The 57,671-nt window shown below is 68.9% G+C and carries 45 protein-coding genes, 2 tRNA genes and 1 pseudogene (1 of these 48 only partly in view); 24 read left to right on the top strand and 24 right to left on the bottom strand.

All coding sequences use genetic code 11. The features are described 5' to 3' along the window. Nucleotides 1-1,244, bottom strand: partial view of an aldehyde dehydrogenase gene (locus BpN12_RS28060; protein WP_246795442.1) — the 5' portion only. Its footprint begins 244 nt before the window's first position; only the first 1,244 of its 1,488 coding nucleotides appear in the window; its start codon is at nt 1,242-1,244; the stop codon falls past the left edge of the window. Between the two features lie 79 nt (nt 1,245-1,323). Then, on the bottom strand, nt 1,324-1,875 hold the full coding sequence (locus BpN12_RS28055; RefSeq protein ID WP_246795441.1) for a cupin domain-containing protein: 552 nt from the start codon (nt 1,873-1,875) through the stop codon (nt 1,324-1,326). A 199-nt stretch (nt 1,876-2,074) separates the two neighbouring features. On the opposite strand from BpN12_RS28055, the gene BpN12_RS28050 reads away from it, so the two are divergent. The 5 genes from BpN12_RS28050 to BpN12_RS28030 all read left to right on the top strand — a co-directional run bounded on the left by BpN12_RS28050 (nt 2,075) and on the right by BpN12_RS28030 (nt 7,075). Beyond that, nucleotides 2,075-2,455 carry a hypothetical protein gene (locus tag BpN12_RS28050; RefSeq protein ID WP_246795440.1) on the top strand — a complete coding sequence of 127 codons (381 nt, stop codon included), beginning with the start codon at nt 2,075-2,077 and terminating at the stop codon, nt 2,453-2,455. A gap of 237 nt (nt 2,456-2,692) precedes the next feature. Continuing rightward, the gene (locus BpN12_RS28045) at nt 2,693-3,502 is read left to right on the top strand and encodes a gamma-glutamyl-gamma-aminobutyrate hydrolase family protein (protein ID WP_246795439.1); all 810 of its coding nucleotides are present in this window, start codon (nt 2,693-2,695) and stop codon (nt 3,500-3,502) included. A gap of 30 nt (nt 3,503-3,532) precedes the next feature. Continuing rightward, nucleotides 3,533-4,867: a glutamine synthetase family protein gene (locus BpN12_RS28040; RefSeq protein ID WP_246795438.1), complete on the top strand. Its 1,335-nt coding sequence runs from the start codon at nt 3,533-3,535 to the stop codon at nt 4,865-4,867. Between the two features lie 47 nt (nt 4,868-4,914). Then, nucleotides 4,915-6,342, top strand: a complete 1,428-nt coding sequence (locus tag BpN12_RS28035) for an aspartate aminotransferase family protein (protein WP_246795437.1) — start codon at nt 4,915-4,917, stop codon at nt 6,340-6,342. Between the two features lie 241 nt (nt 6,343-6,583). Further along, nucleotides 6,584-7,075, top strand: a complete 492-nt coding sequence (locus BpN12_RS28030; RefSeq protein ID WP_246795436.1) for a DUF2846 domain-containing protein — start codon at nt 6,584-6,586, stop codon at nt 7,073-7,075. A 65-nt stretch (nt 7,076-7,140) separates the two neighbouring features. Here BpN12_RS28030 and BpN12_RS28025 read toward each other — a convergent pair whose 3' ends face one another. From BpN12_RS28025 to argA, 5 genes are all read right to left on the bottom strand, one after another. Continuing rightward, complete coding sequence (locus tag BpN12_RS28025; RefSeq protein WP_483298941.1) at nt 7,141-7,557, bottom strand: RES domain-containing protein; 417 nt, start codon at nt 7,555-7,557, stop codon at nt 7,141-7,143. 186 nt (nt 7,558-7,743) lie between these two features. Next, the gene (locus BpN12_RS33340) at nt 7,744-7,872 is read right to left on the bottom strand and encodes a hypothetical protein (RefSeq protein ID WP_280529142.1); all 129 of its coding nucleotides are present in this window, start codon (nt 7,870-7,872) and stop codon (nt 7,744-7,746) included. Nucleotides 7,873-7,913: 41 nt separating this feature from the next. Beyond that, nucleotides 7,914-7,988 (bottom strand) — tRNA-Val (locus BpN12_RS28020). A gap of 317 nt (nt 7,989-8,305) precedes the next feature. Further along, nucleotides 8,306-8,581, bottom strand: coding sequence for an oxidative damage protection protein (locus BpN12_RS28015; RefSeq protein WP_246795435.1), 276 nt, complete (start codon nt 8,579-8,581; stop codon nt 8,306-8,308). 50 nt (nt 8,582-8,631) lie between these two features. Next, nucleotides 8,632-9,999 (bottom strand): amino-acid N-acetyltransferase, encoded by a 1,368-nt coding sequence (gene argA, locus BpN12_RS28010; RefSeq protein WP_246795434.1) that lies wholly within the window; start codon nt 9,997-9,999, stop codon nt 8,632-8,634. Nucleotides 10,000-10,022: 23 nt separating this feature from the next. Between argA and hrpA the strand changes: the two genes are divergently transcribed. The 5 genes from hrpA (at nt 10,023) to BpN12_RS27985 (ending at nt 18,479) form a co-directional block, all read left to right on the top strand. Continuing rightward, nucleotides 10,023-14,372 carry an ATP-dependent RNA helicase HrpA gene (gene hrpA / locus BpN12_RS28005; protein ID WP_246795433.1) on the top strand — a complete coding sequence of 1,450 codons (4,350 nt, stop codon included), beginning with the start codon at nt 10,023-10,025 and terminating at the stop codon, nt 14,370-14,372. 99 nt (nt 14,373-14,471) lie between these two features. Further along, entirely contained in the window at nt 14,472-15,470 is a 999-nt protein-coding gene (locus BpN12_RS28000; protein WP_246795432.1) for a YVTN family beta-propeller repeat protein, read from the top strand. A 16-nt stretch (nt 15,471-15,486) separates the two neighbouring features. After that, complete coding sequence (locus BpN12_RS27995; RefSeq protein WP_246795431.1) at nt 15,487-16,479, top strand: sterol desaturase family protein; 993 nt, start codon at nt 15,487-15,489, stop codon at nt 16,477-16,479. A gap of 357 nt (nt 16,480-16,836) precedes the next feature. Beyond that, complete coding sequence (locus tag BpN12_RS27990) at nt 16,837-17,667, top strand: EI24 domain-containing protein (RefSeq protein ID WP_246795430.1); 831 nt, start codon at nt 16,837-16,839, stop codon at nt 17,665-17,667. Further along, on the top strand, nt 17,664-18,479 hold the full coding sequence (locus tag BpN12_RS27985; RefSeq protein ID WP_246795429.1) for a competence/damage-inducible protein A: 816 nt from the start codon (nt 17,664-17,666) through the stop codon (nt 18,477-18,479). The genes BpN12_RS27990 and BpN12_RS27985 overlap by 4 nt, the downstream gene beginning before the upstream one ends. 168 nt (nt 18,480-18,647) lie before the next feature. On the opposite strand, the gene BpN12_RS27980 is transcribed toward BpN12_RS27985, so the two are convergent. Further along, nucleotides 18,648-19,112 (bottom strand): rhodanese-like domain-containing protein, encoded by a 465-nt coding sequence (locus BpN12_RS27980; RefSeq protein WP_042626694.1) that lies wholly within the window; start codon nt 19,110-19,112, stop codon nt 18,648-18,650. A gap of 424 nt (nt 19,113-19,536) precedes the next feature. Here BpN12_RS27980 and glnA point away from each other — a divergent pair, with 424 nt between their 5' ends. From glnA to BpN12_RS27960, 4 genes are all read left to right on the top strand, one after another. Next, nucleotides 19,537-20,952, top strand: coding sequence for a type I glutamate--ammonia ligase (gene glnA / locus BpN12_RS27975; RefSeq protein ID WP_198251644.1), 1,416 nt, complete (start codon nt 19,537-19,539; stop codon nt 20,950-20,952). A 164-nt stretch (nt 20,953-21,116) separates the two neighbouring features. Continuing rightward, the gene (glnL, locus tag BpN12_RS27970; RefSeq protein ID WP_055138999.1) at nt 21,117-22,259 is read left to right on the top strand and encodes a nitrogen regulation protein NR(II); all 1,143 of its coding nucleotides are present in this window, start codon (nt 21,117-21,119) and stop codon (nt 22,257-22,259) included. A 39-nt stretch (nt 22,260-22,298) separates the two neighbouring features. Beyond that, the gene (gene ntrC, locus BpN12_RS27965; protein WP_246795428.1) at nt 22,299-23,807 is read left to right on the top strand and encodes a nitrogen regulation protein NR(I); all 1,509 of its coding nucleotides are present in this window, start codon (nt 22,299-22,301) and stop codon (nt 23,805-23,807) included. 162 nt (nt 23,808-23,969) lie between these two features. After that, the gene (locus tag BpN12_RS27960) at nt 23,970-26,078 is read left to right on the top strand and encodes a prolyl oligopeptidase family serine peptidase (protein WP_246795427.1); all 2,109 of its coding nucleotides are present in this window, start codon (nt 23,970-23,972) and stop codon (nt 26,076-26,078) included. Between the two features lie 63 nt (nt 26,079-26,141). Here the strand turns inward: BpN12_RS27960 and xth are convergent, their stop codons facing one another. Continuing rightward, nucleotides 26,142-26,918, bottom strand: a complete 777-nt coding sequence (gene xth / locus BpN12_RS27955; RefSeq protein WP_246795426.1) for an exodeoxyribonuclease III — start codon at nt 26,916-26,918, stop codon at nt 26,142-26,144. Between the two features lie 172 nt (nt 26,919-27,090). Between xth and BpN12_RS27950 the strand changes: the two genes are divergently transcribed. After that, a tRNA-Met gene (locus tag BpN12_RS27950) sits at nt 27,091-27,167 on the top strand. A gap of 186 nt (nt 27,168-27,353) precedes the next feature. On the opposite strand, the gene BpN12_RS27945 is transcribed toward BpN12_RS27950, so the two are convergent. Next, nucleotides 27,354-27,839, bottom strand: a complete 486-nt coding sequence (locus BpN12_RS27945; RefSeq protein ID WP_246795425.1) for a RidA family protein — start codon at nt 27,837-27,839, stop codon at nt 27,354-27,356. A gap of 154 nt (nt 27,840-27,993) precedes the next feature. Between BpN12_RS27945 and BpN12_RS27940 the strand changes: the two genes are divergently transcribed. Continuing rightward, nucleotides 27,994-28,617, top strand: a complete 624-nt coding sequence (locus BpN12_RS27940; RefSeq protein WP_246795424.1) for a TetR/AcrR family transcriptional regulator — start codon at nt 27,994-27,996, stop codon at nt 28,615-28,617. A gap of 49 nt (nt 28,618-28,666) precedes the next feature. Here the strand turns inward: BpN12_RS27940 and BpN12_RS27935 are convergent, their stop codons facing one another. From BpN12_RS27935 to BpN12_RS27925, 3 genes are all read right to left on the bottom strand, one after another. Continuing rightward, nucleotides 28,667-29,308 (bottom strand): DUF1109 domain-containing protein, encoded by a 642-nt coding sequence (locus BpN12_RS27935; RefSeq protein ID WP_246795423.1) that lies wholly within the window; start codon nt 29,306-29,308, stop codon nt 28,667-28,669. After that, nucleotides 29,305-29,853 (bottom strand): sigma-70 family RNA polymerase sigma factor, encoded by a 549-nt coding sequence (locus BpN12_RS27930; RefSeq protein WP_246795422.1) that lies wholly within the window; start codon nt 29,851-29,853, stop codon nt 29,305-29,307. The genes BpN12_RS27935 and BpN12_RS27930 overlap by 4 nt, the downstream gene beginning before the upstream one ends. A gap of 248 nt (nt 29,854-30,101) precedes the next feature. Then, a complete protein-coding gene (locus BpN12_RS27925; protein WP_246795421.1) occupies nt 30,102-30,263 on the bottom strand; it encodes a hypothetical protein in 162 nt (53 codons plus the stop codon). On the opposite strand from BpN12_RS27925, the gene BpN12_RS27920 reads away from it, so the two are divergent. From BpN12_RS27920 to BpN12_RS27905, 4 genes are all read left to right on the top strand, one after another. Next, entirely contained in the window at nt 30,262-30,891 is a 630-nt protein-coding gene (locus BpN12_RS27920) for a cytochrome b/b6 domain-containing protein (RefSeq protein WP_246795420.1), read from the top strand. The genes BpN12_RS27925 and BpN12_RS27920 overlap by 2 nt on opposite strands. A gap of 71 nt (nt 30,892-30,962) precedes the next feature. Continuing rightward, nucleotides 30,963-31,739: a molybdopterin-dependent oxidoreductase gene (locus BpN12_RS27915; protein ID WP_246795419.1), complete on the top strand. Its 777-nt coding sequence runs from the start codon at nt 30,963-30,965 to the stop codon at nt 31,737-31,739. Between the two features lie 75 nt (nt 31,740-31,814). Beyond that, nucleotides 31,815-32,063 (top strand): pentapeptide MXKDX repeat protein, encoded by a 249-nt coding sequence (locus tag BpN12_RS27910; protein WP_246795418.1) that lies wholly within the window; start codon nt 31,815-31,817, stop codon nt 32,061-32,063. 270 nt (nt 32,064-32,333) lie between these two features. Then, on the top strand, nt 32,334-33,572 hold the full coding sequence (locus BpN12_RS27905; protein ID WP_246795417.1) for a lactonase family protein: 1,239 nt from the start codon (nt 32,334-32,336) through the stop codon (nt 33,570-33,572). Between the two features lie 63 nt (nt 33,573-33,635). On the opposite strand, the gene BpN12_RS27900 is transcribed toward BpN12_RS27905, so the two are convergent. The 7 genes and pseudogenes from BpN12_RS27900 to BpN12_RS27870 all read right to left on the bottom strand — a co-directional run bounded on the left by BpN12_RS27900 (nt 33,636) and on the right by BpN12_RS27870 (nt 42,084). Next, nucleotides 33,636-34,328, bottom strand: coding sequence for an aspartate/glutamate racemase family protein (locus tag BpN12_RS27900; RefSeq protein ID WP_246795416.1), 693 nt, complete (start codon nt 34,326-34,328; stop codon nt 33,636-33,638). 222 nt (nt 34,329-34,550) lie between these two features. Further along, the gene (gene cysC / locus BpN12_RS27895; RefSeq protein WP_246798027.1) at nt 34,551-35,063 is read right to left on the bottom strand and encodes an adenylyl-sulfate kinase; all 513 of its coding nucleotides are present in this window, start codon (nt 35,061-35,063) and stop codon (nt 34,551-34,553) included. A 147-nt stretch (nt 35,064-35,210) separates the two neighbouring features. Next, a pseudogene (locus tag BpN12_RS27890) lies at nt 35,211-35,765 on the bottom strand (sulfotransferase-like domain-containing protein); the annotation flags it as partial. Between the two features lie 95 nt (nt 35,766-35,860). Next, complete coding sequence (locus BpN12_RS27885; RefSeq protein WP_246795415.1) at nt 35,861-36,850, bottom strand: aldo/keto reductase; 990 nt, start codon at nt 36,848-36,850, stop codon at nt 35,861-35,863. Between the two features lie 43 nt (nt 36,851-36,893). Next, nucleotides 36,894-39,845: an amino acid adenylation domain-containing protein gene (locus tag BpN12_RS27880; RefSeq protein ID WP_246795414.1), complete on the bottom strand. Its 2,952-nt coding sequence runs from the start codon at nt 39,843-39,845 to the stop codon at nt 36,894-36,896. Nucleotides 39,846-40,092: 247 nt separating this feature from the next. Beyond that, nucleotides 40,093-41,232 carry an argininosuccinate synthase domain-containing protein gene (locus BpN12_RS27875; RefSeq protein WP_246795413.1) on the bottom strand — a complete coding sequence of 380 codons (1,140 nt, stop codon included), beginning with the start codon at nt 41,230-41,232 and terminating at the stop codon, nt 40,093-40,095. A 216-nt stretch (nt 41,233-41,448) separates the two neighbouring features. After that, the gene (locus BpN12_RS27870; protein WP_246795412.1) at nt 41,449-42,084 is read right to left on the bottom strand and encodes a LysE family translocator; all 636 of its coding nucleotides are present in this window, start codon (nt 42,082-42,084) and stop codon (nt 41,449-41,451) included. Between the two features lie 494 nt (nt 42,085-42,578). On the opposite strand from BpN12_RS27870, the gene dinB reads away from it, so the two are divergent. Then, nucleotides 42,579-43,862, top strand: a complete 1,284-nt coding sequence (gene dinB / locus BpN12_RS27865; RefSeq protein WP_425306331.1) for a DNA polymerase IV — start codon at nt 42,579-42,581, stop codon at nt 43,860-43,862. Between the two features lie 102 nt (nt 43,863-43,964). Here the strand turns inward: dinB and BpN12_RS27860 are convergent, their stop codons facing one another. The 4 genes from BpN12_RS27860 to fixL all read right to left on the bottom strand — a co-directional run bounded on the left by BpN12_RS27860 (nt 43,965) and on the right by fixL (nt 50,775). Beyond that, nucleotides 43,965-46,052: a M3 family metallopeptidase gene (locus BpN12_RS27860; protein ID WP_246795411.1), complete on the bottom strand. Its 2,088-nt coding sequence runs from the start codon at nt 46,050-46,052 to the stop codon at nt 43,965-43,967. Between the two features lie 411 nt (nt 46,053-46,463). Then, entirely contained in the window at nt 46,464-47,324 is an 861-nt protein-coding gene (folD, locus tag BpN12_RS27855; RefSeq protein ID WP_246795410.1) for a bifunctional methylenetetrahydrofolate dehydrogenase/methenyltetrahydrofolate cyclohydrolase FolD, read from the bottom strand. Nucleotides 47,325-47,635: 311 nt separating this feature from the next. Beyond that, on the bottom strand, nt 47,636-48,274 hold the full coding sequence (gene fixJ / locus BpN12_RS27850; protein ID WP_198251662.1) for an oxygen response regulator transcription factor FixJ: 639 nt from the start codon (nt 48,272-48,274) through the stop codon (nt 47,636-47,638). After that, the gene (gene fixL, locus BpN12_RS27845; RefSeq protein ID WP_246795409.1) at nt 48,271-50,775 is read right to left on the bottom strand and encodes an oxygen sensor histidine kinase FixL; all 2,505 of its coding nucleotides are present in this window, start codon (nt 50,773-50,775) and stop codon (nt 48,271-48,273) included. Before fixL ends, fixJ begins: the two co-directional genes overlap by 4 nt. Before the next feature lie 263 nt (nt 50,776-51,038). Between fixL and aceE the strand changes: the two genes are divergently transcribed. The 3 genes from aceE (at nt 51,039) to lpdA (ending at nt 57,394) form a co-directional block, all read left to right on the top strand. Further along, nucleotides 51,039-53,735: a pyruvate dehydrogenase (acetyl-transferring), homodimeric type gene (gene aceE, locus BpN12_RS27840; RefSeq protein ID WP_246795408.1), complete on the top strand. Its 2,697-nt coding sequence runs from the start codon at nt 51,039-51,041 to the stop codon at nt 53,733-53,735. Between the two features lie 67 nt (nt 53,736-53,802). Beyond that, a complete protein-coding gene (aceF, locus tag BpN12_RS27835) occupies nt 53,803-55,446 on the top strand; it encodes a dihydrolipoyllysine-residue acetyltransferase (RefSeq protein WP_246795407.1) in 1,644 nt (547 codons plus the stop codon). A gap of 157 nt (nt 55,447-55,603) precedes the next feature. Further along, nucleotides 55,604-57,394: a dihydrolipoyl dehydrogenase gene (gene lpdA, locus BpN12_RS27830; RefSeq protein ID WP_246795406.1), complete on the top strand. Its 1,791-nt coding sequence runs from the start codon at nt 55,604-55,606 to the stop codon at nt 57,392-57,394. Nucleotides 57,395-57,671: the final 277 nt, after the last annotated feature.

Genomic DNA, 57,671 nt, shown 5'->3' with positions numbered 1-57,671 from the left:
ATCGCCTCGTCGAGCGTGTCGAACACGATCACCGACAGCACCGGCCCGAAGATTTCCTCGCGCGCGATCCGCGCGCCGGCCGTGGTCTCGAACACGGTCGGCTCGACGTAGAGGCCGCCCGGATGCGCGTCCGCGCGCCGGCCGCCCGCCAGCAGCCTGGCCTCGCCGCGGCCGGTCTCGATGTAGCCGAGCACGCGGTCGAGCTGCTTCGCGTCGATGATCGCGCCCATCGAGGTGGCCGGGTCGAGCGGATTGCCGGGGCGGTAGCCTTTGGCCGCGTCGAGCAGCTTCGCCACGAACGCGTCGCGGATCTCGCGATGCACGAGCAGCCGCGAGCCGGCCGTACACATCTCGCCCATGTTGTAGAAGATCGCGCCGGCCGCCGCCGCGGCCGCGCGGTCGAGATCGGGGCAGTCGGGCAGCACGATGTTCGGCGACTTGCCGCCCAGTTCGAGCCAGACGCGCTTCAGGTTCGACTGTGCCGCGCACTGCATGATCTGCTTGCCGACCGCGGTCGAGCCCGTGAACGCCACGCAATCGACGTCGCGATGCAGCGCGAGCAGCCGTCCCGGCTCGCCGCCGCCCGGCACCACGTTGAACACGCCGGCCGGTATGCCGGCCTCGAACGCGAGCCGCGCGACGCGCAGCGCCGTGAGCGGCGACTTCTCGGACGGCTTCAGCACCACGCTGTTGCCGGCCGCCAGCGCCGGCGCGAACTTCCAGGCCGCCATCAGCAGCGGGAAATTCCATGGCACGATCGCGGCCACCACGCCCACCGGCTCGCGCGTGACGAGCCCCACCAGCTTCGGGTCGACCGGCGCGACCTCGCCGCCGACCTTGTCGATCGCCTCGGCGAACCATTCGACGCAGTAGGCGGCGCCGGGGATGTCGACCGAGGTCGTGTCGGCGATCGGCTTGCCGGCGTCGAGCGTTTCCAGCACCGCGAGTTCGTCGGCGTGCTCGCGCAGCGCCGCCGCGAAGCGCAGCAGCACGGCGCGGCGCGCGCGCGGCGCGAGGCCGGCCCAGCCGCTGCCGTCGAACGCGCGGCGCGCGGCGGCCACGGCGGCGTCGACGTCCTCGGCGCCGCAGTCGGCCACCTGCGCGAGCGGGCGCGCGTCGATCGGGCTCGTGCAGTCGAAGCGGTGGCCGTGCGCGGCATCGCGGTACGCGCCGTCGATGAACGCGCGTCCCTCGATCGACAGCGACGCGGCGAGATCGTGCCAGTAGGCGAGCGTGGACTTCATCGGAAGCTCCTGTCGGACAGGCGCGCCGGACGGTTCCGGCTGCGCGCGGGTTGGCTCGTGCGCCGGTGCGCGGCGGCCTTCATTCGGCCGGCGGCGTGCTGGCCGAGACGAACTCGCAGGGCTCGTCGGCGCTCGGGTTGCGGAAGCGGTGGGGCAGGCGGGCCTCGAAATAATAGCTGTCGCCGGGATCGAGCTGCCAGGTGCGGCCCGCCACGGTCAGCTCCAGCCGCCCCGCCACGACGATGCCGCCGGCCTGGCCAGCGTGCCGCAGCGGCTCGGCGCCGGAGCCCGCGAGCGGCGCGTAGACGCGGCGCAGCAGCGTGATCGCGCGGTTGCGTACCGCCGCGCCGGCGAGGAAGCAGGGCGCGGCGTCGTCGCCGAGATTCGGCATCTCGTCGCGGCGCGCGACCACCGGCGCGTCGTCCTCGAATTCGAACGTGAAGAACTCGGCGAGGCTCATCGGAATGCATTCAAGCAGCTTCTTCAGCGAGCCGACCGACGGGCTCACGCGGTTCTGCTCGATCAGCGAGATCGTGCCGTTGGTCACGCCGGCGCGCTTGGCCAGCTCGCGCTGCGAGAGGCCGTGCTTCTTGCGGACGAACTGCAGGCGGGTGGCGACTTCGACGGACATCGGGCGGCTCCGGCCCGCGCTCGGCGGGCGGCAGGACAGGGCGGATTCCGGTCGGCGGCGGGCCGCGCGGCCGCCGGAGCTGTCGAATATTTTAAGCGGCGCGGGCGCCGCGAACTTCAGGGTAAACACCGGATCGGGAATTTTGAAACCCGATTGACGCTATCTTGAAATCCGTTAAGCTGGTTGACAGCAAGTCGTCATGCCGATCACTCTGGCCCGAATGACGCCAGCTCGCGCGATGCGCGCTCCTTCCGATCGGATCCGACGGCCAGCCGGCGTGTCGAGCGATCGTGCCAGTTTTGTCAACACGGCGCTCGACGCGTTCAATACTTTAAACAGTCAGTCGAGTGTGATCGTGAGAGTCCGAGGCCCCCTGGTCAAACGGGATCGAACGCGCGACGCGGCTCTGCCGCGCGCCGTCGAGTTCCCTGAAACCGGCAGCGGCGAGTATCGCGCCAGCCCTAGCCTGCCTAATTCCTCGCCCGCCATGTCCCGGCGCGGCGTGCGCCGCTTCAACCTCGGCGCGGTTCGCGCGCACAGCGCGCTGCGGCCGTACCACGCCGCTTCGCTGTTGCCCTAGCGCCTGCCTCGCGCGTGCCGGTTGCGCGGCGGCGAGCCCGCCCGCGGGCCGTGTCGCGCCGGCATGTGCTGCATGTCGGCGCGTTTTTCCGGCGCGTTTCCCGGTGCATTCACCGCGCCCGTCGTCTTTTTCGATCCGTTACCCGATCCGCTGCCGCCGGCCCGCGCGGGCCGGTGCGTTTGCGCGCGTCCTGTCGTGCGTGGCGCGGGGCGGCATGCCTGTCGAACCGGAGCCAGCATGAGTCGATTCCGAACCGCCCGCCCGTTGGTGGCCGTCAGCGCCGATCGCGGCATGACGGGGCCGCATCCGAGCCATTCAGCCGGCGAGAAATACCTCGATGCCGTGGTCGACGGTGCCGGCGCGCTCGCGTTCGTGCTGCCGGCGCTCGGCGAGCGGCAGCCGGTCCCCGATCTGCTTGCCGCGATCGACGGGCTGCTGCTGACCGGCAGCTATTCGAACCTCGAGCCGCGGCACTACCACGGCCCCGCCAGCGCGCCCGGCACGCTGCACGACCCGGCCCGCGACGCCACCACGCTGCCGCTCGCGCGCGCGGCGATCGAAGCCGGCATTCCGGTGCTCGCACTCTGCCGCGGCCTGCAGGAACTCAACGTGATGTTCGGCGGCACGCTGCACCAGCGCCTGCACGACGTCCCGGGCTTCGCCGATCACCGCGAGGACAAGGCCGCGCCGCTCAAGGCGCAGTACGGCCCCGCGCATCCGGTGCGGCTGGTGCCGGGCGGGCTGCTCGCGCGGCTGGCCGGCGGCGCGGCCGAGGTGCCGGTGAATTCGTTGCACGCGCAAGGGATCGACCGGCTCGGCGACGGGCTCGTGGCCGAGGCGCTCGCGCCCGACGGGCTGATCGAGGCCGCGAGCGTGCGCGCCGCGCCGGGCTTCGTGCTCGGCGTGCAGTGGCATCCGGAATGGCAATTCGCGAAGCATCCGCTGTCGCGGGCGATCTTCGCGGCGTTCGGCGACGCCTGCCGGGCCCGCCTGCGCGGCGCGGCCGAGGCGGCTGATGCGGCCGCGGGCGCGACGCCGCGCGTCTGAACGCGCGGCAACCATCTCAACGAGGCTGACATGCAAGACCTTGACGATTTCATGAAGCAGCACCGGATCACCGAAGTCGAGGCGATCATTCCCGACATGGCCGGCATCGCGCGCGGCAAGATCATCCCGCGCAACAAGTTCGAAACGGGCGAATCGATGCGCCTGCCGCAGGCGGTGATGGTGCAGACCGTCACCGGCGACTATCCCGAGGACGGTTCGCTGTCCGGCGTGACCGATCCCGACATGGTCTGCGTGCCCGATCCGTCCACCATCTGCCTGATCCCATGGGCCGTCGATCCGACCGCGCAGGTGATCCACGACTGCGTCCACTTCGACGGCTCGCCGGTGGCGATCTCGCCGCGCTACGTGCTGCGCCGCGTGCTGGAGCTGTACCGCCAGCAGGGCTGGCGGCCGGTGGTGGCGCCCGAGCTCGAGTTCTACCTGGTGGAGATGAACAAGGACCCGGACCTGCCGCTGCGCCCCCCGGTGGGCCGCACCGGGCGCGCCGAGACGGGCCGCCAGTCGTACTCGATCGAGGCCGTCAACGAATTCGATCCGCTGTTCGAGGACATCTACGAATACTGCGACATGCAGGGGCTCGACATCGACACGCTGATCCACGAGGTTGGCGCCGCGCAGATGGAGATCAACTTCCAGCACGGCGACGCGCTCGCGCTTGCCGACCAGGTGTTCCTGTTCAAGCGCACCGTGCGCGAGGCCGCGCTGCGCCACAACATGTACGCGACCTTCATGGCCAAGCCGATGGAGAACGAACCGGGCTCGGCGATGCACATCCACCAGAGCATCGTCGACGTGGAGAGCGGGCGCAACCTGTTCGTCGACGCGCGGGGCGAATCGACCGACATGTTCCGCAGCTACCTGGCCGGCCTGCAGAAATACACGCCGGCGCTGATGCCGATCTTCGCGCCGTACATCAACTCGTACCGGCGGCTGTCGCGCTTCATGGCCGCGCCGATCAACGTGCAGTGGGGCTACGACAACCGCACGGTCGGCTTCCGGATTCCGCACGCGGCGCCGGCCGCGCGGCGCATCGAGAACCGCATCCCCGGCGTGGACTGCAACCCGTATCTGGCGCTGGCCGGCACGCTCGCGGCCGGCTATCTCGGCATCACGCAGGGCCTGAATCCGACCGCGCCGCTCGCGGCCGACGGCTACAGCCTGCCGTACCAGCTGCCGCGCAACCTCGAGGAAGGGCTCACGCTGATGGCCGCCTCGACGCCGCTCGCCGGGATCCTCGGCGAGAAGTTCGTGAAGGCGTATCTGGCGCTGAAGGAAACCGAATACGAGGCGTTCTTCCGCGTGATCAGCTCGTGGGAGCGGCGCCATCTGCTGCTGCACGTGTGACGAAACCCGAACCCGCGGCGTTCGCGCCGCCCAACGGAGGATCCATCATGACGCAACGAATCGGCGAATCGGCCTACGTCCAGGCCGTGCGCGCGCCGGCCGCGGCCGAGGCGCGCTCGACGGCCGAGTATCGCGCGCTCGACGCCGCGCACCACCTGCACCCGTTCTCGGACATGGGCGCGCTCAATCGCGCCGGCAGCCGCGTGATCACCGGCGCGCACGGCGTCCACCTGCGTGATTCCGACGGCAACCGCATCGTCGACGGGATGGCCGGGCTCTGGTGCGTGAACGTCGGCTACGGCCGCGAGGAACTGATCGAAGCCGGCGCGCGGCAGCTGCGCGAACTGCCGTTCTACAACACCTTCTTCAAGACCACGCATCCACCCGTGATCGAGCTGTCGGCGCTGCTCGCCGAGATCGCGCCGCCCGCGTTCAACCGTTTCTTCTATTGCAACAGCGGCTCGGAAGGCAACGACACGGTGCTGCGCGTCGTGTACCAATACTGGCTCACGCAAGGGCAGCCGCAGCGCAGGTACGTGATCTCGCGGCGCAACGGCTATCACGGCTCGACCATCGCGGGCGGCACGCTCGGCGGCATGGACTACATGCACGAGCAGATGCCGTCGAAGGTCGAGCACGTCGTGCATATCGACCAGCCGTATTTCTTCGGCGAGGCACGCGCCGACCAGACGCCCGAGGCGTTCGCGCTCGAGCGCGCGCGGCAGCTCGAGGCGAAGATCCTCGAACTCGGCGCCGAGAACGTCGCCGCGTTCATCGGCGAGCCGTTCCAGGGCGCGGGCGGCGTGATCTTTCCCGACACGGCCTACTGGCCCGAGATCGAACGGATCTGCCGCAAGTACGACGTGCTGCTGGTGGCCGACGAGGTGATCGGCGGCTTCGGGCGCACCGGCGAGTGGTTCTCGCACCAGTACTTCGGCTTCACGCCGGACCTGATGACGCTGGCCAAGGGGTTGACGAGCGGCTACGTGCCGATGGGCGCCGTGGCGCTGTCCGATCGCATCGCCGACGCGCTGATCGCGCATGGCGAGTTCAACCACGGCATGACCTACTCGGGACATCCGGTGGCGGCGGCCGTCGCGGTGGCGAACCTGCGGGTGCTGCGCGAGGGCGGCGTGGTCGAGCGCGTGAAGACCGAAATCGGGCCGTATTTCCAGCGGCGCCTGCGCGAGGCGCTGGCGGGCAGCCCGATCGTCGGCGAGGTGGCGGGCGCCGGGCTCGTGGCCGGCATCCAGCTCGCGCAGGACCCGGGCGCGCGGCGCCGCTTCGCCAACGGCGGCGAGGTCGGCACGATCTGCCGCGACTACTGCTTCAACGGCAACCTGATCATGCGCGCGACCGGCGATCGCATGCTGCTGTCGCCGCCGCTCGTCGTGACGACGCAGGACGTCGACGAGATCGTCGGCAAGGCGGCGCAGGCGATCGCCTCGACGGCGCGGCAGATCGGCGCCGTGTGAGGCGCTGGGGGCTGCATGGCGCGGGTTCGATCGTGTCGTCGATCGCGCGCCGTGCAGTCGCCCACGAATCGTCACCGGAAGTTTGCGGCGTGCCGCAGGAATGTTTCGGATTGTCAAAGCGGCGTCGCGTATCGGCGACGATGGTCGCGACGGCGGGTCGAATCGTCTATGCTGGACTGACGGGAGGCCGGCCGCGCGCCGGTTTCGGCGCGACAAGGGTCACGATCCGGAGGACACGACGATGAGGTGGAACTGGCGCACGGGCGCTGCGTTGACGGTACTGGCGACGACGATCGCGTTGGCGGGATGCGCGTCCCGGCCGCAGAAGCCGATCTACCGGGACATGTGGGCCTCGGTGCCGGCCCCGGCCGCGGGGCAGGGGCGCATCGTGTTCTTCCGCAGCCAGGCGAAGCTCGGCATGGCGAGCGGCGACCACGTCAAGGTCAACGACCAGCCCGCCGGCGAGATACCGGGCGGCGGCTTCTTCTATCTCGACGAGCCGGCCGGGCAGTACACCGTCACCACCTCGAGCGCGCCCGACCGGCCGCTCACGTTCTATCTGATGCAGGGCGAGACGAAGTACGTGCGCATGGTGGTGCCGTTCGCGCTGGTGGCGGGGCCGCTCACACCGTCGCTCGAAAGCGATCCGGCCAAGGTGCGCGAGGAACTGTCGATGCTGCGTTACGTGGGCGGCGGCAACGGCGCGCGGCATGTGGCGGCGAAGGCGCAGTGAGGGCGGCCGGCCTCGTCATGACGAACGGCCTGGATCTCGGGATTCAGGCCGTTTTCCATTGACGCTCACGGAGCGATGATGACACCGATGCGATAGGCGTCGACGAAGCCGGGCCAGTCGACGTGCTCGACCAGATCGATGTCGTCGGTGACGCGGATCTTCGGCGCGGTGTGTTCGAACAGGGCGGCGCTCGCGGCCGGATAGGTGTTGCGCGAGGGATGGAGCAGGCCGTCGAAGCGGGCGTGACGGTCCGGCCCGCGCCTCGCATGCACCTGCGCCGAGATATGTTGCGTATGCGTGTAGTCGCGGCTCGCCCACTGGCCGAGGTTCAGGCCGAAGTGGCCCGCCATCACGCCGGGCGCGGTCAGGTCGGCCAGTTGCAGAGGCTCCACCACGCGGACCGCGCGCACCGGCCGGCTGCGGATTTCCGTCAGCGTGACCGCGCGCTGCGTATCGCGATCCCATTCATGCTTGTGAAACACCGATTCCATCAGTGCCGTGGGGAAGGTCGCGGCCGAAGCGGAGCGTCGCGTCGCGATACCTGACGCGACTGACGTGCTGCAGCAGTTCGCCGGCCTCGATCGGAAACGGCGGTAACGCGATCCCCACGCGCGGCCGGCTCAATGCAGGCCGAGCACGTTGCGCACGGCGTCGACGACGTGGTCGAGCTAATAGGTGCCCACCGCCTCGACGCGCTCGTGGACGAAGGCCTGAAGCTCGGCGACGAACGCGCCGGCATCACGGATCTCGACGACGGTGAAGCGCCGGAAAGCAAAAAGCCCCATGACTTTCATCATGGGGCTTTTTGCTGCGATGCCGTGAGGCACCGTGAATTCTTTGGTGGGCGGTACTGGGATCGAACCAGTGACCCCTGCCGTGTGAAGGCAGTGCTCTACCGCTGAGCTAACCGCCCAAAGAGCCTTGAATTATGATGGGGCTTTGTTACTGCGTCAAGCCTTTTTTCATCTCATTCCGTCCGGCGGGACGCGATCCATGCCTTGGCGCGAATCGAGGCGTGATCATAGCGGCATCGCGCACTTTTATCCAGCGTTATTTTTCGCGGACGCTGAAATGGTTCGACGTCGTCGCGGGATGGCGGCACTGGCGGGACGCGGACCGGGAAAAAACGGGGAGGCAGCGGGAGAAACAGCGGAAGAGAACAAGCCGGGGCAGCAGAGGCGCCGCCTCCGCCGTGCAACGCGAGCGCGCCGCACGGCGGAGGCGAAACGCTCAGCCTTCGGTCGGCGGCACGAAGCCCGTCGCCTGGTCGGCGCCTTCGCCGAAGAAATACTTCTCGGTCTGCTTGACGAGATACTGGCGCGCGCGCGGGTCGGCCATGTTCAGGCGGTTCTCGTTGATCAGCATGGTCTGCTGCTTGAGCCAGCCCTGCCACGCTTCCTTCGACACGTTTTCATAGATTCGCTTGCCGAGTTCGCCCGGCAGCGGCGGGAAATCGAGGCCTTCGGCTTCGTGGCCGAGCTTTACGCATTGAACCATACGGGACATCGTTGACTTCTCCTGTAATCGACTGGGGAGGGGGCGCGCTTGGGCGCCGCTCAGAGCTGCTTCATCAGCACGAGCGACTTGCGCTGCCAGTTATAGAGTTTGCGGCGGTCTTCGGGCAGGTCGTCGACGTTGACCTTGACGAAGCCGCGCTTGAGGAACCAGTGCTCGGTGCGCGTCGTCAGCACGAAGATGCGCGTGAGGCCGCGAGCACGCGCGCGCTGCTCGATGCGCTTGAGCAGGCGCTCGCCGTCGCCGGAGCCCTGGGCCTCGGGCGCGACGGTCAGGCAGGCCATCTCGCCGATCTTCTCCTGCGTATACGGATACAGCGCCGCGCAGCCGAACAGCACGCCATCGTGCTCGATCACCGAGAAGTGGTCGATGTCGCGCTCGATCTGGTGGCGGCCGCGCCGTACCAGCGTGCCGTCGCTTTCGAGCGGCTCGATCAGCGTGAGGATGCCGCCGACGTCGTCCGGCGTCGCCTCGCGCAGGCTTTCCAGGTTCTCGTAGGAGATCATGGTGCCGACGCCGTCGTGCAGGAACAGTTCGAGCAGCACGCCGCCGTCGAGCGAGTAGGGCAGCAGGTGGCCCCGCGCCACGCCGCCCCGGCAGCCGCGGATCGCATGCTTCAGGTAGAACGCCTCGTCGCCCTGCAGGTTGCCGGAGTCGAGCAGCTCGGCGGCCGCGTCGAGCGACATTTCACCGATCAGCTCGCCTTCCTCGTCGACGAGGCCGGGCGCGTCGGTCAGGAAGATCAGCTTGTCGGCGCGCAGCGCGATCGCGGCGGCCGAGGCGACGTCCTCCATCGACAGGTTGAACGCCTCGCCCGTCGGCGAGAAACCGAGCGGCGAGAGCAGCACGAGCTTGCGGCTCGCGAGCGAATGGCGGATCGATTCGGCATCGATCTTGCGGACCACGCCGGTGTGCTGGAAATCGACGCCGTCGAGGATACCGACCGGTCGCGCCGTCACGAAGTTGCCCGACACCACGCTGATGTGCGCGTGCGCCATCGGCGAGTTCGGCAAGCCCTGGCTGACCGCCGCCTCGATGTCCAGACGCACTTCTCCGGCCGCTTCCTTCGACGATTCGAGCGCGCGCGCGTCGGTGACGCGCAGCCCGTGCGAGAACTCGGACTCGACGCCGTGCAGGCTCAGCTGCTCTTCCAGCTGCGGGCGCGAGCCGTGGACCAGCACGATCTGGATGCCCATCGCCTGCAGCAGCGCGATGTCGGCGACCAGCGCGTTCAGCAGGCCCTGCTGCACGACCTCGCCACCGAAGCCGATCACGAACGTGCTGTTGCGGAACTTGTGAATATAGGGCGCGACGGAGCGCATCCAGTCGACGAACTGGGCGTGGCTGATCGCGGTCGCGTCGATGGGCGACGGTGTCGGGACGGCGGGGAGGTCGGTTTGGGAATTCATGGGCGGGATTATAATGCGCCCCCATGTCGAATGTACCCAAAAGCTCCGCACCGAAGCGCTCGGATGCACCGGCGGATCAAGGTGCGCAGCCGGCGGCTCGCCCGGAGCCGCGTCAGGCGCCGCCAGCGGCCCGTCCCCCCGAATCGTCGAACCCGAAGCGCGAGCCGCAAGCCGCGCAGCCGCCGCGCACGCCGCGTGCCGAACGCTCGCCGCGCGAAGGCGGTGAAAGCCGTGAAGGCCGAGACCCGCGCGAAGCCCGCGAAGGCCGGCCGCCGCGCGAGCCGCGTGAAGCGCGCCCCGACCGCCCCGACCGCCCCGCCCGCGAGCCGCGCGAGGCCCGCCCGCCGCGTGAACCACGTGAGCCGCGCGCCGCCCGCCCGCCCGTCACGCCGAACCCGATCCCGCCGATCACGTTCCCCGAGAGCCTGCCCGTCTCCGGCAAGCGCGAGGAGATCGCGCGCGCGATCGCGGAGAACCAGGTGGTGATCGTCTGCGGCGAGACCGGCTCGGGCAAGACCACCCAGCTGCCGAAGATCTGTCTCGCGCTCGGCCGCGGGCTCGGCGCGGGCGGCCGCGGCCTGATCGGCCATACCCAGCCGCGCCGGCTGGCCGCGTCGTCCACCGGCCGCCGGATCGCCGAGGAACTCGGCACGCCGTTCGGCGAGGTGGTCGGCTACAAGGTACGTTTTACCGACAATCTCGCGCCGGGCGCCTCGGTCAAGCTGATGACCGACGGCATCCTGCTGGCCGAGACGCAGACCGACCCGCTGTTGCGGGCGTATGACACGCTGATCATCGACGAGGCGCACGAGCGCAGCCTCAACATCGATTTCCTGCTCGGCTACCTGCGCCAGATCCTGCCGAAGCGGCCGGACCTGAAGCTGATCGTGACCTCGGCGACCATCGACGCGGACCGCTTCGCGCGCCACTTCGGCAGCGAGACGCGCCCGGCGCCGGTGATCGAGGTGAGCGGCCGGCTCTATCCGGTCGAGATCCGCTACCGGCCGATCGCCGACGAGCGCTCGGCGGCGGTGCGCAACGCCGAGGGCGCCGCGAGCGGGCGCGACCGCCAGAAGACGGCGCGCGAGGCCGAGCGCGACCTGATGGACGGCATCGTCGACGCGGTGGACGAGCTGTGCCGCGAAGGCCCCGGCGACGTGCTGGTGTTCCTGCCCGGCGAGCGCGAGATCCGCGACGCGGCCGAGGCGCTGCGCAAGCACCATCCGCCACACACCGAGATCCTGCCGCTGTTCGCGCGGCTGTCGGCGGCCGACCAGGAGCGCGTGTTCAAGGGTTCGAACGCGCGCCGCATCGTGCTGGCCACCAACGTCGCCGAGACCTCGCTGACGGTGCCGGGCATCCGCTACGTGGTCGATACCGGCCTCGCGCGCGTCAAGCGCTATTCGTACCGCAACAAGGTCGAGCAGCTGCAGGTCGAGTCGATCTCGCAGGCGGCCGCGAACCAGCGCGCGGGCCGCTGCGGGCGCGTGGCCGACGGCATCTGCATCCGCCTCTACGAAGACACCGACTACGCCGGCCGCGCGCGCTTCACCGATCCCGAGATCCTGCGCTCGTCGCTGGCCGCGGTGATCCTGCGCATGAAGTCGCTGCACCTCAGTTCGATCGAGTCGTTCCCGTTCATCGAGCCGCCGCCGGGCCGCGCGATCGCCGACGGCTACCAGCTGCTCAACGAACTCGGCGCGGTGGACGACGACAACGCGCTCACGCCGCTCGGCCGCGAACTGGCGCGCCTGCCGCTCGACCCGCGGGTGGGCCGCATGATCCTGGCCGCGCGCGACCAGCAGGCGCTGCGCGAGGTGCTGATCATCGCCAGCGCGCTGTCGGTGCAGGACCCGCGCGACCGGCCGATCGAGGCGCAGGAGCAGGCCGACCAGGCGCACCGCCGGTTCGCCGACGAGCGCTCCGAATTCCTGCAGTGGCCGAAGATCTGGGCCTGGTTCGAGGAAGCTGTCGCGCACAAGAAGTCGAACCGGCAGCTGGTGGACGCGTGCCGCGCCAACTTCCTCTCGCACCTGCGGTTGCGCGAGTGGCGCGACGTCCACTCGCAGCTGCTGACGGTGGTGCGCGAGCTGGGCTGGCGCTTGAACGAGGTCGAGGCGACCTTCGAGCAGATCCACCTGTCGCTGCTCACCGGCCTGCTCGGCAACATCGGCATGAAGGCCGACGACGAGCCGCACTACCTCGGCGCGCGCACCATCAAGTTCCACCTGTGGCCGGGCTCGGCGCTCGTCAAGAAGGCCGGGCGCTGGGTGATGGCGGCCGAGCTGGTCGAGACGAGCCGGCTGTACGCGCGCGGCATCGCGAAGATCGAGCCCGAGTGGATCGAGAAGGTGGGCGCGCATCTGCTGAAGACGACGCTGTCCGAGCCGCACTGGGAGAAGCGTCCGGCACAGGTCAGCGCGTTCGAGCGCGGCACGCTCTATGGCCTGACGATCTACCATCGCCGTCGCGTGGCGTTCGGCAAGCAGGATCCGGCGCGTGCGCGCGAGCTGTTCATCCGCGGCGCGCTGGTGGAGGGCGAGTTCGACACGAAGCTCGCGTTCTTCGCGCACAACCGCAAGCTGCTGGCCGACATCGAGCAACTGGAACACAAGTCGCGCCGCCAGGACGTGCTGGTCGACGACGAGCTGATCTACGGCTTCTACGACCAGGCGATCCCGGCCGGGATCCATACCGGCGCCGCGTTCGAGCGCTGGTATCGCGACGAGCTGAAGGCGAGCGGCCAGCCCGAGGACAAGCTGCGGCTGCTGTACCTGTCGCGTGACGACCTGATGCGCCACGAGGCGGCGGGCGTGACCACCGACCTGTTCCCGAAGCGGCTGACCATGGCCGGCGTCGAGATGGCGCTGTCCTACCACTTCGAGCCGGGCTCGCCGCGCGACGGCGTCACGCTGCAGGTGCCGCTCTTCGCGCTGAACCAGGTGGACGCGCGGCGCGCCGAGTGGCTGGTGCCGGGCATGCTGAAGGAGAAGGTGCAGCTGCTCTTGAAGTCGCTGCCGCAGAAGCTGCGGCGCCACTGCGTGCCGCTGCCCGACTACGCGGCCGGCTTCGTCGGGCGCGCCGGCGCCGAGCGCTTCGGCGCGGGCGCGCTGCTGGACGTGCTGATCGCCGACGTGCGCGGCCAGACGCAGATCGCGATGAAGACCCCGGACTTCAAGCTCGAAACGCTGCCCGCGCACCTGTTCATGAACTTCAAGGTGATCGACGAGCACGGCCGCCAGCTCGCGATGGGCCGCAACCTCGCGCAACTGCGCGGCGAACTGGGCGCGCAGGCGCAGCAGCACTTCCAGAAGATCGCGGCGGCGGCCACGCTCGCGCCGGCGGGCGAGGCGGCCGACGGCGCGCCGCTGCAGACCGGCGCGGCGGGCGGCAACGGCGGCGCGGCCGGCCGGCGCCCGGGCGGCCGCTCGGCGCCGCCGCGCACCGCGCCGGCCACGGCCGCGGGTGCGGGTGCGGGTGCGGGTGCCGCGGCCGAAGCGGCCGGCGGCGGCGCGACCGCGCTCTACGAGAACCTGACCACCTGGAACTTCGGCAAGCTGCCCGAGCTGCTCGAGATCCGGCGGCGCGGCCAGACGCTGTACGGCTACCCGGCGCTCGTCGATCGCGGCACGCACTGCGACGTCGAGGTGTTCGATTCGCCCGAGGAGGCGGCGCGGATCCACCGCGCCGGGCTGCGCCGGCTGTTCGCGCTGCAGCTGAAGGAGCCGATCAAGTACCTGGAGAAGAACCTGCCGGGGCTGCGCGAGATGGCGATGCAGTACATGACGCTCGGCTCGCAGGACGAGCTTCGCGACCAGCTGATCGACACCGCGCTCGACCGCGCCTGCCTGCAGGACCCGCTGCCCGACGACGACGCGAGCTTCCACACGCGCCGCGACGAGGGTCGCAGCCGCCTGAACCTGCTCGCGCAGGAGATCGCGCGGCTGGTCGGACAGATCCTGGCCGAATACGTCGGGCTCGCCAAGAAGCTGGCGCAGGCGAAGTCGTTCGGCGCCGCCCACGCGGACATGGTCGCGCAGCTGGGCGCGCTGGTCGGCAAGCGCTTCGTGATCGACACGCCGTACCCGCAGCTCGCGCATTTCCCGCGCTACCTGAAGGGCATCGCGCTGCGCATCGACAAGCTCAAGGCCGACGCGGCCCGCGACGCGCGCCAGCTCGCCGAGTTCGCGCCGCTCGCGCAGCACTACCAGCGGGCGCTGTCGCAGCGCGGCGGCGCGGCCGACGGGCGGCTCACCGAGTTCCGCTGGCTGCTGGAGGAATTGCGCATTTCGCTGTTCGCGCAGGAACTCCGCACGCCGATGCCGGTCTCCGTCAAGCGGCTGCACAAGGTCTGGGAGTCGTTGCAGCGCTAGCGCGGCGGTGGCCGTCCCGACGAACCGGGGCGGCCGCCGGTCAACCGGACGGCCGCCCGAACGTTCTACAATGACGGTTGTCACTCGACGTGGGTCTTCATGCGCAATTTCCTGTCTTTCGGTCGTGCCGCCCTGCTGGTCGGCGCCCTGGCCGCCACGGCCGCTCCGGCCGCCTTCGCCAACAACGTGATCGTGCTGAATTCGGCCGAGGCGACGCTCTCGCTGATCGACGAGAATTCGCATCAGGTGGTCGGCAACATGCCGACCGGCAAGGAGCCGCATCACCTGATGGCGACGCCCGACAATTCCTCGCTGATCGTCGCGAATTCGGTCTCGAACAGCCTGATGTTCCTCGATCCGCGCACGGGCGCGTTGCAGCGCACCGTCGAGGGCATCGACGATCCTTACCAGCTCGGCTTCTCGCCCGACCGCAAGTGGTTCGTGGCGGCCGGCCTGCGGCTCGACCGCGTCGACATCTACAGCTATGACGGCCACAACGTGAAGCTGGCCAGGCGCGTGCCGCTGGCGGTGATGCCGAGCCACCTCGCGTTCACCAACGACAGCCGCACCGTGCTGGTGTCGCTGCAGGTCTCGGGCGAGCTGGCCGCGATCGACCTGCCGACCCAGACGGTGAAGTGGAAGATGAAGGTCGGCAAGGTGCCGGCCGGCCTCTGGATGACGCCCGGCAACAAGTACGTGCTGGTCGGCATGACGGGCGCCGACTACGTGGCGGTGGTGGACTGGCGCAACCAGAAGGTCGTCAAGACGATCCCGACCGGCAAGGGCGCGCACAATTTCCGCTCGCTCGCCGACGGCACCCACGTGGCCGTCACGAACCGCGTCGCGAACACCATCAGCATCATCGACGAGAACACGCTCACCAACGTCGGCGACATCACCGGCCTCTTGCCCGGCCCCGACGACATGGAGCTGTCGGCCGACCGCAAGACGCTGTGGGTGACGTTCCGCTTCGCCAAGAAGGTCGGCGTGATCGACCTGGCGAGCCGGCGCCTGATCCAGACGATTCCGGTCGGCCGCTCGCCGCACGGCATCTATTTCTACGACCGCGCGCCGGTGACGGCGCCGAACGGCGCCTGACGGCCGGAGTTCGCCCATGCTTCATGCGATCGCCTCGATGCTCGACACTTTCGTGTCGAACCTGCAGACCTGGCTCTATGTCGACGTGGTCCAGCCGGCGTTGTTCAAGTTCGACCTGATGGACTACGACGAGGACACCTACGACGCGCTCTACTGGGTGATCGTGGGCGCGCTGCAGGTGCTGGCGATGTACGTGCTGCTGCGCCCGCTCGAGGCGCTGCGCCCGGCCGAGCCCTGGGCCAACCGCCGCGAGACGCGCGTGGACGTGATCTACACGCTGATCGCCAAGCTCGGCATCTTCACGCTGTTCTTCTTCTTCGTGATGCAGCCGTTCTTCGACAGCTTCCAGGGCTGGCTGCGCGTGAAGGGCGTGGCGAACCTCAATCTCGACACGCTGTGGCCCGGCGTGACCTCGCAGCCGCTCGTCGCGTTCGCGATCTACCTCGTCGTGCTCGATTTCGCCGGCTACTGGTACCACCGCTGGCAGCACCGCTTCGGCGTCTGGTGGGAGCTGCATGCCGTGCATCACAGCCAGCGCCAGATGTCGCTGTGGACCGACGACCGCAACCACCTGCTCGACGACCTGATCCAGGGCTGCTTCTTCGCCGCGATCGCGCTCGTGATCGGTGTGCCGCCGTCGCAGTTCGTGGTGCTGACCGCCGTGTCGAACTTCCTGCAGAGCATCCAGCACACCAACGCCGTGCTGCCGTTCGGCCGGCTCGCCGAGCGCCTGCTGGTGAGTCCGGCGTTCCACCGGCGCCACCACGCGGTCGGCTACGGCCACGAGGGCACCGCCTACGGCTGCAACTTCGGCGTGCTGTTCCCGTGGTGGGACATGCTGTTCCGCACCGCCTCGTGGAACCGCACGCTCGAGCCCACCGGCATCCGCGAGCAATACCAGGGCGTCTCGTATGGCGAGGGCTTCTGGTCCCAGCACTGGCTCGCCATGGTGCGCATCGCGAGGCGCCTCGCGCGCCGCAAGCCGCGCGTGTCGGCCGAGACGGCTTGACGTAGCCTCGCGGCGACCAGCCGGGCAGGGGGCAGCGGCGCGTTTGCGCAGCTTTGCCTTTGTACCTGTCGGGGGTGCCTTTCGCGTCCCCGCGTTCATGTTTCCTTCCGCATCACGGTTGCATTGGCGAAGGCGGCACGCATCGGCTCGACCATGCGTCCGATCCACGCCGGCCGGCCGCATCGCCCTGACGGCGCGCGCCCGCTTCGCCCGACGTCCACCGCCTCCCGCGTTCCGCCCGTCCCCCGTTTCCCGTTTCCCCGACCATCCGGCCAGGCCCGTTCACCGTTTTGGCGCGCGGGCGCCGCCTGGTTTATCCTTGCTGCGCGTCCCCGATTTCTCCTCGACCAGGCCCGCATGACCGATCTGCTGCGCTCCTTCGGCCGGGCATTCGCAAGCGCGCTGCACCCGCGGATGCTCTGGCTCACGTTCATGCCGTTTTTCGTCGCCGCGCTCGGCTGGGGCGTCGTGCTGTGGTTCGCGTGGCAGCCGCTCGTCGGTTTCACGCGCGTCGCGCTCGACGGCTTCGCGCTGACCGCCTGGCTCTACCATTTCTTCGGCGCGATCGGCGTGCCGCAGCTGCACGCGGTGGTGGCGCCGTTCGTGGTGGTGGCGGTGGCGATTCCGCTGATCGTGCTGACCGTGCTGCTGCTGATCGCCGGCATCTCGATGCCGGTCGTGGTTGGCCACCTGTCGCGGCGCCCGTTCGCGCAGCTCGAGACGAAGCGCGGCGGCAGCTGGTACGGCAGCGTGTTCAATTCGCTGTGGGCGGCGCTCGCCAGCATCGTGGTGCTGGTCGTCACGCTGCCGCTGTGGCTGATCCCGCCGTTCTTCGCGCTGCTGCCGCCGCTGATCTGGGGCTGGCTCACCTATCGCGTGATGACCTACGACGCGCTCGCGCTGCATGCGAGCGCCGACGAGCGGCGCGCGCTGCTGCGCCGCCACCGCTGGCCGCTGATCGGCATCGGCATCGCGAGCGGGCTGCTCGGCACGGTGCCGACGTTCGTCTGGGTATCGTCGATCTGGATGATGGTGCTGTTCCCGTTCGTCGCGGCGGCGATGATCTGGGTCTATGCGTTCATCCTCGTGTTTTCGGCGCTGTGGTTCGGTTTCTATTGCCTGCACGCGCTGCAGGACCTGCGCGCGGCCGCCGCCGCGCATCCCCAAGTTCCGACGAGGCACGAATGAGTATCGGCATCATCATCATCGGCGACGAAATCCTGTCCGGTCGCCGCCAGGACAAGCATCTCGCCAAGGTCATCGAACTGCTCGGCGCGCGCGGCCTCGCGCTCGACTGGGCCGAGTACGTCGGCGATTCGCGCGAGCGCATCACGGCCACGCTCAAGCGCGCGTTCGCGGCCGGCGACATCGTGTTCTCGACGGGCGGCATCGGCGCCACCCCCGACGACCACACGCGCCAGTGCGCGGCGGCCGCGCTCGGCGTGCCGCTCGAACTGCATCCGGAAGCGAAGCAGCTGATCTCGGAGCGGATCCGCGAGATGCATACCGACGCCTCGGCGCCGGTCGATTTCGAGTCGCCCGAGAACCGCCATCGCTTCGAGATGGGCACGTTCCCGGCCGGCGCCAGCATCATCCCGAACGGCTACAACAAGATCCCCGGCTTCTCGTGCGGCGACCTCCACTTCGTGCCGGGCTTCCCGGTGATGGCCTGGCCGATGATGGAATGGGTGCTCGACACGAAGTACGCCCACCTGCATCACGCCACGCCGTTCGCCGAGCGTTCGGTGCTGGTGTTCGAGCTGCCCGAATCGACGCTGACGCCGCTGATGGAGCAGATCGAGCGCGATTTCCCGGGCGTGCGCGTGTTCAGCCTGCCGAGCGTGGGCGACGCCGAGCGCGGCGGCGTCTATGCGCGGCGCCACATCGACCTCGGCGTGAAGGGCGAGCCGGAGGCCGTGGCCGCCGCGTTCGTGAAGCTGCGCGAGGGCGTCCACCACCTCGGCGGCGACATCGTCGAACCCGACGCGGCCCCGCGCTGAGCGGGCGCGGGCCGAACCCGGGCGTGCCGCGGGGTCAATCTGCATTTCAGCCGCTTCCTCGGCGGCCCGGTCGATCGGCCGGCCGCCGCGGCGCCGGAAACGACACGGGCCGCTCGCGCGGCCCGTCATCGGTGTGTCATCGCCCGGCCGGACGATGGCAGGCAACGTTCAAGCGCCGATCCACGGCAGCTTGTGATGGCACCAGCCCTCGACCGTCTTGCGATGCCCCTGTCCGTCCTTGGTCCCCTCGAAGCCTTCCAGGATGTCGAACGCCTTCGTGAAGCCGGCCTGCGCGGCCGCCACGGCGGCCAGCTTCGAGCGCGCCGCGCTGCGGCACAGGAACACGATCGGGGTGCCGGCCAGTGCCTGCGTCTTCAGTTGCGCGATGAAATCGGGATTCGGCACGCCGCCCGGGTAGCGCGTCCACTCGACGTGGACGTACTGGCTGTCGCCGACCAGCGGACGGCCGACCCAGTCGAGCTCGGCGCGCGTGCGCACGTCCACCAGCCGCGCGGCCGGGTCCAGTTGCAGCAGTTCGAAGGCTTCGGCGGGCAGCAGCGCGCCGGCGTAGGCGAGCCGGCCTTCGGCACGGCGTTGATCGGCTTGCGCGTAGAGCTGGTCGAGCGTGGTCATGTCGGGCATTCCGGTTGCGAATCAAACCGGCATTCTAGCCTGCGGGGCCAGGGTGCGCGGGCCTCGCGCGACGGCCGCGCACGGCGCGCGCGGGGTGCCGGCGCGCCATTTCACCAAAACAGTGCAGAATCGCCTTTCGTCATGCGATTAGCATTAATTTGGTGCGCTTTTCGTGGTTTTGCCTATATTTGGTGCGTGAGACGTGCCCGCGCGGGCACGAGAAGCCCCGAAAGCGCGCGCGGCGTCCCCGTCGCGGCGCGGGTTGTGGCGCGTCGCGCCGAACTGGCGCATGGGTGGCATGGAAGCTGCTTTAGATGTCACGGTCATGTCGGCCACCGCTGCGCTCAGGCGCGGAAGCCGGCGCAATCCGCTTAACGGAGGCGGTCCCAGTCCGCCGGAATTGTTCAATCCAGGAGAAGAGGTTATGAGTAAAACCGTCGCCGACGTCATGCAGCTCGTGAAGGACGAGGACGTCAAGTTTGTCGATTTCCGCTTCACCGATACGCGCGGCAAGGAACAGCACGTCTCGGTGCCGGTGTCGGCCTTTGACGAAGACAAGTTCGAGAGCGGCCACGCATTCGACGGCTCGTCGATCGCGGGCTGGAAGGGGATCGAAGCGTCGGACATGCTGCTCATGCCGGATCCGGCGGCGGCGTTCGTCGACCCGTTCTACGAGGAATCGACGCTGGTGCTGACCTGCGACGTGGTCGAGCCGGCCGACGGCAAGGGCTACGAGCGCGACCCGCGCTCGCTCGCCAAGCGCGCGGAAGCCTACCTGAAGAGCACGGGCATCGGCGACACGGCGTTCTTCGGTCCGGAGCCGGAATTCTTCATTTTCGACTCGGTCCAGTGGAACACGGACATGTCGGGCACCTTCGTGAAGATCAATTCCGAGGAAGCCCCGTGGTCGTCGGGCAAGGAATTCGAAGGCGGCAACACGGGCCACCGTCCGGGCACCAAGGGCGGCTACTTCCCGGTCGCGCCGGTCGACACGTTCCAGGACATGCGTTCGGAAATGTGCCTGCTGCTCGAACAGATCGGCATCCCGGTCGAGGTGCATCACCATGAAGTCGCGGGCCAGGGCCAGAACGAAATCGGCACGAAGTTCTCGACGCTGGTCGAACGCGCCGACTGGACGCAATGGCTGAAGTACATCGTCCACAACGTCGCGCACTCGTATGGCAAGACGGCCACGTTCATGCCGAAGCCGGTGGTGGGCGACAACGGTTCGGGCATGCACGTTCACCAGTCGATCTGGAAGGACGGCCAGAACCTGTTCGCGGGCAACGGCTACGCCGGCCTGTCGGAGACGGCGCTGTTCTACATCGGCGGCATCATCAAGCACGCCCGTGCGCTGAACGCGATCACGAACCCGACCACGAACTCGTACAAGCGCCTGGTTCCGCACTTCGAGGCACCGGTCAAGCTGGCCTACTCGGCACGCAACCGCTCGGCGTCGATCCGCATTCCGCACGTGTCGAACCCGAAGGGCCGCCGCATCGAAACGCGTTTCCCGGATCCGATGGCGAACCCGTACCTGTGCTTCTCGGCGCTGCTGATGGCCGGTCTGGACGGGATCCAGAACAAGATCCATCCGGGCGAGGCCGCCGACAAGAACCTGTACGACCTGCCGCCGGAAGAGGATGCCAAGATCCCGACCGTGTGCGCCGGCCTCGACCAGGCGATCGAAGCGCTCGACAAGGACCGTGAGTTCCTGACGCGCGGCGGCGTGTTTACCGATGCGATGATCGACGCGTACCTGGGCCTGAAGGAACAGGAACTCGCGAAGTTCCGCATGACCACGCACCCGGTCGAGTTCGAGATGTACTACTCGCTGTAAGCGGCGATGGCGCTTCGTCACGTCATCGAGCGAAGCGCCGCCCCGCCGTCCGGCGCACGGGAGCAACGCGCTGCCGTGCGCCGCGAACACACGAAGGGGACGGCCTCCGGCCGTCCCTTTTTCGTTGCAGGGTTTTTCCAGCAAGGAACGGGTTCCCAAGCAAGATGGTTCTGAAGAATCTGATCAAGGCCAGGGCAGGGCAGCCGGAACGGCTGTCGGACGATGAGCGGCTGATGCGCTCGGGGCTGCTCGCGGGGCTCGAGGCGCTGCCCACGGTCGTGCTGGTGCTCGACCGCCGCACGCTGCGCATCGCGTTCGCGAATCCGTCGGCCGAGTCGATGCTCGACATTTCGCGCCGCCAGCTCGCGCAGATGCCGTGGAGCGACCTGTTCCCGAATTCCACCGAACTCGCCACCACCATCACCGCGATCGGCGAGGGGCGCTTCCAGGCCACCCATCTCGACACCGTGCTCGAGCGGCCGGGCCGCGAGGCGCTGCACGTCCACGCGATCGTCGGCTTCCTGGAAGACGCGCCCGACTACGTGCTGGTCGAGCTGTTCGAGAACGAACGGCAGTCGCGCACCGACCGCGAGGAGCGGATCCACGATCTGACCGCGGTCAACAAGCACCTGATCCGCAATCTCGCGCACGAGATCAAGAACCCGCTGGGCGGGATCCGCGGCGCCGCGCAGCTGCTCGAGTTCGAGCTGGGCGAGCGCGAGCGCGGCGAGCTGCGCGAATACACGCAGGTGATCATCAAGGAGTCGGACCGGCTGCAGACGCTGGTCGACCGGCTGCTCGAACCGCACCGGCATCCGCACATCGTCGGCGACGTGAACGTCCACGAGGTGTGCGAGCGCGTGCGCGCCGTGATGCTCGCCGAATTCCCGCGCGGGCTCACGATCGAACGCGACTACGACGTCAGCGTGCCCGACCTGCGCGGCGACAAGGAGCAGCTGATCCAGGCGCTGCTCAACATCGTGCGCAACGCGGCACAGGCCTTGCGCGAGCGGATCGCGCAGGGCGACGCGCGCATCGAGCTGCGCACCCGCGTGGCGCGCAAGATCACGATCGGCAAGAAACTGTTCAAGCTGGCACTGGACTTGCACGTGATCGACAACGGCCCCGGCATTCCCGAGGACATCCGCGACCGGATCTTCTACCCGCTCGTGTCGGGGCGCGAGGACGGCAGCGGCCTGGGCCTCACGCTCGCGCAGACCTTCGTGCAGCAGCACGACGGCACGATCGAGGTGGAAAGCCGCCCGGGCCGCACCGAATTTCAGATTTTGCTGCCGCTCGATCATTGAGCGACGGCGCCGCGACTCACTGAGACATCTGACCGACCTATGAAGCCGATCTGGATAGTAGACGACGACCAATCGATCCGCTGGGTGCTCGAAAAGGCGCTCGCACGCGACAGCTTCGCGACCCGCAGCTTTTCGAACGTGCGCGACGCGCTGGCCGCGCTCGATCATGAATCGCCGCAGGTGCTGGTGTCCGACATCCGCATGCCGGGCGGCTCGGGGCTCGAGCTGCTGCAGGCCATGCACGAGCGCATGCCGGGGCTGCCGGTCATCATCATGACCGCGTTCTCCGACCTCGACAGCGCGGTGGCCGCGTTCCAGGGCGGCGCGTTCGAATACCTGGCCAAGCCGTTCGACGTCGACAAGGCCGTGGAGCTGATCCGGCGCGCGGTGGAGGAGAGCCTGCGCGGCGGCGTGCCCGACGACGACAAGCTCGCCGAGGCGCCCGAGATGCTCGGCCAGGCGCCCGCCATGCAGGACATGTTCCGCGCCATCGGCCGGCTCTCGCACTCGGCCGCGACCGTGCTGATCACCGGTGAATCGGGCACCGGCAAGGAGCTTGTCGCGCGCGCGCTGCACCGTCACAGCCCACGCGCGAACGGGCCGTTCATCGCGCTGAACACGGCGGCGATCCCGAAGGATCTGCTCGAATCGGAGCTGTTCGGCCACGAGCGCGGCGCGTTCACCGGCGCGCAGACCACGCGCCAGGGCCGCTTCGAGCAGGCCGAGAACGGCACGCTGTTCCTCGACGAAATCGGCGACATGCCGTTCGACCTGCAGACGCGCCTGCTGCGCGTGCTGTCGGACGGGCAGTTCTACCGCGTGGGCGGCCACAACCCGCTGCGCGCCAACGTGCGCGTGATCGCGGCGACCCACCAGAACCTCGAATCGCGCGTGCGCCAGGGCCTGTTCCGCGAGGACTTGTACCACCGGCTCAACGTGATCCGGCTGCGGCTGCCGCCGCTGCGCGAGCGCAGCGAGGACATCCCGCTGCTGACGAAGCACTTCCTGCAGAAGAGCGCGCGCGATCTCGGCGTCGAGCCCAAGCGCGTGTCCGACGACGCGCTCGCCTACCTGAGCGCGCTGCCGTTCCCCGGCAACGTGCGCCAGCTCGAGAACCTCGCGAACTGGCTGACCGTGATGGCGCCGGCGCAGACCGTCGAGATCAAGGACCTGCCGCCCGACCTCGGTCCCGCGCAGGCGGCGCCCGGCGAGGGCGTGACGCCGGCCGCCGTGGCCGCCAGCACCGACGCGCTGCCCAACAGCGCGACGGCCGCGGTGCCGATGCCCGCCACGCCGGCCGTGAACGGCGCGGTGCCGGTCGCGTCGAGCAACCCGGTCTGGGAGCAGGGCTTGCGCAGCGAGGTGGCGCGCCTCTTGCGCGAGAACTCGGCCGACGTGATGGACGAACTCGCGCGGCGCTTCGAAGCCGCCGTGATCCGCGAGGCGCTCGACTTCACGCGCGGGCGCAAGGTCGAGGCGGCCGAACGGCTCGGCATCGGCCGCAACACGATCACGCGCAAGATCCAGGAACTGCATCTGGAGCCTTGAGCGGCGCGCGCCGGTCCGTAGCTGGCGGGCGCGTGGTTCGAGATCGAACGCAGCCATCCGTCGCGCAATGCGACCACCCATCCGGCAGCGGCTTTCGCCGCGTTTTCGCCGGCTGCCGGACGATCGGACATAATCGGGGTTTGCCTTCCAGCCGAACCCGAGATGTCCGATTCGCTTCACTGGCCCGCCGGGCCGGATCCGTTCAAGTTCCTCGAATCGCTCGACAGCCGGCGCGCGCGCGCCTGGGTCGACGAGCAGAACGCACGCACGCACGCCGCGCTGCGTGACGACGAGGCCTACCGCGCGCTGGTCGCGCGCCTCGCGCAGGCCTACCTGCCGCGCGAACGCCCGGTGATCCCGGCGCGCTGGCGCGAGTGGGCCTACGATCTCTGGCAGGACGATCGCCATCCCAAGGGGCTCTGGCGCCGCACGCGCTGGGACGACTGGCGCGCCGGCCGGCCGAGCTGGGACGTACTGCTCGACGTCGACGCGCTCGGCGCGCACGAGCGCGAATCGTGGGTGTTCGAGCACGATGCGATCCTCTATCCCGACGGCGACCGCGCGCTGCTGTCGCTGTCGCCGGGCGGCGCCGATGCGGTCGTGATCCGCGAGTTCGACCTGACGCGGCGCTGCTTCGTGGCAGACGGCTTTACGATCGACGAGCCGGGCAACCACACCATCGACTGGATCGACCGCGACACCGTCTACGTCAGCTGGGAGCGCGACGAGGCGTCCGTCACCGAGGCCGGCTATCCCTACGAAGTGCGGCGCTGGACGCGCGGCACGGCGCTCGCCGACGCGCCGATCGTGTTTCGCGGCGAGCCCGACGACATCAGCGCCGGCGCCGGCTACGATCCGATCGACGATCGCCACACCGCGTGGCGCAGCGTCGATTTCTTCGACGTCCATACCTACCGGCTCGCCGCCGACGGCGGCTGGGCGCGCTACGACGTGCCCGCGCACGTGGTGGTCGGCTTCTGGCGCGGCTGGCTGGTGCTGGAGCCGCGCCTCGACTGGGATTGCGACGGCGTGCTGCATACCGGCGGCTCGCTGCTGGCGATCCGCGAGGACGCGTTCCTGGCCGGCGCGCGCGCGTTCACGACGCTGTTCGCGCCGGGGCCGTCCACCTCGGCCTGCACCTGGACCCACACGCGGGGCCTGCTGATCGCGAGCTGGCTCGACGACGTGCGCAACCGCACGCTGCTCTGGCAGCCCGTGCCGCAGGACGACGGCGGCTGGCGCTGGGCGTCGCGGCCGTTCGCGTGGCCGAACGAGGCCGAGATCGATCTCGAGCCGGTCGAATCGACGCTCGGCGACGAGGTGTTCGTCGATGCCGACACGTTCCTCGATCCGCCCGAATGCTGGCTTGCCGATCTCGCGGATGGCGCCGACGATGCCGCCGCGCGGCGCGCGCTGCTCGACCGGCCGCCGGTGCAGTTCGACGCGGCCGGGCTCGTGGTGCGGCGTGCCACGGCGCGCTCGCGCGACGGCACCGCGGTGCCCTATACGCTGATCGGCCCGCGCGACGCGCTCGAGCCGGCCGCGGGGGCGGCGCGCACGGCGCGGCCGTGCCTGCTGTCGGGCTACGGCGGCTTCGCGATTCCGAACCTGCCGGCCTACAGCGACGCGCTCGGCATCGCCTGGCTCGAACGCGGCGGCGTGGCCGCGTTCGCGCACATCCGCGGCGGCGGCGAATTCGGCTCGCGCTGGCATACCGACGCGCAGCGCGAGCACCGGCAGCGCTCGTTCGACGATTTCATCGCGGTGGCCGAGGACCTGATCGCGAGCGGCGTGACCACCGCCGCGCAGCTCGGCATCGAGGGCGGCAGCAACGGCGGGCTGCTGGTGGCCGCCTGCATGGTGCAGCGGCCCGAGCTGTTCGGCGCGGTGCTCTGCCAGGTGCCGCTGCTCGACATGCGGCGCTATCCGAAGCTGCATGCGGGCGCGGCCTGGATCGACGAATACGGCGACCCCGACGATCCGCGGCAGGGCGCGGCGCTGGCCGCCTATTCACCGTACCAGCGCGTGCGCGAGGACGTGCTGTATCCGCCGCTGCTGCTGACCACCTCGACGCGCGACGATCGCGTCCACCCGGCGCACGCGCGCAAGATGGCCGCGCGCATGCAGTCGCTCGGGCATGAACAGGTCTGGTACTGGGAGAACACCGACGGCGGCCACGGCAGCGCCGACGATCTCGAACGCGCCGAATCGGACGCGGCCGAGTTCGGCTTTCTCTGGACCCATCTCGGGCCGGCGCCGGCGAAGGGTTGATGCGTCGAGATGTCGACGTGCCGGGTTGACGTGTCGGCGCGCGTGTTCAGCGCGCCGGCCGGCTCATTCGACGAGCGCGAACACGGGCGTGTGATCGGACGGCTGTTCCCAGCCGCGCGGCTCGCGGTCCACCTCGCAGGCGCTCAGCGTCGCGGCCAGCGCCGGCGACAGCAGGATGTGGTCGATCCGCAGCCCCGCGTTGCGGCGGAAGCCGAGCATCCGGTAATCCCACCACGTGAAGCTCTTCTCGGGCTGCTCGAAGCGGCGGAACGCGTCGACGAAACCCATCCCGAGCAGCGCCGCGAAATGCGCGCGCTCCTCCGGCGACACCAGGTTCTGGCCTTCCCACTTGGCCGGATCGTGGACGTCGCGATCCTCGGGCGCGATGTTGTAGTCGCCGAGCAGCGCGAGCTTCGGATGGCGCGCGAGTTCGTCCTTGAGCCAGGCCTGCAGCGCGTCGAGCCACTGCAGCTTGTAGGCGAACTTGTCGGTGCCGGGCGCCTGGCCGTTCGGGAAATACGCGGAGACGATCCGCACGCCGTTGACGGTCGCCGCGATCACGCGCTGCTGCGCGTCCTCGAAGCCGGGGATGTTCTTGACGATGTCGGTCTCGTCGACGCCGAGCGTGTCGCGCACCAGGATCGCCACGCCGTTGTAGGTCTTCTGGCCCGTGAACCAGCTGCGATAGCCGGCCGCTTCGAGGTCGGCCTTCGGGAATTTTTCGTCGGGGAGCTTCAGCTCCTGCAGGCACAGCACGTCGGTTTGGCTCGAGGCGAGCCAGTCGAGCACGTGCTGCTTGCGCACGTTCAGGGAGTTGACGTTCCAGGTGGCGATTTTCATCGGGGCGGCGGGTCCGTGGTGATCTGAGGCGAGGCCGGCGGCGAGGGCCGCGCGGCACGACGGGAGTGTACCAGCGGAGAAGATTTGCTCCGCCCGCGGCGCGGGCGTGAAATATTTTTCGCGATTGTGTTTGACACAAACGCTTAACACCCATATACTTGCATTTCTCTGACGCGGGGTGGAGCAGTCTGGCAGCTCGTCGGGCTCATAACCCGAAGGTCGTAGGTTCAAATCCTACCCCCGCAACCAAACACAACGAACGTGTGCCGCGCCCCGACCTTGCGCGATTCGTTCGACAGAAACCCGGCTCGATGCCGGGTTTTTTGTTTTCCAGCGCCTGTGTTTCGGTACCGTCACGCCTCGCACTTCATATCACCTCATCTTGTCGCCGCGATCGGCCACGCCCGGCAGCGTGGCCTGGCATCTTCCTTGTTCCTATTTCAAGCTGCCCATATCGAGTTCGAAGATGCTGTCGATCTCGACCGGAATTCCCATCGGCAGCGTAGGCACGCCGAGCGCGCTGCGTGCCGGCAGGTTGCCCTCGCCGAACAGGTCGCGCAGCAGGTCGCTCGCGCCGTCGGCAACCTGCGGATGCGCGGTGAACGACGCCTCGGCGCGCACGTAGACGGTCAGCCGCGTGCAGCGCAGCACGCGGTCGAGCCCGCAGGCCTCGTCGAGGCAGGCGAGGATCATCTCCATGGTCAGCCGCGCGGCATGCCGCGCGCGCTCGGGCGGCAGGTCGGCGCCGACCAGGCCGACCACCGGCTTGCCGTGCTCGAACGGGCCGAGCCCCGACACGTAGGCCTGGTTGCCGACGATCGAGACGGTGCGATACGAGCCGAGCGGGCGCAGCGGGGCGGGCAGCGTGACGCCGAGCGCGGCGAGGCGTTGCAGCGGGGACGAGGTGGGGGATGGGGACATCGACAGGCACTCCGGATCGAGAGCGGCCGCGAAGGGCCGCGGCGCACGGTAGGGATAACGCTCGACGCGGCCTGGGTATTCCAGAACGATTGCACTAAAATGCGATGTCCGGCGCAGGTTTGCCGCCGGGACGAATCCACGGAGGAATCAAGCGATGGCCCGTCCACGCGAATTCGACGAGGAAGCCGTGCTCGACGCCGCGATCGCGCAGTTCTGGTCGCATGGCTATGAATCCACTTCGGTGCGCGACCTGGCCGCGATGATGGGCATGACGGGCGCGAGCGTCTACAACGCGTTCGGCGACAAGCGCGCGCTCTACGAGCGGGCCTTCGAGCGCTACGTCGCTCGCGGTTTTCGCGAGCGCGAACATCGCTTCGAGACACAATTGCCGCCGCGCGACGCGATCGCCGCGTTCTTCGACGAGATCATCCGCCTGACGGTGCATGACCCGCAGCGGCGCGGCTGCCTGATCGTCAACGCGTCGATGGAACTGGCGCCGCACGACGACGGCTTTCGCGACGTGCTCGAAACCATCCTGAAGGACATCGAGGCGTTCTTCCTGCGCTGCGTGAAGGCCGGGCAGGCCGACGGCACGATTCCGGCCGCGCCCGTGGCCGGCGACGTCGCGAAGATGCTGTTCACGATGCTGATGGGGCTGCGCGTGCTGGCGCGCGTGCGGCCGCAACGCGCGCTGCTGGAAGGCGCCGTGCGCCCCGCGCTGGCGGTCATCGGCGCCACGCTGCCGACGGCGAAGCCGCGCACGCGACGCGCGGCCTGAGCGGCTTCGATACGCGGCTACGGCACCGCGTTTCTTCTCCGATTTCCCGCTACCAGCGCAGCAGGCGCGGCCCCAGCAGCGCCCCCGCCGCCGCGGGCAGCAGCATCCCGAGCACGTACCAGATCCCCCAGAACACCGGGCTCATCTCCGGGCAATGCAGGCAGTAGGCCACCGTCGCGAGCGCGCTCGCGAGCAGGCCCGCGACGGCGCCGGCCAGGCGCGGGCGGGTCGCGGCCAGGCTGCGCATGGCCCAGAACACGGCGGCGAAGCTCGGCACCGACAGCAGCAGGATGTTGAGCGCGCATACCTTCCACGAGATGCCGAGCGCGAGCGGCAGGCGCGCGTCGGGCGCGGCTGCGGCGAGCAGCGCGGCGCCGGCCGCCCACAGCGCGAGGAACGGCAGCGCGAGCGCGGCCCATCGATGGCCGCCGCGCAGCCCGGGACGGCCGAGCCGGTCGGCCAGCCGCCAGGCGAGCGCGGCGACCGCGAGCGGAAACGCCAGCTTGATCCAGAACAGCGCCGTGTGCGCGGCCGGCAGCATGTCGGGCCGCAGTCCGAACAGCCGCCAGGTCAGCAGCAGCGAGCCGGCGAAGCCGAGCGGCAGCGCGGCGCCGAAGCGGCGCGCGACGATGCCGCGATCGACGCGCGGCGTCCCGGCGGCGAGCAGGCCGATCAGTTCCTCGGTTCTCATCGCTCGCCCCGGATCCGCGCGGCCAGCGCCTTCAGCCCGCGATGCACGCCGACCTTCACGGCCGATTCCGAGAGCCCGGTGAGCGCGGCCGTCTCCGTCACCGACAGCCCTTGCAGCTTCACATGCAGGATCGGCAGCCGCTGCTTGTCGGGCAGGTGCTCGAGCAGCTTGCCGATGTCGTGGCGCGCCTGCGCGGGCTCGTCGTCGGGGGCCGCGAACAGGGTTTCGTGATCGTCGTCGAGCGGCACGTTGAGCGCCTCGCGGCGGAACCGCGAGCGGAAGAAGTCCATCAGCTTGTAGCGCGCGATGGCATGGACCCAGGCGGTCAGCGGCTCGTCGGTGCGATAGGTGTGGCGCGCGTGATGGACCGCGAGCAGGATCTCCTGGACCAGATCCTCGACGTCGTCCTGCATCTGCGGAATGCGCTTGCGCAGGTAGCCGCGCAAGTGGCGGGTCAGCTCCTGCAGAAAGCCGTGATAGGCGTTGGCGTTGCCATCGAGTCCGCTGACGAACAGCGTTTTCAGGCGGTCTTCCGCTGCGTACAAGGTGCATCCTGTGATGGCGGGGCGCCGGCGGCGCGCAATGGGCGACCTTGCCGGGCTGGCATCGACCTTGGGCGGCGCGGACCGCGCGCCTGGGTACGACGACTCGAGTTTTCGAACAAGCGTTTTAGAACAAGTGTTTTAGAATAACCGAACGCATTTTCCGTCGCAAGCGCGCCACCGGCTCGCGTCGGGTCGGTGTCGTTTTCTTCGCGGCCCGCGCTCCTTGCATTACAAATTCCCTTCGATATTTATTTGCTCGCCGCTGTAACCAGCGCGGCCGCGCCGTCGAATTCATGGTCGTGACCGGCCGCGGCGCAGCATGCCGCCTTCGGCACCCGGCGCGGCGCGGTTTCGGCCGGCGCGCTCCGGCAATGCATGGTGGTAAATCGATTTCGCGTGGTATTCGACATGGCGCTTTCCTCGATCCGGCCGGCCGCGGCACCGGCACCGGCGGGACCGGTCCACCCGGTCTGGCTGCGTGTCTCGCACTGGCTCAACGCGCTGGCGGCACTGCTGATGATGCTGTCCGGCTGGCGCATCTACGACGCCTCGCCGGTGTTCCCGGGCCTGACGTTCCCGCCGTCGTGGACGCTCGGCGGCTGGCTCGGCGGCGCGCTGCAATGGCACTTCGCCGCGATGTGGCTGCTGATGCTCAACGGCGCCGTCTATCTGGCGGCGAACCTCGCGAGCCGCCGCTTTCCGGCGCGCTTCCTGCCGCTGTCGCCGCGCGCCGTGCTGCGCGACCTGTTCGCGGCGCTGCGCGGCCGGCTCTCGCACGACGATCCGCGCCGCTACAACGCGGTGCAGAAGTTCGCGTACCTGGCGGTCGTGCTCGACCTGATCGTGCTCGTGCTGTCGGGCCTGGCGATCTGGAAGTCGGTGCAGTTCCCGCTGCTGCGCGACCTGTTCGGTGGCTACGACAACGCCCGCGTCGTGCATTTCTGCGCGATGGCCGCGATGGCCGCGTTCGTGGTGGTCCACGTCGCGATGGTTGCGCTGGTGCCGCGCTCGCTGCTGACGATGTTGCGCGGACGCTGAGCCACTGAGCCACTGAGCCGCCGGACCGCCGGATCGAACCGGCGGCCGCGCTGAAGAATCAAGGATTGCAGATGAAGAAACCGACTCAACCGCTGATGACCGCCGACCGCGACACGGTACTGGCCGACGCGCGCCGCGAACTCGCGATGCCGTCGCGCCGGCTGTTCGGCAAGCGCCTGCTGACGCTCGGCGGCCTGTCGATGCTGACCGGCTGCACGCTCACCGACGACGCCTCGGTCGACGGCTTCCTCTCCGCCGTGTCGCGCCTGAACGACCGCGTGCAGGCCGCGCTGTTCGATCCGCGTGCGCTCGCGCCCACCTATAGCGAGGCGCAGATCACGCGGCCGTTCCCGTTCAACGCGTTCTACGGCATCGACGAGGTACCCGAGGTCAACGGCGCGGACTTCCGGCTCAAGCTCGGCGGCCTCTTGACGGGCCAGCGCGCCTGGACCCTGCCCGAACTCTACGCACTGCCGCATGCCGAGCAGATCACGCGGCACATCTGCGTGGAAGGCTGGAGCGCGATCGGCCGCTGGGGCGGCACGCCGTTCGCCGATTTCCTGCGGCGCGTGGGCGCCGACACGAGCGCGAAATACGTGGGCTTCCGCTGCGCGGACGACTACTACGAGAGCATCGACATGGCCACCGCGCTGCATCCGCAGACACTGCTCGCGTTCGACTACGACGGCCAGCGGCTGCCGGCGAAATACGGCTATCCGATGAAGCTGCGGATTCCCACCAAGCTCGGCTACAAGAACCCGAAACACATCGTCGAAATCTTCGTGACGAATGTCTACCCCGGCGGCTATTGGGTCGACCAGGGCTACAACTGGTTCGGCGGAGCCTGACGGCTGCGCGATACGAACCGCAAACCGGTCCGGTTCCACCGGATCCACTTTTTTTACCCGGCAAGGAGAAATCTCATGAAACAACTGATCACGGCAGTCATGGTGGCAACGCTCGGTCTCGGCGCGTCGGCGGCGTTCGCGCAGGCGAGCGGCGCGATGGGCAACGATGCGATGTCGCACGACGCGATGAGCAAGGGTGCCATGTCGCACGATGCGATGGGCAACGGCGCGATGAAGCACGACGCGATGGGCAAGGGCGGCAAGATGAAGAAGCACGACGCGATGGGCATGTCGCATTCGGCCTCGGACGCGATGGCCAAGTAAGCGGTACGCCGTCGAAGCCGCGGCGCGCTCATCGCGCCGCGCACCGCATCACCGCCATGCCCGTGGTCTCGCGAGGGACCACGGGCATTGTCTTTTCGCAGTCCGATGGAAATTTTCTGCAAGGAACTGTAACCGAAGCCGCGACGGTGCCGAATTGAGTGGCGCGCGATCGATGCAAGGCCATCGCGATCGCGCCTGAACCGCCCGCTGTCCGTGCCATCGCGCCGGCGTGCAAGCGGCCATTCGAATACTGACGAAGAGGTGAAACGGATGAAGCTCAAACTGGTGACGGCACTGACGATGACGGCGGTTCTGGCGGCCTGCGGCGGCGGCGACGACGCGCCGGCCCCCACCACGCCGACGGCGCCGACCACGCCCACCGCGCCGGTCACGCCGCCCGCGGCCACCAAAACCGCGCAGCTGTTCGCGCAGACCAACGATACGCAGAACGCGGTGCTGCATTTCGTTCGGAATGCAGACGGTACGCTGACGGCGAAGCCGAACGTCGCGACGGGCGGCCACGGCACCAACGGCGTGAACTACTTCATGGGCAACATCGTCGCGGCCGACGCGCTGACCAGCAACAACAGCGTGATCGTCTCGCCCGACGGCACGCGCCTGTTCGTCGCCAACGCCGGCGACAACACGGTCAGCGTGTTCTCGATCTCGGGCGCGGGCGACCTGACGCTGCTGGCGGTGTCGCCCACGGGCGGCATCCGCCCGACCTCGCTCGCGATCTCGGCCACCGGCGTGCTCTACGTCACGCACCAGCAGGGCGCGCAGGAACTCGGCGCGTTCCGGGTCGGCACCAACGGCCAGCTGACCTCGATCGGCCAGTATCCGGTGGTGGTGCCGGACGCGCTGCCGACCCAGGTGACGCTGAGCCCGGACGGCAAGTTCGTGATCGTCAACGGCTTCCTGAAGACGGTCTCGCCGACGGTGCCGCTCAACACGCTGCTGGCGTTCCCGGTGCAGGCCGACGGCACGCTCGGCACGCCGGTGGACAGCGCCTCGGCCGGCGCCGGCCCGTTCGGCGGCCGCTTCGGCACCGGCGCGCTGGCCGCCACCTACGTCGTGACGGACGCGCCGGGCGGCACGGTCGAGTCGTTCAACTTCTCGGCGACGGCCGGCACCTTCACCTCGCTCGGCACGCCGAGCACCGTGACGGGGCAAGCCGCGCCGTGCTGGATCACGCTCTCGCCGGACAACCGCTTCGCCTACATCGGCAACGGCAGCGGCGCCGTCTCGCTGTTCTCGATCGACAGCACCGGCAAGCTCACGCTGGTGAACGCGGTGGCGGCCACCGAGACGCCGGTGGCGGGCCAGACCTCGGCGTTCGCGAACGATTCGTGGGTCAGCCCGGACGGCAAGTTCTTCTATCAGGACTATGCCGGCGACGACAAGATCGTCGCCTACCAGATCGGTTCCGACGGCTCGCTGACGAAGCTCGGCGAACAGCCGGCGAACACGCAGTCGAAGATCAGCCTGCAGGGGCTGACGGGGCTCTGATCGTCACCGCTCGTCACGTCCGGAACACGGCACGGGATGCGCCCGTGCCGGGTGCGGTTAGCTTCAGGCGGCGGCAAGCTCGACGGCCGCGCGCGCATGCAGCGCGGTCGTGTCGTACACCGGCAGCGGCGAGTCGGGCTCGCCGATCAGCAGCGTGATTTCGGTGCAGCCGAGGATCACGGCCTCGGCGCCGCGTGCCGCCAGCTCGGCGATGATCGCCGCGTAGGCGTCGCGCGAGGCCGGCTCGATCCTGCCGTGGCAGAGTTCGTCGTAGATGACGCGGTGGACGGTGCCGCGACCGGCGTCGTCGGGCGTGAGCGTCTCGATGCCGAAGCGCGCGGCGAGCCGCTCGGCGTAGAACGGCAGCTCCATCGTGTAGCGCGTGCCGAGCAGCGCGACGCGCTTCACGCCGGCCGCGCGCAGCGCCGCGCCGGTCGGGTCCGCGATGTGCAGGAACGGCAGCGTCACGGCGGCCTCGATCGAGGCCGCCACGCGATGCATGGTGTTGGTGGTGAGCACCACGAAATCGGCGCCGGCCGCTTCCAGCCGGCGCGCCGCGTCGGCCATGCAGGCGCCGAGCGCGGGCCAGTCGTGCGCGCTTTGCAGCGCCTCGATCTCGGCGAAATCGACCGTCACCAGTACGCTCTTCGCGTTGTGGTGGCCGCCGTGCAGCGCCTTCGAATGCCGGTTGATCAGCCGGTAGTATTCCGCCGACGATTCCCAGCTCATCCCGCCGATCAGGCCGATCGTCTTCATTTGCGCTCCTCGTGCGATGGGGTGTCGGGTCGCCGAGTATAGGCCCGCGCATGCCTCGGGCGGCGGTACGGTTGCGGCCCGGAACGACCGGTACGGATGCCGCGGACGGACCGTGACGGTGTCGGCGCACGGCCCGGGCGCCTGCGTTGCCCCGGGCCGTAAGCGAGGAGGTGGGGGCGTGGCCGGGTACGAAAGCCGGCCGGCCGCGAGCGGCGCCGCCGGTCAGACCGCAGCGGTCCGACGCTGCCGGCGCAGCTGTCCGGCGATGCGCTCGACCGAGGCGGCCACGTCCTCGTGCGAGGTGTCGACCGTGACGTCGGCCGCGCCGGGTTGCTCGTAGGTGTCCGACACGCCCGTGAACTGCGCGAGCTTGCCCTGCATCGCCTTCGCGTACATGCCCTTCGGGTCGCGCTCGCGGCAGATGTCGAGCGGCGTGGCGATGAAGGTTTCGACGAAGCCGTCGCCGACGATGCCGCGCGCGAGATCGCGGTGCGCCTGCATCGGCGAGATCGTCGCCACGATCACCACGTAGCCCTCCTGGCGGAACAGCGCCGCCACGTGCGCGAAGCGGCGGATGTTCTCGTTGCGGTCGGCCGCGCTGAAGCCGAGGTCCGAGCAGAGGCCGCCGCGCAGCGTGTCGCCGTCGAGGATGATGGTGCGTACGCCGCGCGCCTTCAACGTCTCGTGCAGCGCCTTCGCGATGGTGCTCTTGCCGGCGCCGGGCAGCCCGGTCATCCAGATCACCGGATGTTCTTGCGCGAGGAACGCGAGATCGTCGCCGCCGGCGTTGCTGGCGTTGCGATGCAGCCGCTGGATCGCCTCGTAGTCGTCGTGCACGGCGGCCAGGAACTCGGCCGGCACCGCCTCGTCGCGCGCCGGCGCGGCGGCGAGAAAGCCGGTGCTCTCGGCGGCCGCGCCGTGCCAGTTGCGCGTGCGCTGCCATTCCTGGCGATCCTCGGGCTCCCAGCTCAGCATCGTGTCGCGCCATGGCAGCCCGGCGCCGGCGCAGTAGCGTTCGAGCGTGGCGCGCGGGTCGGCCACCAGCTGCTCGGCGCTGAACGACTGGAACGCGTGGCCGGCCTCGCTCGTCGCTTCCATCAGCGCGCGCAGGTGGGCGAAGCCGAAATCGTCGACGCCGGCCGCGGGGCGCATGCGCAGGTGCGAGGCGATCACGGCGCCCGGCTCGCGGATCAGGAAGCTCACGTCGGTGGCGTCGCGCACGAGCGGCGTACACACCAGGTCGGCCAGCCGGTTGTCGGAGGTCTCCTTGAGGAACACGCGTGCGTGGCGGGCGAGCGCGGCGATGTGCTCGACGATCGCCGGCCGGCTGTCGAGTTCGATGCTGCCGCCGGTGCGGGTCGGCAGCGTGGCGCGGCCGGTGTCGGCGAGGCTGCAGAACGGCTCGTGGATGCAGATGAACTCGCCGCGCGCCGTCATCGCGCGAAAGAACGCGGTCGAGCGCGAGCGAGGCAGCGCGAACAGAATCCACAGGCCGGCGTCCGGCAGGGCGGCCTCGGCCGGGGCGGGTTGGCTTATTGCGACCATTCGGTAGGCTCCCTGTCCCAGCGATGGGCTCTGAGGTGGGTGACGAGTTCCGGCGGCAGCGACCCGGCGGCGGAGGCCGCCAGATTGGCGCTGACGTGCCGTTCCTGGCGCATGCCGGGAATCACCACGGCCACGTCCGGATGACTCAGGATGAAGCGCAGCGCGAGCCCGGCCATGGTCTCGCCGTCGGGAATCAGCGGGCGCAGCGCATTGGCGCGATCGACGCTCGCGCGCAGATTCTCCGGCACGAAGTAGCTGTTGCGCCAGTCCCCGTCGGGCCAGCGGCTGTCGTAGCCGAGCGTGCCGGTCAGCGAGCCCTCGTCGAACGGCACGCGCGCGATCACGGCCACGTCGTGCTCGCGGCAGGCCGGGAACAGCTCGTCCTCGGGCGCCTGGTCGAAGATGTTGTGGATCACCTGGACCGCATCGATCAGCCCTGAGCGCACGGCGCGCAGGCCGTTCCAGGGCTCCCAGCGGTTCAGGCTCAGGCCGATCCCCTCCACCAGATCGCGGCCGCGCCATTCGTCGACGATCGCGCGAAACGCGGGATCGTCGGTCCAGCTGTCCTCCCAGACGTGGAACTGCATCAGGTCGATGCGATCGACGTTCAGGTTGCGGCGGCTCTGGTCCATCGCCTCGCGCAGGTACGGCGTCGGGTAGATGTCGTCGAAGCGGTCGCCGCGGCGGCTCGGCCAGTTGCGATTGGCCGGCGCGATCTTGGTGGCCACCTTGAAACCCGCGCCCGGGTGGGCCGCCGCGTGTTTCGCCAGCATCTGCTCGCTGTGGCCGCGGCCGTAGATCCAGGCGGTGTCGTAGAAGTTGCAGCCGCGGCTCGCGGCCAGCGCGAGACACTGCATCCCGCTCGCGTCGTCGGCGCCGGACCAGCCGCCTTCGCCGCCCGCGATGCCCCACATGCCGTAACCGACCTCTCCCACCTGCCAACCCAGGCGGCCGAAGCGCCGCTGTCTCATCGTCATGAAATGCTCCCTGGCATAAGTCGTGAATCGTCGTGCGCCGAGCTCATGGCGCGACGCTGCTGCTGCGGAATACCCCGAACATCGTGTCCAGCTCGTGCGGCGTGAGCGCCGTCCAGCCCGGCTCGCCGTCGCGCGGCTCGGCGCGCGCCGGCGTGAAGCCGTGCCGCGCCGGCTCGTCGGGCTGGCCGCCGGACGAGAAGATCATCAGGCAGCGCGCGAGATCGGGATGCTGGCTGTCGGCATAGTGCCGCCCGACCGTGTCGAGAAAGCGCGACAGCGAGACCTGCGGGATCCTGCCGAGCACGGCGGCCAGCATGTCATTGACGCGCAGCTGGGTCGGATGCGCGAGCGTGGTCGGGCGCGCCGTGCCGGCGGCCCGGCCGTCGTCGGCGAGCGCGCGGCGCACGATCCAGTCGGCCACCAGCCCGGTGGGCGTGCAGTTCGAGGTGTCCTCGAGTTCCGGCGCGACGCCGGCCAGCTGCACGACGCGGCAGAGGATGCTGAAGCTGGCGAGCGGATTGGCGACCGGGTGCAGCGCGTCGGGCATCATCTCGCCGAGGCGGTGGACCTGCGCGTCGAGCCCGTGCGCGCGCAAGCCGGCGACGATCTGCTCCGAGACCCACTTGGTGCGGCTGTAGCCGTTGCGCAGCGCGGCCAGCATGGCCTCGATCCCGGCGCTGCCCGGTGTGCCGTCCACGACTTCCTGGCCGGTGGCGGCGGCGATGCTCGACAGGTAGACGAAGCGCGCGCCGGCCGCGAGCGCGTAGGCGCCGAGCGCGGCCGTGGCGGCCACGTTCGGCTCGTGCAGCTGCCGGTACGACTTCGAGAAGTTGACGTCGGCGGCGGCGTGCAGCACGAGGCGCGGCGCCGGCGGCAGATGCCGCGCCGCGTCGGGCGCGCAGAGATCGAGCGCGACCGCCGTGACGCGGCCGGCCGGCAGGCCCGGCACGAGCGCGGCGAGACGGGCCGCGGCGGCGCGGTCGTCGGCGGCGCGCACCGGGCAGACGATCGGCCCGGCGCCGTGGCGCAGCAGCGCCGCGAGCAGCGCGCGGCCCACGTAGCCGGTCGCGCCGGTCAGCACGATGGCCGCGCCGGACGGCGGCGCGGACCCGGCCGCGCGCGGGCTCGCCGGCCGGCCGAGTCGGGCGATGTCGTGTTCGATGGCGCGCGCCGTGCCGGCGTCGTCGCCGGCCTGCGCATCGTGCGAGAGCAGCGTGGCGAGCGTGGGCGCCGTGAGGAACGCGGCCAGCGCGAGGCGCCTGCCGGTCAGGCGCTCGGCTTCGAGCAGCAGCTTCAGCGCGCCCAGCGAATCGAGGCCGGCCAGCACCAGGTCGTCGTCGGGGCCGGGCTGCTGGCCGGGCAGGATGCGCCGCAGCGCGGCCAGCAGCGCCTGCTGCGTGTCACCGGTCCGGCCAGGCTGGCCGGCCCCGGCCGCGGGCGGGTCGAACGTGCAGTGCGCGGCGATCAGCGCCTTGCCGTCGATCTTGCCCGACACGGTCAGCGGGAACGCATCGAGCTGCCGCAGCAGCGCCGGCACGCTGCTCCTGCCGAGCTTGCGTTCGAGGTGCGCGCGCAGTTCCGCTGGCGCCACCTCGGCGCTGGCCGTGTAGAAGCCGGCGAGCCAGGTGCCGTCGTCGCTCCTGACGGGCAGCACCTTGGCCTTGCTGACGCTCGGGAAATCGTACAGATGATGCTCGATCTCGCCGAGTTCGATCCGCACGCCGGCGATCTTGATCTGGTCGTCGATGCGTCCGTCGAAGTAGAGCAGGCCGTCGGCCTCGACGCGCCCGAGATCGCCGGTCCGGTAGATCACCTCGGAGCCGAGCGGCAGCCCGGTATCGCGCCGGAACACGGCCTGCGTGCGCTCGGGCTCGCCGAGATAGCCGAGGCCCATGCAGGCGCCGCCGATCACGATCTCGCCGATCTGGCCGCGCGGCACCGGGCGCAGCTGCTCGTCCACCACCGCGAGCGCGGTGTTGTCGATCGGCAGGCCGAGCGGCACGGCGGCCTCGCTGCCGCTGAAGGCATGGAACACCATGCCGATCGACGCTTCGGTCGGGCCGTAGGTGTTGACGATGCGCGCCGCCGGCAGCAGCTTCAGCAGGTCGCGCAGCAGGTGCGGATTGAGCTTCTCGCCGCCCACCAGGATGTAGCGCAGGCTCGCGAGCTTGTCGAGCTGCTCGCGCGAATTGCGCAGCAGCTGGATCAGCTGTTCGAGGATCGACGGCACGAAGTCGGTCATCACCACGCGCCGCGCCGCGATGGTGTCGAGCGTCGCGTCGAAATCGAGGATGCCGAAGCGTTCGGGGATCGCCACCTCGGCACCGATCGACAGCGGCCAGAAGATCTGCCAGAGCGAGCTGTCGAACACGTGGCTGGAGTTCTGCAGCACCGCCTCGCCGGGCCGCAGGTCGAAGCGGCGGCTCATGGTGGCGGCGCGGTTGGCGAGGCCGGAGTGGACGTTGAGGCAGCACTTGGGCACGCCGGTGCTGCCCGAGGTGAAGAAGCCGTAGGCCAGCGAGCCGCCGCGGCAGGGCTCGGCGTCCGCGATCGAGGCGGTGGGCGCGGTGGCCCGCAGCGTCTCGGCGATCGGCACGCAGCGCCAGCCGTCGAGCGCGTCGCCGGCTTCGTCCACCACCAGGATGCCGGTGTCGATGCGCCCGAGCGCGAGGTCGCGGCGCGCCTCGGGGCCGTCCATCGCGAGCGGCGCGAAGGCCCCGCCCGCGGCCCAGATGCCGATCATCGCGGCGATCATGCCGGGGCCGCCGCGCGTGAGCACCGGCACCAGCTGGCCGGGCGCGAGGCCGGCGGCGAGCAGTGCGTCGCGGATCAGGCCGCTTTGCCGGTCGAGCTGCGCGTAGGAGATCCGGCGCTCGCCATACGAGATCGCCACGGCGTCGCGGCGCACGCGGCATTGTGCGGCGATGCTCGGGTAGAGCGAATCGGGGCCGGCATTCTCGATGCGCGGCCCGATCAGGATGCTGTCTTCGTGCATAAGCCCTCTCTCGATTGGATTTGGCGTTCTTATAGGTGCAGGTGTCGGGCGTCCTCGATCGCGGCGCGGGCCGGTGCGTCGCCTGCGCCGTGGCGGGCGCGTGGTTGGCCCGGCTCGTGAGGCCGGCCGCGCCTGGCATGCGCCATGCCGTGCGGGCGTTGTCGACTCACGCGACCCACGCCGCCCGCTTCGCCCGCGCGGCCGTCGTGCCGTGTACCCGGTGGACTCATGGCGCCGCGCCGCCGCGTCACTCGCTCCACTGCGTGCCGCCGCCGGCGAAGCGGCGCTCGATGCCGGTATGCGTGGTGCCGGCGTCGATCCGGCGCACGAAGCCGAAGCCGCCGCGCAGCGCCACCGTCACCGCGCCCGACAGCGCGCCGCACACCTGCCCGAACTCCGCGCGCCGCGCCACGGCGGGTGCGCCGTACCAGAGGCCGGCGTAGGCGTCGGCGCAGAGCTGGCGCGACAGCGCGTCGATCCGCTCCAGCTCGGCGTTGGTCAGCGCCAGCTCCTGCAGCGCCGCCCAGGCGAGGCCGACCAGCGTGAGCCCGGGCGCCTCGTACACGCCGCGGCACTTGGTGCCCTTCAGGCGCGTCTCCATCACGCCGATCCGGCCGAGGCCGTGCGCGCCCGCGCGCGCGTTGGCCTGCGCGAGCAGCGCGAGCGCGTCGCCGCGCGTCTCGCCCACCTGCACCAGATGGCCGTGCTCGAAGTGCAGCGTGAGATCCTCGGCCTGCGCGTCGTCGAACGGCGCGCGCGTCATGGCGAACGGCGCGGTGGTCCAGTCGCTGTCGTGGCGCTCGATCTCGGTGCCCTCGTGCGAGATGCCGAGCAGCGAGCCGTCCGACGACCACGCCACCTTGTCCTCGAGCGCGGCGGGCCGCTCGCCGGTCCAGCGCGCGATCGCGTCCACCATGAAGCGGCGCGTGGGGGCTTCCTGGCCGCCGTTCCATTGCGCGAGGCTGGCCTGCACCGACACGGCGGGGTGCAGCTCGGCGAACAGGTTCTGGAAGCGCCGCTGGTCGTTGCCGAACGCGACGCAGCCGTGCGCCACCGCGGTGGCGTCGGGGCGCTCGCCGGCGAGCCAGCGCGAGCAGCCCGAGATCAGGCCGGCCCGCAGCAGCCCGGTGGTGTTCCAGTAGCCGGTGCGGTGGCGGGCCTGCGCACGCGCCGCCTCGAGCCCGAGGTCGGCCAGCTCGGCGCGAATGTCCTGTCGCGCGAACGGGATCCGGTTTTGCTCGAGATAGCGCACGAACGGCTCGGCCAGCGCTTCGTCGCACTGATCCACGTCCGCAAACCATACTTCGACGGGCTGATCGAGTTCGATCAGCCGTCCCGTCACATACCAGCTCGATAATCCACCGCCTGCCAATACGATCGTCGTCATCGAAATTGCCTTGAAGAATCGCGGCGCGCGATGAAATCATCTGCGCCACGTGAATGTCGTGGAGCGTTGCCGGTAAAGCCGAAGCGCCATGCCGCGGGCGCGCGCCGTCATCTGCCGCAATGCGGCATGCGTGATCGGGTGGTTTGATTATGTTTTTATTTTGAAACGGGGCGGCGGCGTGAATCGCAATGGGGCGCCCGATTCAATTGCCGCGAATTACTGCCTGAATACCGCCAGTTTGGTGGCGAGCCCGAGAAAGAAAACGCCGAGCGTGCGATCGATCCAGGTCGCGGCCTTTTGATTGGCGCGAATCCGGGCGGCCAGCCGGTCGCCGAGCAGGATCAGCGGCGGCTCCACCAGCGCCGCCACCGCGATGATCAGGATGCCGTGGACGGCGAGCTGCAGCGGCACCGGGCCGGCGCCGTCCACCACGAACTGCGGCAGCAGCGCGAGGAAGAAGATCGCGACCTTCGGGTTGAGGATGTCGATGAAGGCGCCCTGGAAAAACACTTCCGAGATGGTGCGCGGCTTGACCGGCTCGTTGATGTGGAACGCGCCGGCCTTCGACAGCAGCGCCTGGATGCCGAGCCAGGTCAGGTAGGCCACGCCCACCCACTTGACGATCAGGAACATGGTGGCCGACGTGTAGAGGATCGCCGACAGCCCGATCGCCGCGCACGACACGTGGAACAGCGCGCCCACCCAGATCCCCAGCATCGCCGCGAAGCCGTGGCGCCGGCCGCTCTTCAGCGTATTGCCGAGAATGAATGCGATATCCGGGCCGGGAGAGATATTGAGCAGAATCGCCATCGACAAAAAAGCGATCCAGTGAGCGAAATCGTAATTCAGCATGAATTCATCCGTATCCGGTCGAATCTCGATGCGGCGGCGCGTGATGCGCGCCCGCCGGTGAATCCGAAACATTCGACGCGCAATCACTGCGGACTGCGGCGTGAGCGGCGGCTCGTGGCAGCCCGTCAGAGAATAAGCAACCATTTCGGGCGCGGCAACCCTTTCCTTGAAAAATTTCTCCGATTGCTTACCTTCCGGCCTGGTTTGACGAATATGAAATGAAGCTGTCCCGACAAATCAGGACAATCGAGTAAATAATGCATGGATAAATGTATTGTCAGACGTCGAATCTGCAATATTGGACGAATTGAATAAGGTTCGGTATTGAATGCGAAGCGCGGGTAAATCCCGATCGCCATTGGGTCCGGTTGATTATTCGCGTCGCGTATTCGTCTGCTCAATCGAGGCGCCGGGAAAAATTCCGCGTCTGCAACCTTCGGTCCGGCCCGCGCGCGCTTTCACGCGATAATGCCGTTTTGCCCCGCACCGACACCGTGAGTTCCCCCGCGCCCGCTCCGGATTCCCCCGCGCCGGCCGTTTCCGCGGCCGGCGCGCACGCGTTCGTGCGCAAGATCATCCATCTCGACTGCGACTGCTTCTACGCGTCGGTCGAGATGCGCGACGATCCTTCGCTGCGCGGTCGTCCGCTCGCGGTGGGCGGCCGGCCCGACCGGCGCGGCGTGATCGCCACCTGCAACTACGACGCGCGGCGCTACGGCGTGCATTCGGCGATGTCGTCGGCGCTGGCGATGCGCAAGTGCCCGGACCTGCTGATCCTGCCGCCGTCGATGGACAAATACCGGATCGCCTCGCGCGCGATCATGGAGATCTATCGCGACTACACGCCCGAGGTCGAGCCGCTCTCGCTCGACGAGGCCTATCTCGATGTCAGCTGCACCGGGCGCTGCCAGGGCAGCGCGACGCTGATCGCGCGCGAGATCCGCGCGCGCGTGCGCGACGCGGTGGGCGTGACGGTCTCGGCCGGGGTCGCGCCGAACAAGTTCGTCGCCAAGATCGCCTCCGACTGGAACAAGCCCGACGGCCTGTTCGTGGTGCGGCCGCACGAGGTGGACGCGTTCGTGGCGGCGCTGCCGGTGCGCAAGCTGTTCGGTGTCGGCCGCGTCACCGCGGGGCGGCTCGAGCGGCTCGGCATCGAGACTTGCGCGCAGTTGCGAGAATGGTCGCTGTTCGACCTGCATCGCGAGTTCGGCGCGTTCGGCCGGCGCCTGCACGAACTGTCGCACGGCATCGACGAGCGTCGCGTGCGCGCCGACCGCGAGCGCAAGTCGGTCAGCGTCGAGACCACCTACGTCCACGATCTCGCCACGCTCGAGCAGTGCGCCGCGGAAATGCGCCGGCTGGTGCCGCAGCTCGACGCGCGCATCGAGCGGGCCGGTGCGCGCCGGCTGGTCCGCAAGCTCTACGTGAAGATCCGCTTCGCCGATTTCCAGCGCACCACGGTGGAGTGCGTGGCCGACGCGACCGACGTGGAGACCGCCATCACGCTGCTCGCCAAAGGGCTCGCGCGGCGGCCGCAGGCGGTGCGGCTGCTCGGCGTGGGCGTGCGCGTGGACGAGGACACGGCCGAGCGCCATGGCCAGATCGCGTTGTTCGATGACGAGGCGGAGGGGGGCAAGGGAGCGAGCGAGGTGGAAGCGGACGTCATCGACGACGCGGTGGAGGAGGGCGAGGCAGCTGTGGACATCACCGACAACGTGCCCGATGCAGGCGACCACGCCCGCGAGAACGACGGCTCCGCCGAATCCGGCGCGGCATGAAAAAACGGCGCCCGTACTACCGGGCGCCGTTCGGTGCAGCCAGGCGGGCCAGCAGCCCGCGCCCGCCTGTCGAACCCGCGGCGCTGCTACGCTGGCTCAGCCTCAGTGCGCGGCGGCCGTCATCCCGTTATGGCGCAGCAGCGCGTCGATTTCCGGCTCGCGGCCGCGGAACGCCTTGAACGAATCCATCGCGGGCCGGCTGCCGCCGACCTCGAGGATCTCGCGGCGGTAGCGCGTGCCGGTGGCGGCGTCGAGCACCGTGCCGCCGGCCCTGGCCGCTTCCTCGAAGGCCGCGTAGGCGTCGGCCGACAGCACCTCGGCCCACTTGTAGCTGTAGTAGCCGGCCGCGTAGCCGCCCGCGAAGATGTGGCTGAACGTGTTCGGCCAGCGCGAGAACGGCGCCTGCGGGATCACGTGGAAGCGCTCGTTGATCTCGCGCGCGAACTCGACGGCGTTCTGCGCGCCGGCCGGATCGAAATCGACGTGCAGCAGCATGTCGTACATCGAGAACACGATCTGGCGCAGCGTGCCGAGTCCGCTCTGGAAATTCTTCGCGGCCAGCATCTTGTCGAACAGCTCGCGCGGCAGCGAAGCGCCCGTCTCGACGTGCGACGACATCGACGGCAGCACGTCCCACTCCCAGCAGAAGTTCTCCATGAACTGCGACGGCAGCTCCACGGCGTCCCACTCCACGCCGTTGATGCCCGACACGCCGAGTTCCTCGACGCGCGTGAGCATGTGGTGCAGGCCGTGGCCGAACTCGTGGAACAGCGTGATCACTTCATCGTGCGTGAAGCAGGCGGGCTTGCCGCCGACCGGCGCGGAGAAGTTGCAGGTCAGGTAGGCCACCGGCGTCTGCACCTGCGCGCCGCGCTTCGCGCGCGAGCGCGCGTCGTCCATCCAGGCGCCGCCGCGCTTGCCCTCGCGCGCGTAGAGATCGAGGTAGAACTGCGCGACCAGCGTGCCGTCCGGATTCTCGACGCGGAAGAAGCGCACGTCCTGATGCCAGACCGGCGCCTCGTCGCGGCGGATCTTCACGCCGAACAGCGTCTCGGTGACGGTGAACAGGCCCCGCAGCACGGCCGGCTCGGGGAAGTACTGCTTCACCTCGTTTTCCGAGAACGCGTAGCGCTGCTGGCGCAGCTTCTCGGCCGCGTAGGCCACGTCCCACGGCGCCAGCTCGCGCAGGCCGAGCGTGTCGGCCGCGAACGCGCGCAGCTCGTCCCAGTCGCGCTCGGCGTGCGGACGCGCGCGCACCGCGAGGTCTTCCAGGAACGCCGTGACCTGGGCCGGCGATTCGGCCATCTTCGGCGCGAGCGAGACTTCGGCGAAGTTCGCGTAGCCGAGCATCCGGGCCTCCTCGCGGCGCAGCGCGAGCGTGTCGGCGACGATCTTCGTGTTGTCCCATTCCACCTTGCCGCCGCCGTATTGCGGGCCGAGTTCGGAGGCGCGCGTCACGTAGGCGCGATACAGCGTCTCGCGCATCGCGCGGTTCTCGGCGTATTGCAGCACCGGGAAGTACGACGGGAAATGCAGCGTGAACTTCCAGCCGGCCTTGTCCTCGCGCTGCGCGGCCTCGCGCGCGGCCGCGATCGCGTCGTCGGGCAGGCCGCGCAGCTCGTCCTCGGCCTGCGCGTAGTACGCGTAGCCGTTGGTGGCGTCGAGCACGTGGTCCGAGAACGCCTTCGACAGCGCCGCCTGCTGCTCCTGCAGCTCGGCGAAACGCGGCTTGCGGTCCTCCGGCAGTTCGGCGCCCGACAGGCGGAAGTCGCGCAGCGAGTTGTCGAGGATCTTGCGGCGCTCGGCCGAGAGCGTCGCGTATTCGCCGCCGGCCGCGATCGCCTTGTACTTCTCGTAGAGCGCGAGGTTCTGGCCCACGCTCGACCAGAACTCGGTCACGCGCGGCAGGTTCTCGCCATAGGCGGCGCGCAGCTCGGGCGTGTCGGCCACCGCGTTCAGGTGGCCGATCACGCCCCAGGCGCGGCCGAGCGGCTCGGTCACGCGCTCGACCGTCTCGACCACCTCGGCCCAGGTGGCCGGCGTGGCCGGATCGGCGGCGCGCGCGACGGCGTCCTCGGCCTGTTCGAGCAGCGTATCGAGGGCGGGCGTCACGTGTTCGGGACGGATCTCCGCGAAGCGGGGCAGGCCGGAGAAATCGAGAAGCGGATTGGCGTTGGCGCTGACGGACATGGGGCTCCCTGCGGGGTCGGATTGCGATGAACGGACGCGGCGGCGATACCGCCGCATGTCGACATTATTGGGGCGGCCTGGCCGGTTTCCAATCGGAAGTTGCTAACGACGCGATTGGCGCGGCGCGGGAGGCGCGGTGGGGACGCGAAAAACGGTGGTGGGGCGAGGGGCTGGCGCACACGGTGCGGTGGGGCGGGAGCGTGCCGTGATCGAGCCGGCGGCGATGGCGCGGGATCGGCGCGGCGGGAATCAGAGGCGACCCGTGGTGCCGGTTGCGCGCTGGCGCATCCATGCGTCACGGATGCCGAACGGAGCCGTCCGCGCATGCCGCGCAGGGCCGCTTACGCGGACCGCACGGCCGCATGCCGTGCCGCCCGCTCGTGCATGCGCGCGCAGCGCAGCGCAGCGTACTCAGGCCGCCGCGCCGGCCGCGCGTTCGGCGGCCTCGATCGTGTTGATCAGCAGCATCGTGATCGTCATCGGGCCGACGCCGCCCGGCACCGGCGTGACGAAGCCGGCCACCTCGCGGATCGCGTCGAAATCGATGTCGCCGCACAGCTTGCCCGCGTCGTTGCGGTTCATGCCGACGTCGATCACCGTCGCGCCCGGCTTCACCATCTCGGCGGTCAGCACGTTGCGCTTGCCGACCGCGGCCACCACCACGTCGGCGCTGCGCGTGTGGGCGGCCAGGTCGCGCGTCCTGCTGTGGCAGATCGTGACCGTCGCGCCGGCCTCGAGCAGCAGCATCGCCATCGGCTTGCCGACGATGTTCGAGCGGCCGATCACCACCGCGTTCGCGCCGGCCAGCTCGATGCCGTGCGCCTCGAACATCTTCATCACGCCGTAGGGCGTGCAGGGACGGAACAGCGGCTTGCCCGTCATCAGCGCGCCGGCGTTCGCGACGTGGAAGCCGTCCACGTCCTTCTCGGGCGCGATCGCCTCGATCACCTTGTGGCTGTCGATGTGCGGCGGCAGCGGCAGCTGCACGAGGATGCCGTGGATTCGCGGGTCGCGGTTCAGCTCGCCGATGCGCGCGAGCAGGTCGGCCTCCGACAGCGTCGCCGGGAACACGTCCTTGTGCGAGAAGAAGCCGTTGTCCTCGCAGGCCTTGATCTTGTTGCGGACGTAGACCTCGCTGGCCGGATTGTCGCCGACCAGCACGACCGCGAGGCCGGGACGATGGCCGCGCGCGGTGAGCGCCGCGGCGCGTTCGGCGGCTTGCGCGCGCAGGGTCTTCGAAAGGGCGTTGCCGTCGATCAGGGTGGCTGTCATGGTGGGATTCGATCCGAATAGGGGAAACCGGCGCGGGCGGTGGGCGGAACACCGCCGCAGCAAAGCACGGAATTATACCCATCGCCTGTCGGCGTCCGACATCGATGCCGTACCGTGCGCCACGGCGGCGTCGGGCGTGGTGGCGTCAGGCGGGAGACACGAGCGAGGAAGTGAGATCGAGAAATTGGTACCGGTTCCATCGCCGCGCATGACGCGAGGCGCAGCGCCGGGCGCCGCAGGCCGGCGCCACGCGCGCCGGAAAACCCGGCGGCGCGCGATGCGGCCCGATGAAACGGTTGGGAGGAAGCCGCTTACGCCGGCTTCTTGGACAGCGCCAGACGCAGCAGGTCGGCGACCGTGTTGACGTTGAGCTTTTCCATGATGTTCGCGCGGTGCGCCTCGACGGTCTTGATGCTGATGCCGAGGTCGTCGGCGATCTGCTTGTTGAGGCGGCCGGCGATGATCCGTTCGAGCACCTGCTGTTCGCGCGCGGTCAGCTTCGAGAGCCGCTCGCTCGCGGCGCGCTGCTCCTGCACGCTCTTGCTCTCGTTGCGCGCCTTGTTGAGCATGCGCTCGACCAGGCTGCGCAGTTCGGCTTCGTCGAACGGCTTCTCGATGAAGTCCATGGCGCCCTTCTTCATCGTCGAGACCGCCATCGGCACGTCGCCGTGGCCCGTCACGAAGATGATCGGCAGCGCGGCGTTGTCGGCGATCAGGCGCTCCTGCAGTTCGAGCCCGCTCATCCCCGACATCCGCACGTCGAGGATCAGGCAGGCGATCTGGCCGGCCTGCTGGGCCGGCTGGTACGCGTCGAGAAACTGTTCCGCGCTCGAGAAGCATTGCACGCGATAGCCGTTCGCCTCCAGCAGCCAGCGCAGTGAATCGCGCACGGCCTCGTCATCGTCGACGACAAAGACGGTTTCCTGAGGGGTGGTGACAGGGCTATTCATATCTCTCCCGTAACGGTATGTGATGCCACGCTGCCGCGGCCGTGGTTCTCGGGTGCCCCGATGGGCAAGCTGCAATGGAACGTCGCGCCGGAGACGCGGCCGTCCGCCTCGATGTTGTTGACGACCCAGAGCCGCCCGCGGTGCGACTCGATGATCGATCGACAGATGTTGAGCCCCATGCCCATGCCGTCGGACTTGGTGCTGTAGAACGGTTCGAACAGACGCTCGGCGGTGGCCTCGTCGACGCCCGGGCCCTGGTCGATCACGCGGATGTCGACGAAGCCGGCCTCGATGTCGGCCACCACGCGGATCAGGCCGTCGGCCTGCGGGTCCTTCACGTCGCCCATCGCCTCGGCGGCGTTCTTCATCAGGTTCATCAGGACCTGCTCGATCAGCACCGGGTCAACATAGATGATAGGCATTCTGGCGCGGATCTCGGTAACGATCCGGATGCGCCGCTTGCGGGCCTCGATTTCGGCGAGCCCGACCGCGTCGGCGACGATGTCGGCCACGCGCGCGGCCTGCCGCTTGGGCTCGCTGCGCTTCACGAATTCGCGGATCCGCTTGACGATCATGCCGGCGCGCAGCGCCTGCTGGGCGGTTTTCTCTAGCGCGGGCAGCAGCGTCTCGGCGGTGCCGCGTCCGCTCTTGACGAGCGCGACGGTGCCCGAGCAGTAGTTGTTGATCGCCGCGAGCGGCTGGTTCAGTTCGTGCGCGATCGACGAGGCCATCTCGCCCATCGTCATCAGCCGGCTCGTGAACTGCAGCTTCTCTTCCTGCTGGTGCGCGAGTTCCTGGGCCTTCTTGCGGGTCGTGATGTCGGTGGCGATCTGCATCTGCGCGAGATGGCCGTCGACCCACTGGATGTACTGGCGGCGCACCTCGAACCACTTCTGGATGCTCTCGACGTAGACTTCCTGCGCGTCGGCCGTGCTCTCGGTCAGCGCGGTGGCGGGCAGCCCGGCGAACGCGTCGACCATGTCGATCGAGTCCGACGAGGCCTGGGTCGAGTCGAAGCCGCCGCCCGACAGTTCCAGATGGCCGTCCGGACGAATCCCGAACAGGTGGCGGTAGTAGCGGTTGGCGAACAGCAGCTCGGCTTCGTCGGCGGCCAGCACCGAAACGGCCGCGTCGAGGCTTTCCAGCACCGTGGTGAAGCGCTCGTGCGCGGCGGCCAGTTCCTCGCGCGCGCGTTTCGGCTCGGTGATGTCGGTCATCGACGACATCCAGCCGGTCTGGCGGCCCGAGCTGTCGATCAGCGGCGAGACGTAGAGCCGCGCATGGAACATCGAGGCGTCCTTGCGGCGCACCCGCAGCTCGAAGCCCGAGGACGGCGCCTTGCCGCGCAGCGTCATGTCGAGCTGGCGCTGCATCTCCGGATACGCGTCGCGCGGCCAGTACGGGAACGGCGCGACCTTGCCGACCAGGTCGTCCTCGTCCCAGCCCGTCATGCGGCAGAACGCCGGGTTCACGTGGGTGATGCGGCCGTGCATGTCGAGCACGCGCATGCCGATCAGCACCGAATTCTCCATCGCGCGGCGGAAGAACGCTTCCGCGTACAGCGCCTGCTGCGCCTCGAAGCGCTGCCGCGTGTGCTTCCAGAGGCTCCACAGGCTCCAGAGCACGAAACAGGACAGGCCCGCGACGAGCCAGACGAGCGTGTTGTTCGTCAGGTTCGTCATCTGCGGATACGAATAGACGCGCACCGTCAGGCCCTGGCCGGGCGGGTCGAGCGGCAGGTCGTAGTGGGCGTCGCGCGGCAGCCGCGGGCGCGAGGAGGTGGAGGCCAGCTCGCGATTGTTGACGTCGGTGATCGAGATCTTGTACTTGGCCGACAGCTCGGGCGGGATGTCGTGCTTGAGGATGCCCTCGACCGAGAACACCGCGGCGATCGAGCCCAGGTACTCGCGGTCGCGCGTGACGGGCGTCTGCAGCGTCACGAAGCCGTTGCCGAAATCGTCGTAGGCTATCGCCGAGTAGGCCTGTCGGCGCGACTCGTGCGCGTCGCGCCAGGCGCCGCGCACGATCTCGGCCATCTGGGCGTCGTTGGGCCGTGCGAGCCGCTGGCCCAGCGCCGGCAACTGCATGTCGGGCCAGCGCGCCGTGCCGGGCGCGACGTACCAGTTCAGATAGAGGATTTCCGGATGCGCCTGCATCACGTCGCCGACCGCGGACTGGAAGCCGTGCTCGTCGATGCGGCCCAGCGCGAGGTCGCGCGCGAACGCCTGCAGCTGTTCCTGGGCGCTCGTCATCGACAGGCGGATCTGCTGCTGCGCCCAGGCGACGTTGCGATAGAGGGTGTCTTCCTGCTGCTGCTGCTCGCGGCGGTTGAGGCTCCACAGAATCAGGCTCATCACCACCAGGAACACGAGGATCGACAGCAGTGGCGTCAACAGATAGGAATTGGACCACCACGGGCCGTGGTGCCAGCGGGACGGCTGCGAGTCCGCCGAGGCACCGGAGGCTCGCGCCGAGCGTGCGAATAGCCGATCGGTCAACATGGCACGCATTGTAGCTCAGGGCATTGCGGGCCAAACGCGGTGTCGCAGTATTGAACCGAAAGCGAAATTTGCCGCACGAAGGCCTTGTAGACAGGGTGCAGCGCAGCATTATTTCGTATTGTGAGAAACAATCTCATAACCCGAAAATTTAGTTGCATCGGTCCGGCGAGCCTCTTTACAATCCGCCGGGAGCTTGCCGCAGCCGCCGGAATCAGGTCGTCTGCACGCAGCGCGATCTCACCCTCAGGACCCAGGAGACGAGCATGTCCGCTGTACCCAACGAAGTGATGAAGTACGTCGCCGCCGAGCAGGACGACGATTCGCAAGAAACCGTCGAATGGCTGGAGGCGCTGGACGGCGTGATCTCGTCCGTCGGTCCGGGCCGTGCGCATTACCTCATCGAAAAGCAGATCGAGTTCGCCCGCATGCATGGCGAGCATCTGCCGTTTTCCGCGAACACCCCCTACATCAACACCATCCCGGTCGAGCGTCAGGCGAAGATCCCGGGCGATCAGGACATCGAACACCGGATCCGCTCGTACACGCGCTGGAACGCGATCGCGATGGTGCTGCGCGCCGGCAAGGACACCAACGTCGGCGGCCACATCGCCTCGTTCGCGTCGGCCGCGACGCTCTATGACGTCGGCTTCAACCATTTCTGGCATGCCCCGTCCGCCGAGCACGGCGGTGACCTCGTGTTCGTGCAGGGCCACTCGTCGCCGGGCGTCTACTCGCGCGCGTTCCTGCTCGGCCGCCTGAGCGAGGATCAACTCAACAACTTCCGCCAGGAAGTCGGCGGCAACGGCATCTCGTCGTACCCGCACCCGTGGCTGATGCCGGACTTCTGGCAGTTCCCGACGGTGTCGATGGGCCTCGGCCCGATCATGTCGATCTACCAGGCGCGCTTCATGAAGTACCTGGAAGCGCGCGGCATCGCCAAGACCGCGGGCCGCAAGGTCTGGGCCTTCCTCGGCGACGGCGAGACTGACGAGCCGGAATCGCTCGGCGCGATCGGCATGGCGAGCCGCGAGCGGCTCGACAACCTCGTGTTCGTGATCAACTGCAACCTGCAGCGCCTGGACGGCCCGGTGCGCGGCAACGGCAAGATCATCCAGGAACTCGAATCGGAATTCCGCGGCGCCGGCTGGAACGTCATCAAGGTGATCTGGGGCAGCCGCTGGGATTCGCTGCTGGCCCGCGACAAGTCGGGCGCGCTGATGCGCCGGATGATGGAAGTCGTCGACGGCGAGTACCAGACCTACAAGTCGGAGTCGGGCGCGTTCGTGCGCGAGCACTTCTTCAACACGCCGGAACTGAAGGCGATGGTCGCCGACTGGTCCGACGACGACATCTGGAACCTGAACCGCGGCGGCCATGATCCGCACAAGATCTACGCGGCGTTCCACGAGGCGAGCAACACCAAGGGCGCGCCGACCGTGATCCTCGCGAAGACGATCAAGGGCTACGGGATGGGCGAAGCCGGCCAGGCGATGAACATCACGCACCAGCAGAAGAAGCTGCCGGTGGAACAGCTCAAGCGCTTCCGCGACCAGTTCCGTCTGCCGATCGCCGACGACGTGATCGGCGACATCCCCTACCTGAAGTTCGAGGAAGGCTCGAAGGAACTCGAGTACATGCGCGCGCACCGCCAGGAGCTCGGCGGCTACCTGCCGCAGCGCCGCCAGAAGGCGGAATCGCTGCCGGTGCCGATGCTCGACGCGTTCGAGCCGCTGCTCAAGGGCACCGGCGAAGGCCGCGAGATCTCGACGACGATGGCGTTCGTGCGGATCCTGAACATCCTGCTGAAGGACAAGGCGCTCGGCAAGCGCGTCGTGCCGATCGTGCCGGACGAGTCGCGTACCTTCGGCATGGAAGGCCTGTTCCGCCAGATCGGCATCTGGAACCAGCAGGGCCAGAAGTACGTGCCGGAAGATTCCGACCAGCTGATGTTCTACAAGGAATCGGAAACCGGCCAGATCCTGCAGGAAGGCATCAACGAAGCGGGCGGCATGTGCGACTGGATCGCGGCGGCGACGTCGTATTCGACGCACGGCGAGATCATGGTGCCGTTCTACATCTTCTATTCGATGTTCGGCTTCCAGCGCATCGGCGACCTGGCCTGGGCGGCGGGCGACATGCGTTCGCGCGGCTTCCTGCTGGGCGGCACCGCCGGCCGTACCACGCTGAACGGCGAAGGCCTGCAGCACGAAGACGGCCACTCGCTGCTGTGGGCGGCGTCGGTGCCGAACTGCGTCAGCTACGACCCGACCTTCGGCTACGAGCTCGCCGTGATCATCCAGAACGGCCTGCAGCGCATGGTGGCCGACCAGGAAGACGTGTACTACTACGTCACGGTGATGAACGAGAACTACGAGCACCCGGCGATTCCGCAGGGCGAGCACGTGGCGGCCGACATCATCAAGGGCATGTACGCGTTCCGCAAGGCCGAGGCCGACCAGAAGGCACCGCGCGTGCAACTGCTCGGCGCGGGCACGATCTTCAACGAAGTGATCGCCGCGGCCGAACTGCTGAAGAACGACTGGGGCGTCGCCGCCGATCTCTGGAGCGTGCCGAGCTTCACCGAGCTGGCTCGCGAAGGCCACGAGGTCGAGCGCTGGAACCTGCTGAACCCGACCGAGGAACGCCGCCTGTCGCACGTCCAGACGCTGCTGAAGGACGCGCAGGGCCCGGTGATCGCGTCGACCGACTACGTGCGCGCGCTGGCCGACCAGATCCGCGGCCAGATCGACAACCGCTACGTGGTGCTCGGCACCGACGGCTACGGCCGCTCGGATACCCGCAAGGCGCTGCGCCACTTCTTCGAAGTGGACCGCCACTGGGTGACCGTCGCCGCGCTGAACGCGCTGGCCGACGAAGGCACGATCGACCGCAAGGTCGTCGCCGAGGCGATCAAGAAGTACGACCTCGATCCGTCGAAACCCAATCCGATGACGGTTTAAACGCCTACGTGCCATGTCACGCCGCGCCGCCCGACCAGGGCGCGCGCGGCCCAGGAGACTTTTACAGATGAGTCAAGCGATCGAAGTCAAGGTGCCGGATATCGGCGATTACAAGGACATTCCCGTCATCGAGGTGCTGGTGAAGGCGGGCGACACGGTCGAGGCCGAGCAGTCGCTCGTCACGCTCGAGTCCGACAAGGCGACGATGGACGTGCCGAGCCCGTCGGCCGGCACGGTCAAGGAAGTGAAGGTCAAGGCGGGCGACACCGTGTCGGAAGGCACGCTGATCGTCGTGTTCGAAGGCTCGGGCGAAGCCAAGGCGGAAACGCCGAAGGCCGAGGCGCCCAAGGCGGAAGCCGCGCCGGCCAAGGCCGAGACGCCGAAGGCCGACGCCCCGGCGGCGGGCGGCGGCACGGTCGACGTCAAGGTGCCGGACATCGGCGACTACAAGGACATCCCGGTCATCGAGATCGGCGTGAAGGTGGGCGACAAGGTCGAGAAGGAGCAGTCGCTCGTCACGCTCGAATCGGACAAGGCGACGATGGACGTGCCGAGCCCGGCCGCCGGTACCGTCAAGGAAATCAAGGTCAAGGTCGGCGACACGGTCTCCGAAGGCGCGCTGATCGTGGTGCTGGAAAGCGGCGACGCCGCGCCGGCCGCAGCAGCCCCGAAGGCGGAAGCGCCGAAGGCCGAGGCGCCCAAGGCGGCACCGGCCCAGGCCGAGCAGAAGGCGGCCCCGGCCGCGCAGGCTTCGGCACCGGCACCGGCACCGGCTCCGGCCGCGTCGGGCCGGGCCAGCCACGCTTCGCCGTCGGTGCGCAAGTTCGCGCGCGAACTCGGCGTCGACGTTGGCCGCGTGACCGGTTCGGGTCCGAAGGGCCGCATCACGAAGGAAGACGTGACGGCGTTCGTGAAGGGCGTGATGACGGGCCAGACCGCGGCCCCGGCCGGCGCTGCCGCGCCGGCGGGCGGCGGCGAGCTGAACCTGCTGCCGTGGCCGAAGATCGACTTCACGAAGTTCGGTCCGGTCGAGGCGCAGCCGCTGTCGCGCATCAAGAAGATCTCGGGCGCGAACCTGCATCGCAACTGGGTCATGATCCCGCACGTCACGAACAACGACGAGGCGGACATCACCGAGCTCGAGGCGCTGCGCGTCCAGCTGAACAAGGAAAACGAGAAGTCGGGCGTGAAGTTCACGATGCTCGCGTTCGTGATCAAGGCCGTGGTCGCGGCGCTGAAGAAGTTTCCGACCTTCAACGCGAGCCTCGACGGCGACAACCTGATCCTCAAGCAGTACTTCCACATCGGTTTCGCCGCCGACACGCCGAACGGGCTGGTCGTGCCGGTGATCCGCGACGCGGACAAGAAGGGTCTCGTCGACATCGCCAGGGAAATGGCCGACCTGTCGAAGGCTGCGCGCGACGGCAAGCTCAAGCCCGACCAGATGCAGGGCGGCTGCTTCTCGATCTCGTCGCTGGGCGGCATCGGCGGTACGCATTTCACGCCGATCGTCAACGCACCGGAAGTCGCGATCCTCGGTCTGTCGCGCAGCGCGATGAAGCCGGTCTGGGACGGCAAGCAGTTCGTGCCGCGCCTGACGCTGCCGATGTCGCTGTCTTACGATCACCGCGTGATCGACGGCGCCGCGGCCGCACGCTTCAATGCGTATCTGGCGTCGATCCTCGGCGATTTCCGCCGCGTGATTCTTTGATGCATGACGGCATCCGCCGTCCGGCCGCGTGCTGCGTCAGAGGCGCATCGCGCGGCCGGCGCGGCGCGCGCGGGAGTCGCCTCGGCGGCGGCCTCGTGCGTACCGGCGCGGATGCGTCGTTCGATCGGCGGTAGTCCATACAAGTAGGGGACAGTTCATGAGTCTCATCGAAGTCAAAGTGCCGGACATCGGCGATTACAACGATATTCCCGTCATCGAGGTGCTGGTGAAGGCGGGCGACACGGTCGAGAAGGAGCAGTCGCTCGTCACGCTCGAATCGGACAAGGCAACGATGGACGTGCCGAGTTCGGAAGCCGGTGTCGTCAAGGAAGTGAAGGTCAAGGTCGGCGATCTGGTTTCGCAGGGCACGCTGATCGTCGTGCTCGAGGGCAGCGCCGAGGCGGCCAAGCCCGCCGGGAAGGCGCCCGAGGCACCAGCCGCCAAGGCCGAGAAGTCGGCTGAGAAGCCGGCCGACAAGCCCGCCGAGAAGGCCGCGCCGGCCGCCGCGCCGCAGGGCGGCAGCTACTCGGGCAAGGCCGACGTCGAATGCGACATGGTGGTGCTCGGCTCCGGCCCCGGCGGTTACTCGGCCGCGTTCCGCTCGGCCGATCTCGGCATGAAGACGGTACTGGTCGAGCGTTACGCGACGCTCGGCGGCGTGTGCCTGAACGTCGGCTGCATCCCGTCGAAGGCGCTGCTGCACACGGCGCTGGTGATCGACGAGGCGGCCGCGCTGGCCGATCACGGCATCACGTTCGGCAAGCCCGAAGTCAATCTCGACAAGCTGCGCGACTTCAAGTCGAGCGTCGTCAAGCAGCTCACGGTCGGCCTCGCCGGCATGGCGAAGGCGCGCAAGGTCCAGGTGGTGTCGGGCGTGGGCGGCTTCCTCGATCCGTACCATCTCGAAGTCGTGGGCGAGAGCGGCAAGACCGTCGTCAAGTTCAAGCAGGCGATCATCGCGGCCGGCTCGCAGGCGGTGAAGCTGCCGTTCATGCCGGAAGATCCGCGCGTGATCGATTCGACCGGCGCGCTCGAACTGCGGCAGCTGCCCAAGCGCATGCTCGTGATCGGCGGCGGCATCATCGGCCTCGAAATGGCCACCGTCTACTCGACGCTTGGCGCCGAGATCGACGTGGTCGAAATGATGGACGGCCTGATGATGGGCGCCGACCGCGATCTCGTGAAGGTCTGGGAGAAATACAACGCCAAGCGCTTCGGCAACGTGATGCTGAAGACCAAGACGGTGGGCGCCGAGGCGAAGGAAGACGGCATCTACGTCAAGTTCGAGGGCGAGAAGGCGCCGGCGGAAGCGCAGCGCTACGACCTCGTGTTGGTAGCCGTCGGCCGCAGCCCGAACGGCAAGAAGATCGGTGCCGACAAGGCAGGCGTCGCGGTCACGGATCGCGGCTTCATCGAAGTCGACAAGCAGATGCGTACCAACGTGCCGCACATCTTCGCGATCGGCGATCTCGTCGGCCAGCCGATGCTCGCGCACAAGGCCGTGCATGAAGGCCATGTCGCGGCCGAGGCCGCGCATGGCGAGAAGGCCTACTTCGACGCGCTGCAGATCCCGTCGGTGGCCTACACCGATCCGGAAGTGGCCTGGGCCGGCAAGACCGAGGACCAGCTGAAGGCGGAAGGCGTCAAATACGGCAAGGCGGTGTTCCCGTGGGTCGCTTCGGGCCGCGCGATCGCCAACGGCCGCGACGAGGGCTTCACGAAGCTGCTGTTCGACGAGGAAACGCACCGCGTGATCGGCGGCGGGATCGTCGGCCTGAATGCGGGCGACCTGATCAGCGAGGTGTGCCTGGCGGTCGAGATGGGCGCCGACGCCGAGGACATCGGCAAGACGATCCATCCGCACCCGACGCTCGGCGAATCGATCGGGATGGCCGCCGAGCTGTACGAAGGCGTCTGTACCGACCTGCCGCCGCAGCGGAAGAAGTAACCGTCATCGGGCCGGCGCGCGGGTAGCGCCGGCCGGATGATGTTCGACGGCCCCGCCGGACCGAGGAAGGTCCGGCGGGGCCGTTTTCATTGGCGCGGGTGGGGTGGGGCTGTGGTTTCGGCTCCGTCGCTTGGTGCCTGCGCTCGATCCCTTCGGCCAACCAAAACCGTTCGGCCAGGAAAAAAGCCGCGCAAGTGCGCTAATGCCGTTCAGTTAAGGTTCTTTCTGAGGAACCGAACGGCATAACGAGCAGGACGGGACTTGACGGCCCGATCGC

Origin of the sequence: Burkholderia perseverans, from assembly GCF_022870505.1 — a bacterium.
GTDB lineage: Bacteria > Pseudomonadota > Gammaproteobacteria > Burkholderiales > Burkholderiaceae > Burkholderia > Burkholderia plantarii.
Note: the sequence above shows the minus strand (reverse complement) of the source record. Positions and strands in the feature narration are given on the sequence as shown.

Bases quoted from the DNA above. Each gene is read 5' to 3' on its own strand.
- BpN12_RS28055 (WP_246795441.1), bottom strand. From the start codon at position 1,875: ATGTCCGTCGAAGTCGCCACCCGCCTGCAGTTCGTCCGCAAGAAGCAC.
- BpN12_RS28050 (WP_246795440.1), top strand. From the start codon at position 2,075: ATGCCGATCACTCTGGCCCGAATGACGCCAGCTCGCGCGATGCGCGCT.
- BpN12_RS28045 (WP_246795439.1), top strand. From the start codon at position 2,693: ATGAGTCGATTCCGAACCGCCCGCCCGTTGGTGGCCGTCAGCGCCGAT.
- BpN12_RS28040 (WP_246795438.1), top strand. From the start codon at position 3,533: ATGCAAGACCTTGACGATTTCATGAAGCAGCACCGGATCACCGAAGTC.
- BpN12_RS28035 (WP_246795437.1), top strand. From the start codon at position 4,915: ATGACGCAACGAATCGGCGAATCGGCCTACGTCCAGGCCGTGCGCGCG.
- BpN12_RS28030 (WP_246795436.1), top strand. From the start codon at position 6,584: ATGAGGTGGAACTGGCGCACGGGCGCTGCGTTGACGGTACTGGCGACG.
- BpN12_RS33340 (WP_280529142.1), bottom strand. From the start codon at position 7,872: ATGATGAAAGTCATGGGGCTTTTTGCTTTCCGGCGCTTCACCGTCGTC.
- BpN12_RS28015 (WP_246795435.1), bottom strand. From the start codon at position 8,581: ATGTCCCGTATGGTTCAATGCGTAAAGCTCGGCCACGAAGCCGAAGGC.
- argA (WP_246795434.1), bottom strand. From the start codon at position 9,999: ATGAATTCCCAAACCGACCTCCCCGCCGTCCCGACACCGTCGCCCATC.
- hrpA (WP_246795433.1), top strand. From the start codon at position 10,023: ATGTCGAATGTACCCAAAAGCTCCGCACCGAAGCGCTCGGATGCACCG.
- BpN12_RS28000 (WP_246795432.1), top strand. From the start codon at position 14,472: ATGCGCAATTTCCTGTCTTTCGGTCGTGCCGCCCTGCTGGTCGGCGCC.
- BpN12_RS27995 (WP_246795431.1), top strand. From the start codon at position 15,487: ATGCTTCATGCGATCGCCTCGATGCTCGACACTTTCGTGTCGAACCTG.
- BpN12_RS27990 (WP_246795430.1), top strand. From the start codon at position 16,837: ATGACCGATCTGCTGCGCTCCTTCGGCCGGGCATTCGCAAGCGCGCTG.
- BpN12_RS27985 (WP_246795429.1), top strand. From the start codon at position 17,664: ATGAGTATCGGCATCATCATCATCGGCGACGAAATCCTGTCCGGTCGC.
- BpN12_RS27980 (WP_042626694.1), bottom strand. From the start codon at position 19,112: ATGACCACGCTCGACCAGCTCTACGCGCAAGCCGATCAACGCCGTGCC.
- glnA (WP_198251644.1), top strand. From the start codon at position 19,537: ATGAGTAAAACCGTCGCCGACGTCATGCAGCTCGTGAAGGACGAGGAC.
- glnL (WP_055138999.1), top strand. From the start codon at position 21,117: ATGGTTCTGAAGAATCTGATCAAGGCCAGGGCAGGGCAGCCGGAACGG.
- ntrC (WP_246795428.1), top strand. From the start codon at position 22,299: ATGAAGCCGATCTGGATAGTAGACGACGACCAATCGATCCGCTGGGTG.
- BpN12_RS27960 (WP_246795427.1), top strand. From the start codon at position 23,970: ATGTCCGATTCGCTTCACTGGCCCGCCGGGCCGGATCCGTTCAAGTTC.
- xth (WP_246795426.1), bottom strand. From the start codon at position 26,918: ATGAAAATCGCCACCTGGAACGTCAACTCCCTGAACGTGCGCAAGCAG.
- BpN12_RS27945 (WP_246795425.1), bottom strand. From the start codon at position 27,839: ATGTCCCCATCCCCCACCTCGTCCCCGCTGCAACGCCTCGCCGCGCTC.
- BpN12_RS27940 (WP_246795424.1), top strand. From the start codon at position 27,994: ATGGCCCGTCCACGCGAATTCGACGAGGAAGCCGTGCTCGACGCCGCG.
- BpN12_RS27935 (WP_246795423.1), bottom strand. From the start codon at position 29,308: ATGAGAACCGAGGAACTGATCGGCCTGCTCGCCGCCGGGACGCCGCGC.
- BpN12_RS27920 (WP_246795420.1), top strand. From the start codon at position 30,262: ATGGCGCTTTCCTCGATCCGGCCGGCCGCGGCACCGGCACCGGCGGGA.
- BpN12_RS27925 (WP_246795421.1), bottom strand. From the start codon at position 30,263: ATGTCGAATACCACGCGAAATCGATTTACCACCATGCATTGCCGGAGC.
- BpN12_RS27915 (WP_246795419.1), top strand. From the start codon at position 30,963: ATGAAGAAACCGACTCAACCGCTGATGACCGCCGACCGCGACACGGTA.
- BpN12_RS27910 (WP_246795418.1), top strand. From the start codon at position 31,815: ATGAAACAACTGATCACGGCAGTCATGGTGGCAACGCTCGGTCTCGGC.
- BpN12_RS27905 (WP_246795417.1), top strand. From the start codon at position 32,334: ATGAAGCTCAAACTGGTGACGGCACTGACGATGACGGCGGTTCTGGCG.
- BpN12_RS27900 (WP_246795416.1), bottom strand. From the start codon at position 34,328: ATGAAGACGATCGGCCTGATCGGCGGGATGAGCTGGGAATCGTCGGCG.
- cysC (WP_246798027.1), bottom strand. From the start codon at position 35,063: ATGACCGGGCTGCCCGGCGCCGGCAAGAGCACCATCGCGAAGGCGCTG.
- BpN12_RS27885 (WP_246795415.1), bottom strand. From the start codon at position 36,850: ATGACGATGAGACAGCGGCGCTTCGGCCGCCTGGGTTGGCAGGTGGGA.
- BpN12_RS27880 (WP_246795414.1), bottom strand. From the start codon at position 39,845: ATGCACGAAGACAGCATCCTGATCGGGCCGCGCATCGAGAATGCCGGC.
- BpN12_RS27875 (WP_246795413.1), bottom strand. From the start codon at position 41,232: ATGACGACGATCGTATTGGCAGGCGGTGGATTATCGAGCTGGTATGTG.
- BpN12_RS27870 (WP_246795412.1), bottom strand. From the start codon at position 42,084: ATGCTGAATTACGATTTCGCTCACTGGATCGCTTTTTTGTCGATGGCG.
- BpN12_RS27860 (WP_246795411.1), bottom strand. From the start codon at position 46,052: ATGTCCGTCAGCGCCAACGCCAATCCGCTTCTCGATTTCTCCGGCCTG.
- folD (WP_246795410.1), bottom strand. From the start codon at position 47,324: ATGACAGCCACCCTGATCGACGGCAACGCCCTTTCGAAGACCCTGCGC.
- fixJ (WP_198251662.1), bottom strand. From the start codon at position 48,274: ATGAATAGCCCTGTCACCACCCCTCAGGAAACCGTCTTTGTCGTCGAC.
- fixL (WP_246795409.1), bottom strand. From the start codon at position 50,775: ATGTTGACCGATCGGCTATTCGCACGCTCGGCGCGAGCCTCCGGTGCC.
- aceE (WP_246795408.1), top strand. From the start codon at position 51,039: ATGTCCGCTGTACCCAACGAAGTGATGAAGTACGTCGCCGCCGAGCAG.
- aceF (WP_246795407.1), top strand. From the start codon at position 53,803: ATGAGTCAAGCGATCGAAGTCAAGGTGCCGGATATCGGCGATTACAAG.
- lpdA (WP_246795406.1), top strand. From the start codon at position 55,604: ATGAGTCTCATCGAAGTCAAAGTGCCGGACATCGGCGATTACAACGAT.